The organism is Cellvibrio sp. (genome assembly GCF_039207905.1).
In the GTDB taxonomy this organism is placed as follows: Bacteria; Pseudomonadota; Gammaproteobacteria; order Pseudomonadales; family Cellvibrionaceae; genus Cellvibrio.
Genome location: NZ_JBCECX010000017.1, coordinates 69,837 through 119,542, shown reverse-complemented (window position 1 = coordinate 119,542; position 49,706 = coordinate 69,837). Strand labels below are relative to the sequence as shown.

The window sequence follows — 49,706 nt, the reverse complement described above, 5'->3', positions numbered from 1 at the left end:
GCCGCTTGGCCGACCAAGGGTTGTTAACCAGTGAATGGCAGCAAGGGGAAGGGCGTGAGCGCCGCTACTACCAGTTATCCCCGGAGGGCGCAGGTTTGTTGGAAAGCCTGAGTACCGAGTGGCTGCAGTTGAATAACCATGTAAGCAAAATATTGGAGGCCGGAAATGGAACTGATTGATCGTTACATCTATGCGGTTGGACAGGGGTTGCCAGAGAGCCGTCGCGATGAAATTACCCGCGAGTTGCGCGCAAATATCCTCGATAAGCTGGAAGCAATTTCAGAAGAGCAAGGGCGAGCACCAAATGACGCGGAAGTAGCTGAGGTGCTAAAAGCGCTCGGTCATCCACAAAAAGTGGCTGGCAGTTTTTCCACAGCGCAACAGCTGGTGAGTGCGGAATTGTTTCCCGTTTATAAGCGGTCGCTGCACTACGGATTAATTCTGGTGTTTATTCTCGCGCTGATTCAATTGGGCGTTCATTTGCTGAATAGCGGCAATTTGGCAATAAGCAACTTCCTGTACGAGATAGTACAAAAGGGGTTGATTATGTTTGCCTCAGTGACAGGCGTGTTTTACCTGCTGAGCAATCCAGTCGGCGGCAAACCCTATTTCGATCCCTACAAATGTTGGGCGCCGGAAAAATTGCCGCCAGTTACGCGCGGTTGGCAGCGTATCAGTGCGTGTGAGCAGAGCGTTGATTTCACTGCTGATTTATTTTTCCTGCTGCTGCTGAATTACACCTTGTGGATTCCGTCTGGTCAGCTGGCGAATTTGACCATCGCGTTTTCCGAACCGGTACAACAATGGACCCTGCTGCTGTCGGCGATAGTGATCGTGTCCTTGTTATTCGGAGTGTGGAAACTGATTTATCGCTACTGGACTCCTGCAACCTTAGTTCTTGAAGCGGTGATTAATGTTGCTATCGCGATACCGCTGTTATTGATCAGCCGTATCAAACCGCTGGTAGTTGATACTTCTTCCACGCAAGAGCATTTGGAAGCGCTAAAAATCGGCAATGACGTGATTGGGATGGGATTATTCTGGGTTGGGATCTGGCTGATTTTTATGGCCGGCTGGAGCATATATCGCGCCTGGCAGATCTCCAGATAATGACCATCGTCCTGTAGTACACGTGATCAACATAACAAAAATATAAAGTGGGACGATTCCTGAGGTAAACGGAAGTCCGCATAGATAGCTGGTTTGCAGCGTTCGGATGCTGCAAACCAGGCAAACCAAAATATTTTTCTCCCTCGTTACCAACCGAACGCTCGTTGAGTTATTTGTGTGGACACTGTACCTGTCTTAATCGGCCACCGCGCTAGCGGGAATAAGACAGAGAGCGACTACAGCAACTAATAACAATAGTTAGTGAAAAGTCAGTAGCAATAGTCTCCAAAAACTACAGACAGTAAACCAATAACCATAACGATGCAGGTAACACCATGAAAACTCCCTTGCGGTACATTACCCAAGGCGCTTTAGCGCTGGGTGTTGGTCTCACCATGACTGCCCCCGCTTTTGCGCAAACTACACCTATCTGGTCGGACGAATTCAACGGGACGCGAATCGACAATACCATTTGGTCCTATAAAGTCGGCGGCGACGGTAACGGCAATGGCGAATTGCAGCATTACACCGCCCGCAGTCAAAACTCTTATATAGAAGATGGAAAGCTGGTTATCGAAGCCAGACGCGAAGCCTACGAAGGCAATCAATTTACCTCCGCGCGTCTACACACCAATGGCCGTATGTCATTTAAATACGGCACCCTCGAAGCGCGCATCAAATTGCCGCGTATGGATAACGGTCTCTGGCCTGCATTCTGGATGTTGGGTACCAACTTCGGTTTGGATGGCTGGCCAAAATCCGGTGAGTGGGACATTTTAGAAGCAGGCTACAAATCGGCTATTGATAACGGGACGGTAAATAAATCCGTATCGGCCGCGTTGCACTGGTGGCATGAAACCGGAACCTGGAGTGATTGGCTGCAAGCTGACCATGCTGAGTCCACCACGCTGCCGGTAAATCTGTACGAGGATTACCACACCTATAAACTGGATTGGACTCCAACCAATGTAACCATCAGTGTGGATGGAAATCCTTACTTCAACATGGATATCACCGACCCGAACATGTCGGAGTTCCGCGACAACCCGGCGTCCATTATTTTGAACCTCGCAGTCGGTGGTTGGAATTTTGTTGAGATCACCGATCCTGCGCAAATTACTGCACCTCTCCCCGGAAAAATGTACGTGGATTACGTGCGTCTTTACGCCAATGAAAATACTGAATTGCACATTGCCAACGATAATTTGCCGAGCGGCAATTTTGGTATCAGCACCGAAACGACTCCAGTATTAAACGAGTTGAATTGGGGCGACCGCACCAGTTTATATGTGTGGAATAACATGACCACCATTGCGACCACTCCGTCCGAAGGTAGTGGCGCATTGGCTTATTCGATTGCACCAAACAACTGGTGGGGCATGGGGTTAGTCCACAAAGATTACAACATGCGCAATTACAAACACGGTTATTTGCACCTCGATATTAAAACCAGCTCCACCAGCAGTTTCAGTATCGGTATGGCAAGTACATCCGGTGGTGATGGCAAAGTGGATTTCAATGATGGTGGCGACCAATACGGTTTAACCCGCGATGGCGAATGGCATCACGTGGCAATTCCGCTGAGTAAATTCGGCAACCTGGATTTTGAAACCATCAAAACATTTTTCAGTGTGTTTGGCCCAGGCCCAGCTGCGCAGATGGATATTGCTTTCGATAATATTTACTTAACCGAAAGCATCGCATTGCAAGCGCCGGAATTTGGTAACTTCGGTATTTATACCGAAACGCCAGCGCACAAAAATGCCGGTGAATTTGCTTTTGGTGTAAGTGGTGATTTGTTCCTGTGGGATAACACACTCACACTGGAAACTGGCACTAATAAAGAAGGCAATTCTGCATTGCATTTAAAATCAACCGGCAAAGGTTGGTACGGTATGGGTTTAACTGCGCGTGATGGTTTTAACCTCACCGCGTTTGATAATGCCGATGCAAAATTACATTTCTCTTTGAAAACATCTCACACTGGTGATTTCCAAATCGGTTTCAAAAGTGGCCCACTTAACGGCGTAGGCCAGAAGTGGATTAACTTCAAGGCGGGCAGTGATCCTTACGGTTTGGTGCGCGATGGCCAATGGCATGACATCGTTATTCCAATGAGCGAGCTGGCAAAAGATCTGGATTTGTTTGATGTGCGTCAGTTGCTGCAAGTGCTTGGCACTGGCGAAACTGCAGGCATCAGCATTGATGATGTTTATCTCTCCGGTGGTCAAGCAGCAAAAGATCCTGGCACCGATGGCACCGTAGTAAATCGTGCGCCGTCTGCTGCAATCAAAACCTCAATCCTCGGTGGTATAGCGCCGGCGATTATTACCTTTGATGGCACCAAGTCTGTTGATGTGAATGGCGATGCGTTGACTTACAGCTGGGATTTTGGTGATGGCACTACCGGCACTGGCGCAACTGTAAATCACACTTATGTTAACGAAGGTTCTTATCACGTAACACTAACGGTAAGTGACGGTGAACTGAATTCTGTAGCGAGAACATTTATTTTTGTTGATCGCGATTTCAGCAATGCAAAAAGCCAGAAGCGTGGCCTTGGTTACGGCACTCATTCAGTTGAAGATATGACCGTTATGTCGAAAGGCATTAGCTGGTGGTATAACTGGAGTATCAAACCGGATCTGTCGATTCAAAATGTGTACCAGCAATACGGCGTTGAATTTGTGCCTATGGCATGGAACGGTAATTTCAACGATGCAGAATTGCGTGCGTACATTGCATCGCATCCGGATGTGAAATATATCCTCGCGTTTAACGAACCTAACTTTATTGATCAAGCGAACATGACACCGTCGCAAGCGGTTGCACAGTGGCCACGTCTTGAAGCGATTGCCAATGAATTTGGTTTGAAAATTGTCAGCGTAGCGATGAACTACTGTGGTAACTGCGTAACCGAAAACGGCACAACTTATTACAGCCCATTCGATTACTTTGATGATTTCTTTGAACTCTGCCCAACCTGTAAAGTAGATGCGCTTTCTATTCACGCGTACATGCCGGATGTAAATGGTATTGAGTGGTACGTGAATGAATTCAAAAAATATGGCAAGCCAGTTTGGATGACAGAATTCTCCGCGTGGGAAACTGTTAAGACACTGGAAGACCAAAAGCGCATGCTGATTCAAGTGGTCGATTCATTTGAAAATAATCCGGATATGCAACGTTACGCCTGGTTTACCGGTCGTCGTAACGGTCATCCATTCAACGGTTTGTTTGATTATCGTCAATCCGGTGTGTTGACCGAACTCGGCAGCATTTATGTAAATATGCCGTTGCATGGTGATGCCAGCAAACACACTTTGCCTAAATTGGTACAAGCAGAAAATTATGCAGCGCGTAATGGCTTGCGTGTTGAAGAAACCAAAGACGTTTCCGGTTTCCTTAACTTGAGTGATGTAGGTGCAAGCGCGTGGGCGGAATACAATGTTACCGGTGCAGCAAATACTTACGATATTAATTTGCGCGTAGCGAGTGCTGCGGCAGGTACTATCAATGTATTAGTTGACGGTGTGCAACGCGCCACCATCAATGTACCTTCAACCGGTGGCTTGCAAACCTGGGGCAATGCAACTGCACAACTTGCATTGACTGCTGGTGCACACAAAGTGCGTCTGGTATTTAATCAGGCAATCAACCTGAATTGGATGAAATTCTCTGTCGCTGGTACTACTAGTTCGAGTGTGGGCAGCTCATCGTCCAGAAGTTCAAGTAGCATCGCACCGTCTTCATCGTCAGTGAGGAGCTCAAGCAGTGTTGCACCTACGTCGTCTAGCGTCGCGACAACCTCATCAGTTGCTTCTTCTTCAAGATCATCTGTGTCAGTTTCAAGTTCCAGCAGTGTGGTAGTAACTCCGGTCGGCAACCTTGCGTTGAATCGTCCAGCGGTTGCATCAACCACTGAAGGGGCTGCTTGGGCTGCAAGCAATGCATTCGATGCTAGTGCAACAACCCGTTGGGCAAGTAACGCTGTTGATCCAACCTGGATTATGGTGGACTTGGGAGCTGTCTACAGTTTCAATCAGGTTGTTCTGCAATGGGAAGCTGCTTACGGTAAGAACTATGCAATCCAAACGTCTACCAATGGCACCAGCTGGAGCACCATTTATGAAACGACTACTGGTGTTGGCGGTAAAGAAACTCTCGCGGTAAATGGCAACGGTCGTTATGTACGTTTGTACGGCACTGCGCGCGCTACCGGCTACGGTTATTCATTGTTTGATTTCCAAGTGAATAATGTTGCGGTTGCATCCAGCTCAAGTGTTGCAGTTGTCTCATCGTCAAAAAGCTCCGTGAGCAGTGCTGCACCAAGCTCGGTTGCGAGTTCAGTTGCACTCTCATCGAAGAGTTCAGTTGCAAGTTCGAGTTCGGTGGCAAGTGCATCGGCAAATCTTGCATTGAATCGCCCAGCAGTAGCATCGACAACACAAGATGGTTTACCTATCGTCAATGCATTTGATGGCAACGCCAACACTCGTTGGGGCAGTGCGTGGAATAATGCCGAGTGGATTTATGTTGATCTGGGTGCGAACTACGCGATCAATAAAGTGGTGCTGAGTTGGGAAGGTGCATACGGTAGAGGTTACGAAATCCAAACCTCTAGCGATGCAGTTACCTGGACCAAAATTTACGGGACCACTAACGGCAACGGCGGTGTTGAAACATTGAATGTTGTGGGCACTGGTCGTTACGTGCGCATGTTCGGTGTAGAGCGCGGCACCGGTTACGGCTATTCACTGTATGAATTTGCGGTTTACGGCACTCCGGCAATCGCAGGTAACAAAGCATTGAATAAGCCTGCAACCGCATCGACTAGCGAAGGCGCAGGTACAGCGGCAAGCTTTGCAGTTGATGGCAACACCAATACCCGTTGGAGCAGCCAGTTCAGCGATGGCCAGTGGATCTACGTTGATTTGGGCAGTGCAACGAGCATTAATGGCGTCACTCTGAAATGGGAAGGTGCTTATGCAAAAGCCTACAACGTTCAAGTCTCTAACGATGCCAATACCTGGACTACCGTAAAAGCAGAAACCAATAGCGACGGTGGGTTTGATGATCACCTGCTGTCAGCAACTGGCCGCTACGTACGTATTCTCAGCGTGACTCGCGCTACAGGTTACGGTATTTCCCTATGGGACTTTGAAGTTTACTAATACAAAAACAGCTCTGGATAACTTCAACCGTGCGCAAGCAATTGCGCGCGGTTTTTTTATTAATGTTGACCAGGCTTTGATATTTTTGTATTTTTTAATTTCGGGTTAAACATATCGTTACTTTGGCAATTAAAAATAAACTAACACCGTTAAGGGAATTAAGATGAAACCAGCAATTAAGCTCTTGTCTATCCTCTCTGCATTTATCCTATTGCAATCAAGTCATTTGCAGGCTGCAGAACCAATACAGTTGAAAAGCCAATTTAATGCAGCCGATGTTGAATGGATTAAGGGAAGTGGTGATTCCAGTATCAGTGGGACTGCATTTCTTCAGCTCAACGATAATGAACAAAAAGGCTGTGCTGGTTTTAATGTGGAGCTGCTGCCGGTGGCTCAATATTCCAACGAGCGGATCTTTAACATCTATGGCAATAATTCGTTAGGTCAAATTTTGCTAACAGATGGTGTTCCTAAATTCACACCGGATCATCCTGGCTATCATGAGTTTGTGAGAAAGTCCCAGTGTGATGATAAAAACCATTTTTCATTTAAAGATTTGCCGGTGGGTGATTATTACGTAATCGTTTTCGTCATCTGGAAAGATGGAAAAGGGCAGGATGTTGGTGGCGCTTTGATGAAGAAGGTTTCTTTAAAAGCGGGCGATAATCAAGTTGTAGAAATCAAGAAAGGTTAGTGAGCCAGATCGGGGGAGCAATCCTTGCTCCCATCCACTGAACGTTAGTGTGGTAAATGCTCCTGCCGATATTCCGAAGGCGTCTGCCCTACGTGTTTCTTGAAGAAGGTGTTAAATACTGACTTGCTGTTAAAACCCACATCCAGATAAATATGGGTGATAGTTTTGGATTTTTGTTTAGGGTCAGAGAGCATCTTCTTCGCTTCTTCAATGCGATAGCGGTTAATAAATTCATAAAAGTTGCTATCGAAATGACGGTTGAACACCAGCGATAAATCTCTTGATGGAATCTCCAAAATTTCCGCTAGCATATCCAAAGTAATATCCGCTTGCAGGTAAGGCTTATGCTCGCGCATGGCTATGTCTATTTTTTCAGCAAAACCGGCATTGAGTAATTTCTCTTCTGCCGGTTTTTTATGGTGGTCTTTTTGCTTGACGGCGACAAAGCCTGAGAAGTAGCGGATGCTGGTAAATACCAACGCAAGTACCAAAACAAATACCACGTAGTAACCCGTTAATCCAATTACTTCAAACCAATGTGGATGGAAGCCGATAAACAGGTGCAGTAGTTTTGCACAGGCGAGGGCGGCCTCAGTCATGGTGATAATCAGGAAGCCGATAACCAGTGAAATCAACCAGCGAATATCTATTCGTTCAATATTCGAGTGCGTGGTTTTTAATTGGTTGCGGTATTTTGCGATTAACAATAAAGAGGCAACGCAATAACCGATACGAGTTGCTTTGCATAAAAAATCCACAATTAAATACATGGGGCTGTAGACGTAAATATCATCGTCAATCAGCAGCACTCGCTCTTCCAATGTGTGGCTATAAAATGTCAGGCCTAAAAATAATGCAAACAAGCCGAGTGGAATCAGGTGTAAACCATCGCGTTTATGCAGGTTAAAGTCATGGTAGACCAATGACTTGATATAGAAGTAGAGCAGTGCGGCATCAAGATAATAACCAAAGCCTATCCATAAAAATAAACGCGGGTAATTATCCAGCGCGATCATTTTGAAATCCGCACCCCAGAGTATTAATTCATGCAGTGGGATAAAGGCATGTGCGAGCAAAAACGCGGCAAGGAAGTAATTACTTTTGTTGTCTGGCGGATTGGTGACGAGGAGTAGAACAGCAAAGCAGGCACATTGCAGTGCCGTCATCATCAATACCAAATCATGGATATTAAATACGGTTTCATTCATGGTTTTAATTATTAATCTTGTATGAGTTATTGTTGTATTTTTTGGTCTGCGCCAAAAAGTTCGTTGCACAAGTGGTCGATTATGGTGAACTCAGTGGGGCAATTATATTCCAAGCCAAGTGACCCGCCTAATACAAAAATGACGAATTTCTCCTATCTGTCAGTTATTTCCATAGTAGTACGCATATCCTGTTTGTGACAGAAAATGATGTAACTACAAAGATAAATCAGACTAATTAAATTTGGGCAACATAACTTTACATCGACTAACACTTTGGTTAAAAAATTCTAAGTTGTTGAGTTGCTTAATAAATCTTTCTTGTCGGCTGTGTTTCCCACTTATCCCCTGGTGAATATGGGAAGCTCTCGAACGACTCCACTCTTTACTCGAACGCTCTTTCGCTATGCCTCTACTAGTATTTCGGCGAATCAGGATAAAGTCAGGGGTTGGCTTTATCGCTGTTTAATCAGAAGACTAATAAGAGGTATCTATTCTGTGACAACAAAAAAGTCTGTAAAGATAAAAAAACTCGCTGCATCTCTCTGTCTGGGGTTGTCCAGCATCCTGCTGATGAATTCCGCATTGGCGAATTCCCTGGGATATTTACGTGCGGATGGCCAATACATAGTGAACGAGCAAGGTGAAAAAGTCCTGCTGCGTGGTATGGGGCTAGGCGGCTGGATGTTGCAGGAAGGCTACATGCTCAAGCTTGGCAATCTCGGTCAGCAGCATGTGATGCGCGCAAAAATTCAAGAGTTGATCGGCGCTGAAGCGACACAAGAGTTTTACAACGCCTGGCTCGCTAATCACACGACTAAAGCCGATATAGATGCGATGGCGAAGTGGGGCTTTAATTCTGTACGCCTGCCAATGCACTACAACCTTTATACCTTGCCGATTGAGCAAGAGCCGGTAAAAGGTCAGAACACTTGGCTGGAACAAGGTTTTGCCATGACTGACCAGCTGGTTGCCTGGGCCAAAGCCAATAACATGTATGTGATTCTGGACTTGCATGCGGCACCGGGTGGGCAGGGCAATGACTTTGCTATTTCTGACCGCGATCCAAATACACCTTCGCTTTGGCAGAGCGAAGCCAATCAGCAAAAGATGATTGAGCTGTGGCGCAAACTTGCGCAACGCTATGCGAATGAACCTGCTGTCGGTGCCTACGACATTATCAACGAACCCAACTGGGGGTTTGAAAATGTCGCAGACAAAAATGGTTGTAAAGAAACCAAAAATGAACCGCTTAAAAAATTGATGGTGGATGTAACCAAGGCGATTCGTTCAGTAGACACCAAGCACTTGATTATCATCGAAGGCAATTGCTGGGGGAATAATTACGCCGGTGTGTTGCCCCAGTGGGACAGCAACATGGCGCTGAGTTTCCACAAGTATTGGAACAACAATACCCTTGGCGATATCAAGACTCATCTTGAGCTGCGCCAAAAATACAATATCCCCATTTGGTTAGGTGAGTCGGGCGAGAATTCAAACGTCTGGTTTGCCGATGCAATTGGGTTAGTGGAATCGCAGGGTATAGGTTGGGCATGGTGGCCGCTCAAAAAACTTGGTTTCAATAATCCGTTGGAAGTAAAACCCAATGCGGGTTATCTCGCGTTAGTGGATTACTGGAATGGCAAAGGTGAAAAGCCATCTGCAATAGAAGCAAAGAAAGCGCTAATGCAATTGGCCAATCACGATATTAATTTTGCCAACAATATCCAACACCCGGAAGTTATCGATGCAATGTTCCGCCAGCCACACTCCACCTTAAATCTTCCGTTTAAGGAGCATCGCATTAGTAAATCGGGTGGCACTGTTGCAGCAGTTGATTACGATATGGGCCGCAGCGGCTACGCCTATTTCGATAAAGACTACGCCAACTATCATGTCTCTACTGGCGGTCAGCGTACTCCGTGGAATCGCGGTACAACCTATCGTAACGAAGGCGTTGATATCGCATTCGATGCAGCGAAAAAATCCCATTTTATCGATAGCATCGAAACTGGCGAGTGGACTGAATACACCGTCGAGGTAGATAAAGCAGGCGTGTACAAGTTATCTGCTGAAGCCAACTCGGCAGTAGCGACTGGTCGCATAGGCGTGAGTGTTAATAATGAAACCCTCGCAGTTGATGCGCCCGTTGCCCAGTCCGATAAATGGCTGTCAACACCGCTTGCCAATGTGAAATTGCAACAAGGCACCAATAAAATCCGTATCCATGCTAAAGCTGGTGGTTATAACTTGCTGTCATTGCAGCTGAAGAATTAAGCAAAACTTCTCTAGCTAAATCGTTCATCGATTAACGCTATCTTCGGGAGCCAATTGGCTCCCTTTTTTTGCTTTGCCATCAAGGTTTCCTTGTTTAATCCGGTAGCGGTTGCTTTTGTCTCTTTGATCTGTAAAGGTGGTCGATGAAATATAGGGATGATAAATTACAGCCTATGCTCAATGATGCATTGATATAGGACGGCGTTGTAAAACTAACTGGCAGAAATACTATTGGAGTTTTTTATATGGGCGCGAAAACTTGGATGATTGTTTATTCAAATGGTAATGTGCCGTTAGTTTGGAGCAGAGAACCAAAATTAAACTCGGAGAGAAACTCGAAAATACTAAGTGTTTTATTTCCTGGTGAAAAGTACGACGAAATTGAAAATGGAAACTTGGCTTCTACATGTCCAGACAATAGCTATGTGCAGATTGCTGATCTTGGCGAGGTATTAATTGTGGCAACTTATGATGTCGCAATTGACAACCCCTCTAAAATTCCGCGCAATTTTGTAAATTTTGAAAGTTATAAATACACCTATGTTTTTGCAATGCACAGTGGGGTGGACTGGTTTGCTTTTGCGGTGTGGGAAAGTGGAAGTTTAATCCGATCTCTTAGCCTCTCGCCTGACTCAGGTATAATCGAAGACATAGGTGCCCATCTGTCTTTCGAAGAGGATTATTGGAACAATAAGCACCCTGCAGTTGATCCTGATGATGAAGAAGATTCTTATCCTCTTGCTTTTCATCCATTAGATTTTGGAGAAAGTGTCCTATTGCATTTAATGGGTTACCAATACGAAGGTTTAACCTCACTTAATAAGGTCGATCCTGAGAGCATAGCAATGCATAGCTTTCATAAAAGAAGTTGGTGGAAAATTTGGTAATAGCTGTAGCTCGTTGCAGCACTATCCGGTATCGCCTGCTTTAAATTGTTCCAAGGGTGGCTTTTGCCGCCCTTTTTTATTGTGTTGCGCGGATTGGTTGGATTTAATGTTTGATATTGATGGTCAATAAGGAGATTGCCCTGACGAACAAGAAGGAGAAACTGATGAATTTATTAATTAATATAGACGTTCCTGATTTAGAACCTGCTATAGGTTTTTACTCAAACGCATTCGGCCTGAAACTGAACCGTATGCTGGATGACGATGTGGCAGAACTAACAGGTGCCTCATCAACTATCTATCTTCTCAAAAAAGACGAAGGTTCAACCTGCTCAAAATATTCCACTGCAACCCGCCACTATGAAAGACATTGGACTCCGATTCATTTTGACGTGGTCGTCGATGATATCTGGCAAGCCACCGAACGTGCCGTTAGTGCTGGTGCAACGATTGAAGCAGAATGCAGCGAATGGCGCGAATCGAAATGCATAACATTTTCTGATCCGTTTGGGCATGGGTTTTGTTTGATTGAGTTTGGACGGGATTCTTATAGTTAAGCGTCTGTAAGCTCGATCCAGTCATTCGCCAAGGGTTAATCAAACCGCGTTAAAATTTATACACAAAAGATATGCGCCTTTCATGATCTAGCTCCTATGATTTTGACTGAGAGGGTAGTTAACTGCCCATCTCTGTAGATCGCTGATCCTGAAGGTGGATAATCAGTTATTCGTTAATAATCAATGCTCTATTGAGGAGCCTAAAAATGAATCTGAAACTTCAACGTATATTTTTTGTAATTATAGGTTTGTTATTAAGCGCTGGTTCAACAGCTGAAAAATTTCCAGATTTTCCATTTTTAATGGTAGATGGGAGAGCAGAAATAAAAGTAAAGCCAGATGTGGCTAAAGTTTCCTTTAGTATTTTTGAGTTCAGCAAAGATCCAATAGAAGCATCATCGACAGTGGTTAAGCGTGGGCAAGCTATTGTTGCATTGGCTAATAAATTGGGCATCGAAAACAATCACATTACATCGATGGAATACAATAAGAATGCCAAGCGTGAGCGTGATGATAATTATAATGATCTTAAAATTATCGGTTATGAGGTTTCGCAGCATTTTACTATTGAGATAAACAATATTGCGCTTTATTCCCCGTTAGTAGATCAATTGCTTAGTACGCAAAACATTCAAGGTGTACGCTCCGAATTCAGTGTATCAAACGAAGTTGAGCTTGGTCGAAGTCTTGTTCAGCAGGCGACAGCAAACGCTAAAAGCAAAGCCCATGATTTGGCTGATGGTATGGGAGTAAAACTGGGGTCAGTGTATGCAGTAACTCAAGGGCGCTACTTTGCTTCTTTGAATGCAGTTTTTGGAGTTTATCCCGGTAGTGTAAATGCTTCGCCAGATTTTGTGCCTCCACCAGCAATTGATTTTATAGCTGATTCAGGAAGCGCAAATATGTTTGTACCAAAATCGATTGATTTGTCTACGTCGGTAAGTGTTATCTTTAAAATTAAATAATTTGAGTCCAGTGTCGAAATGTAGATTGGTCACTCGACTATAAATTGCCGCGATACGGTTGTTCAGCGACTTTTACACTTATAGGAGATTTAATATGACTACCAATAGCGTCCATTTTCACCGCGTCCTCCGCACTACACCAGAAAAACTGTACCGCGCTTTCACTGATGCTGACGCTTATGCGCGCTGGCTTCCACCTTGCGGATTTACTGCCAAAGTACATCATATGGATGTGAAGGTTGGTGGTTCTTACAAGATGTCATTTACCAATTTCACTACTGGAAATAGCTTTTCATTTGGAGGTACGTATATCGAGTTGATCCCAAATGAGCGGGTATCTTATGCCACTAAATTTGATGATCCTAATTTGTCGGGTGAAATGCGCACGACAGTGGAGATAACGCCTGTCTCCTGTGGCGTAGACGTTAAGATTAAAGAGGAGGGTATACCAGCTGTAATTCCTGTTGAGGCTTGTTATCTTGGTTGGCAAGAATCGCTGGAGTATTTGGCGAAGTTGGTGGAACCGGAGATTCCTGATTAACGTTTGCTATCCCTTTAACCTTAGACAAGGAAAATACATGTCCCTAACATGGATAATCGTTGGTTCTGTTGCCCAGTTATTTTTGGCTGGGTTTTTGTTTATGCTGGTGGCGTTTTCGGCTGCCGGGATTATGAATAATGGCTCCGTTGGGCCACTTCACTCGCTCGTTCTGAATGTCTCCATATATGCGTTACCACTGTTGTGCTTCATCAGCGCCGGTGTAGTGATTAATCATTACTACCGTGGTGGAAGTAATTTGCAGGTCTATTGGTGGTATCTGCTTCCGGTCGTGGCGGCAGTGATTTACCTCGTTTATGCGATAAAGCTGAATAAGTAGTTCTTTTTCGCTGTGCCAATTTAAGGAAGTTGCAACATGGTACAAGGACTGTTTCACATTTTTCGTCAATTGACGTATCGCTCTACCTCCCTCCATTTGCAGCGTAAAACTGTTACCCAAATCCTCAAGCAATGTGGCTCGGTTAACAGTTTTTGTAACGCTAATTAGCGAGATCATCAAAAAGCTGTTTCAGATTAACGAAAATAAAGTGGGAACCTGTGGTGGATAGGTTCGACTTTCCCCCGCTTATAGTCGCAGCGGCTATTCGCTGATTTATAACGGCTTTTTTGCTTCGTTTGATTATTTGAGTTTTATTCGCATTTTTTTATACTCGTTCCGGTGCAACAGCGGAATTCACAACAATAACAAAGGCACTCTCAATTAACTTGCTATAGCGCTGGCACTTTTTCGTTTTAATCATCTGATCCAATCCCCCGGTGTGAGTAATTTACCCATGCCATGGCGAGTCATTATCTGGAGAAAATTATGTTAAGAAAAATTCCGACGCTTAACTCCAGGATGCTGATGTGGTGGTGTTTATTAGTATCCCTTTTTTCTGTGCAATCGGCTTTGGCTGCTTCCGGCCATACGGTGTTATCAGCGACCAGCGTCAAGTTTTATGTGACAGCTGCTCCCTGGGCTGATGTGCATTACACAATCAATGGTGCGAACCAGCAGAATATTCGCATGACGGCTAGCGGTACTAATCATGAGTACACCATCACCGCAGCAACTAATTCGGTGATTCGTTATTTCTACACGATTGGCAACAACACCGGCGGTGCAAACGATACAGCTTGGGTGCAATTCACCCTGACCGGCACCACCAATCCGCAACCCGGCGGTGTAGCGCGGGTTTACCAGCACTGTAGTTATGGCGGTACTGCCGTTGGTTTGGGTGTGGGAACTTATACGCTGTCGCAACTGCAAGCACTGGGTGTGCGTAACGATGATGTTTCGTCGGTGCAGGTGAATAGCGGTTACGAAATTCTGCTTTACCAGCACGATAATTTTGGTGGGACTGTGATCACCAAAAATGCCAATGATGATTGCCTCGTTAACGATAATTTTAATGATGCGGCCAGTTCGATTGTTGTGCGTGCAACCAGCACCACTAATCCCGGTACACCGGGCACTGCGAACGGTACACACAAGCGCCTGAAAATTATCAATGGTTGCGGCGACCCTATGTGGGTGCAATGGTTAACGGCGCCTGGTATTAGTTTCAACGGGCCAAATCGTCATCGTCTCGCTGGCCTCGGTAGTTCTATCGAATACGACATTCCCGACAAAGGTTTGCCGAGTATGCGTTTCTGGCCTGGTTTTGGTTGCGATGCAAACGGCCATAACTGCCGTGTAGGTGCGAGCGGTGGGCCTGCAAACTTGGGCTTCACTTGCCCAGCAGGTGGATGTGCACCGCCAATCGATTCCAAATTTGAAGCGTCTTTCGGTTGTATCCCCGGCGTGAACGATGCGCAGTGCGTACAAAATCCTTCGGCACCTGGTACGCCATTAGGCCGCGGCGATTGGTGGAACAATAGTTTTGTGGATGGTTACACCGCACCGATGAAAGTGATCGTGAAAGGTAATTGTCCGGTTGGTCCACAACCTGCGCCAGTATTTGGTCCCGGTGGTCCACCAGGCGGCGTGATTGATTGTTCAACTATTCGTATTTCGGATTGCCCGACCAACGAAAACCTGAGCACCGACGGTCGCTTCCCTGCGCTCGCCAATGTGAATTTAATTGCGACTAATCCTGTGACCGGTGCGCAAGCAGGTTGCTATTCGCCTGCTGCAAAACTTACTTACAGAAATTGGCCATCAAGCACACCGATCTACAATCCGGCTGATGCGCAAGCGCAAATGTACACCTGCCCAACACCGCCAATTTCTCCCGAGCAGTGTATGGCTGGTCCGGCTGACCGCACCAAATATCGCAACATGGTTCACTCTCATTGCGATACCTACGCTTATGCGTATGACGATGGGGTAGGGCTATCCAGTTGTCCGGCAGCGACCAATTTAAGTTACGAGGTCACTTTCTATTGCCCGCGTTAATCAATTATCAAAGGAGCGATTTTTAAAGGAATTAATTTAAGGGAAGAAACTTAAAGGAAAGTTTTCTTTAAAGGAAACATAAAAACAGCCTGTGCGATTGTTGTCGCACAGGTTTTTTACTGAGAGGGAAATACTAACTGGATCAATAATTAAAAAAATGGAATTTGCTAAATAATTCGAGAGAACAAAATTAAAAAAACGTATGAGCTTCTCATACACATTCTGAATCCTTCACATATCTATAAGGAATCGATTATGAATAATAAAACGTCCCTGGCTCGCCAGCTATTAACGGCGACGCTATTTGCCTGCGCAGGTATGGCATCCTTAGCTAATGCTGTGGTTTATCAAGCAGAAAATTACAATGCATTTTACGATACAACACCGGGCAATAGTGGCGGTGTTTTTCGTGGCGATGCAGTGGATATTGAAGCAACTACCGATACCGGAGGTGGCTACAACGTCGGCTGGATTGCGCAGGGCGAGTGGCTTACCTACAACGGATTAAATATTCCAACAACCGGTAGCTACACCATTCGCATGCGTGTCGCAGCGCCAAATGGTGCAACCGCTTCTGTCGATTTAAATGGTGGCGCAATTCCTCTGGGCAATTTTGTTATTCCCGCAACCGGCGGCTGGCAAACCTGGACAACAGTGTCGCGCACTGTGAATTTAAATGCGGGCACTTACGCCCTTGGTGTATTTGCACAAACAGCAGATTGGAATTTCAACTGGATTGAAGTAGTTGCCAATGGTTCAAGCAACGCAAAAGTCACTGTGTTCCAACATTGCCCTTACACTGGTTGGTCAGTTGGTTTGGATGTGGGCTCGTATAATTTAGCTGCGTTGCAAGCGCGTGGTTTTGTTGATAACGATATGTCATCGCTGCGCGTCGCTGCAGGATACGAAGCGGTACTCTACCAAAACGACAACTTCACTGGTGCTTCACGCGTGGTAACTGGCGATGATGATTGCCTGAACAACGAAGGTTTTAACGATAACGTTACTTCGGTGATTGTGCGTGCAGCATCAACTACTCGCCCATTGGTATTCGCAGATGAGTTCAACAGCATCAACACCGCTAACTGGACTTTTGAAACCGGCGGCGGTGGATGGGGTAATAACGAGCGGCAGTATTACACTGGCGGTCAAAATGCATTTATCCAATACGATAATCAAGTTGGCAGTAATGTGTTGGTACTTGAAGCGCGCCGCGATAATCCTGCCAATTACAATTGTTGGTACGGTCGCTGCGAATACACTTCAACTCGTATGATCTCGCAGAATAAGAAAACCTTTACCCATGGCCGTGTTGAAGCGCGTTTGAAATTGCCACAAACACAAGGTATTTGGCCTGCATTCTGGATGCTGGGTAACAACATTAACTCCATAGGTTGGCCGCAATCTGGCGAGATCGACATTATGGAGCACGTCGGTTATGAACCCACTACCACGCACGGCGCATTGCACGGCCCAGGCTACTCAGGCAACACACCATTTATGGGCACTCACAACTTGGGTGAATATGTGGATGTGAATTATCACGTGTATGCAGTGGAGTGGGATGCAAACGGCATTCGCTGGTTCCGCGATAATGTTCAGTTCTATTCTGTTACTCGCGCGCAAGTACAAGGTTATGGCGCTTGGGTATTTGATAGCCCATTCTTCTTGCTGCTGAACGTTGCTGTAGGCGGAAACTGGCCAGGCAGCCCGGATGCAGGCAGCGTATTCCCACAGCGTATGTATGTGGATTACGTGCGCGTTTACCAATAACAAAAACACTCAGTAATTCAACTATTTCCAGCGGGCGAAGTGTAATTGCATTTCGCTCGCGCGGAAATTTCCCCTGATAATTTTTTATCTGCTCGAATGAATAACATCAATCGAGCGGATTTTCTCTGCACAAAAATCAGTATTTCATAACAATAATCAATAAAAATCACAGTTATACAAATAAATCGCCATGTATGGCTGATGAAAAAACACGAGTGAAATCAATGGCGGTTATCTATTTTGAAATTCACAACTATTAAAACCCAAGAGGCTCAATTGAGATGATTAAACAAAGGATTTTTAAAATCGCGGCACTGGTGACAGCATTGGCAAGCCCCATCGCTCACGCACAGGAAGCTCCTCCACTGATGTGGCAGGAGCATTGGTTTGAACATAACCAAGTAGTAAACCGCGTATTTCTCGATGCAGACATTGCCGTGTATTACGATAATGATGTGGATCGTAATATCACCTGGATGAATAAATTCGCTGGCGATGTCTGGCGCTACACCAAAAGAACCTATGGCGATTTTGGTGGCAAGCCGCATCTCTATGCCATATTTCATGCGTACAAATACGGTGGCGGCCACCCATCAACTTGGTGGGATGCGCACCACGATTATCGCAATGTAATTGATATCGGCCAAGCGGGTGATTGGCACAGCCAAGCCGGTTGGAATATCGATGTCATCGCGCACGAAATTTCCCACATCGTTGAGCTGGGTTCAAAAGGTGTTCATGGATCGCCTGCGTTTGGTTTGTGGGGCGATAGTAAATGGGCGGAAATTTTTAATTACGATGTGTATGTCAATCTGGGCATGACCAGCGTAGCGCAAAGCACCTACAACGATTTAATCACCAAGCAAGACAGTTTTCCGCGCGCGGGCACTTATTGGTTCCGCGATTGGTTCTATCCCATTTATTCGCAATACGGTGGCAATAAAGTATTAAATCGTTACTTTGAGTTGCTGGCACAACACTTTCCAAAAAATGGCAATAGCTATTCACGTTCTATGAATTGGGGCGAGTTCGTGCATTTTTGGAGCGGTGCAGCGGGCGTGGATTTAAAACCACTCGCTACTAACGCATTTGGTTGGCCAGCGGAGTGGGAAGCACAATACAATAAAGCGAAAACGGATTTTGTTTTTGCATCTGCGCCCACTGCTACTGCACCACTGACATCTTATAAAGATTGCGACTACAAAGGTGCTTCAGCCAACATTCCCACTGGTAATCATGCTTTGGCGCAATTGCAAAGTTTTGGTGTCGTTAACGACGATATGTCATCGTTAAAATTATTACCTGGCTATAAAGCAATTTTATTTAAAGATAATAATTTCACCGGCGCTCAGATTACTGTGACTGCAAATGATAGCTGTCTGGTAAGCAAAGGTTTTAACGATTCTGTAACTTCGTTACAAGTTCGCCCCAACGGTGATACCAGTTTGACCGGTCGTTATATGTTGCGTAATCGCAATAGCGGCTTGTATCTGGACGTCATGAATGGCGATACCAATAACGGTGCTCGCATTCGTCAATGGACTTATAACGGCAGTGCCGCGCAGCAATTTGAATTTTCTCATCAAGGCGAAGGTGTTTATATTATTCGCGGTGTTGTCAGTGGCAAGGCGCTGGATATAGATGCTATCTCAACCGCAAATGGAGCCACGGTGCATTTGTGGGAGTATCTTGGTTCGGCTAACCAAAGTTTTATCGCAGCTAAAGCTGGTTCTTACTATCAGCTGATTGCAACGCACAGTAGCAAAGCAATTAAGGTAGCAGGCAATAGCGCAAACTCCGGTGCTTATGTAGAGCAGTGGCAAAATGAAGTGCAGGCGTCATCCGAGTGGGAATTGGTACCTGTCACTACCAGCAATCCCACATTGAATGTGCAGAAGCAGGCTGAAGCTTATTCATCTATGTCCGGTGTTGGTGTTGAAGCTACCTCTGATACTGGTGGTGGCCAAAACGTTGGTTGGATTGAAACTGGTGATTGGATGGCTTACAACTCCATCACCATTCCAGCATCCGGCAATTACACTATCGAATACCGTGTCGCTAGTCCAAATAGTGGTGGCCGTTTGTCGGTGGATTTAAATGGTGGTGCAACAGTATTGGGAGAGCGTGAGATTCCCAATACCGGCGGCTGGCAAAACTGGACTACCGTTTCCCATACAGTGTTTATCAACGCAGGTACTTATAATCTGGGTGTATTTGCAAAAACAGGTGGCTGGAATATCAATTGGTTCCGCATCGTGTCCCAGTAATCAATAGTATTTAAGTAATCAATCGTATCTCAGTAATGATTCAGCTTAACGGCAAGATAGAAGTTGTTGGATCATTAGCAAGGCGCCAGCAATAACATCTTGGTTTTGTTATCGAAGACCATCATTCCTTGGCGGGAATGATGGTTTTTTTTACCCTCAACGTTTTTTCTTTTCGTGTATTTCGATGAAAACCACAATCCATAGTGCACAAAACTCCCTTCATGTTACTGTCGTTTAAATTATTTTCCAATTTGAACGGTGAATTAGTGATGTTCGACTTTCTTGCCTTTAGGTTTGACTTTAGGTTGTGCAATTGTAAAAAAAATGACCCGATGATTTATTCCACTCCGCAACCTTGACTGGAAATAATCGTTCTCAAAAAACCTTTTCCAGGCTCGGTTGACATAAATGTGCGAGCTGTAAGCTTTTGGTCAAGCTGAAAGCGGGGCAGTTAGCTGGCGCCTTTCAATCACCTAACCTATCCGTTTTGTGTGTTGGAACGAGGGTTAAAAATTTTGGCCTAGGAGGCTTACATGAAAATGTTTAAAAAGGCATTGCTTGTGTTGTCTGTGTTGATTTCTTGCAACGCGCTCGCATTAATCCAATACGATAAAAAAATTGTCGCCGGGTTTTATCCCTACGAGAAGGATTACGTACTCAAACAGGAGGCAATACAGTTCGATAAGCTCACGCATTTGATTTACGGTTTTGCTTTTCCGGGTGAGGGCGGTTCGATTGGTACTTCGAACGGTTCCTTCCACAACCCTGCGCTGGTGGCACGTGCGCATGCAAATGGAGTGAGATTTATTGTCATGATGGGCGGTGGCAGCCAGTCTGGTGGTTTCAGTGCTATGGCGGCGAATCCGGCTTATCGTGCCAATTTTGTGAATAATCTGGTCACGTGGATGCGCACCTACAATTATGACGGCGTAAATTTTGACTGGGAGTATCCAGGTGCAGATGGCAAGAATTACGATAAAGAAAACTTTGCAGCCCTGTTGCTTGAGGTGCGCGCTGCATTCGATGGATTGGAAGCTGAGCTTGGCAAAAAACTGGAAATGTCGATCGATCTTCATTCAAGTTTGTGGTACGCCAATTGGTTAGATTTTACCGTGTTAAATCAAACCATGGATTGGATGGGCGTAATGACTTACGACTATTCAGGTGAGTGGTCTTACTCACAACATGCTTCACACAATGCACCACTATTTTGTGGCGATTTTGATGCTAACCAGGCGATTTGCAATCGCTATCTCACTGTTGATAAGGGCATTATCAATATTCGCGATGGACGCCCGCAATCCGTTGATCCTGTGACCGGAGAAATTTATCCAGCTGTTGTTACCAATGTTCCGGCTAACAGAATTGTAATGGGCTTGGCATTTTATGGGCGTGAATTTTTTAATTGCCAATTAAATGCAACGCCAAAAGAGGGTGGTAGCCCGCTTACTTACACGGCAATTAATGAATACATCAACAGCGGAGCCTGGGATAGAGTTTGGGATGCGAGTGCACGTGTACCTTATCTTAAAAAGAAATCTGGTTGCGGTATTGTTAGTTATGATGATGATCAAGCACTGACGGCAAAAGCAGATTACATCAAGGCCAATGGTTTAGCCGGTGCAATGATTTGGGAAATTACTCAGGACAACACCAACATTGGTTACAACAAACCGCCAGTACAACCATTGCTCACCGCTGTTGCCAGAGAATTAATCGGTACCACTAACACGTCCAGTGCAAGCAGCAATCCATCAAGTACAAGCAGTAAGCCCTCAAGTGCAAGCAGTTCCATTCGCTCGAGCAGCAGTGTGATTAGTTCCAGCAGCTCTATTGGATCGAGCAAATCAAGTAGTTCAATTGGTTCTAGCCGTTCCAGTAGCTCGGTTGCAGGAACTGGCTCATGCGCTGGTTTACCGACTTGGGTTCGTGAGACTGTTTATGCAACACCCACTGAAGTGCAATACAAAGGCGTTAAGTATGTGAATAAATGGTGGACCCAAGGTTCTGATCCTGATTACCACAATGGCCCATCAACCGCGTGGACTGTTTTGGGAAATTGTAATTAAGAAAAATAGATTTTAGTTTTTAATAAGATTGTTGTAATGATGATGTACTCATGAGTGTGTCTCACCCTAAAAATTTATTTAGGGCGAGACACATTGGATACTTTTTTTACCGCGATGTAACCTGAAATACACCTGCTAATTGGTGAAGCTTCGTCGCGGTATTTTTTAATCTATCTGAGCTGGTGTGTAGTGCGCGCACGACTTTATTCATCGTGTGACTTGCACTGGCAACTTCGCGCACGTGATGGCCGTGTTGTTGGCTGTTACTGTCGATGTGATGAATGATGTCGAACATGCGCTCTACGATTTGATGCAACTGCGAATTATCGGTCGAGGCTTCTTCCGCTAATCGCAAACCGCGATCTACATCGGCCACACTGGTTTCCATATAGTTAGCCGCTGTTTGCGATTCCTCGCGAATCGCTTCAATTTTTTGCCCAATCTCTTGTGCAACAACAGCAGTTCTGCTTGCGAGATTACGCACTTCTTCGGCGACTACCGAGAAGCCTCTACCATGTTCACCCGCGCGGGCGGCTTCAATTGCTGCGTTAAGTGCAAGCAAATTGGTTTGGCTGGTGATATCGCTGATCAAGGAAACCATGTTACCAATTTCAGCTGTGCGATTATTCAAGGTATGGATAGTGCGTGCCGAGGTTTCTACTACATCGCGAATACTTTGCGTACCGGTGCGCACCGATTCAAATTGGCTGCGCGCTTGCTCGACTACATTTTCCATTACTTTCTTCATATCGCTAGCGGTGCCGGATGCATTGCTAATCTCTTGCAATTGGTTGTGCATCAGCTCCAACATTTTTTCCATGGAATTGGAAACATGAGTAGATGATTGGTTTGCTTCAGTATTGCGCTTGAGTAACGTATCGCTGTTTTTCATTACTTCATCGGCGGCGCGAATAACTTCACCTACGATATGATCAAGATTATCGATGAAGCTGTTAGTCCATTTTCCGAGATCACCGGTTTCATCATTAGCGAGTTTGCGAGTATCCAAACGCTGTTGCAAATTGCCGCCGCCTTCGGCAATCGCATGGATAACTTCGGTCATTTTCCCCAAGCGTCGTTCCAAACGGCGTGGCGCGCGTTGCTGGAATATACGCGCACCAATAATCAGTGTGAGTAGCGTAAATGAATTAATCAGTGCATGCGACCAATCGGTAAACTCGTGCAAGCCGGCATTTAATAAAAATGCGCTGCCAACACAGGCAGTATAAATATTCATAAATTTAAAACTGATAGAGCGGTGGCGATACACTTCTTCCAAATCCGCTTCACACATCATGCCCCAAGTGTCGGGTGAACCTTGCAAATTAAAAGTGATACCTTTTCCCACTACGGGGATATGGCGGTAATCCGAGTAGCCCGGATAGGTGACAAATAAATTGCTACCTTTGCGAATGGTTTCGCGCACACCGGGGTGCAACTCGTTTGTTGCAGGATCAGTAAAACGAATTTCAAATTCAGTGTGCTGTTGGATTTTGACTACCCCCCAATCCGTGTGCACACCGGATTTTAAATTTTCGCCGTGGGTAAATGCATCATCCTCAAAACGTGAACGCGATAAAGCGGTTCCGCTTTTAATGGCAGGATCAAAAATAGATTTCACCATAAAGAGATAGTTATCACCGGACTCGCTAAAAATATGCCCGGCTTCACGTTGGATTAAATCACCCAGTACATCATTCGGGATGCGTGCGCACAAACAACCTTTGTCATTTGCATTACCGCTATTTGAACTAAAGTCGAGCGGTAAATAAAACATCAGTGTCACTTGGTCGTGAAAGGCCGAGCTGCGTTTACCTATGGCGAGTGTTTGTGGGTCTTTATAGGGGCCATGTAGAAAAGGTTTGGATAAACCCTGGTTAACCGCGCGACTATCCAAATCCTGTTTGCCGATACGTTGATTGTAAGTAGATGAAATCACTACTCCATGTTCATCAACCAAGAATAATTCGGTGCAATCCGCCATGGCTTGCCAGGATTTGCGCAAAATATTTTCGGCAGAATCATCGAGTAATTGCAGTTGGCTTTTGCAGGACTCCAATTGTGTCCATTGCCGTTTTACCCATTGCTGTAAGAGTTTGATGCGGGTATTAGCGATACTTTCGAAGGTTTGTTCCATCGCCGGGTAGCGGTTGCGATTTAACCAGCAGGCCCAGCTCATTGAGATTTTTCCTGTTTTTCCTGACCAATTTAACCAGCCTCGCTCCGCGGGCGACAATTGCATTGAGTCACTGTGTAAGTGCATAGGTCTTCTTCACCTGTTTCTAGAGTTGTAGTAGTTGTAGTGGGGTAAAACTTTTATTTGTTGTAACTTTTATTTGTTGTAATAGGGGTGAGGCAGAATGTGTGCCAGTTCGCATTTGCGCGCCAAGAGCGGAGGTACAGCAGAGGTCAACGAACAGCCTGATTTTGCGTGCTCGCTATTGGTGCAATGTAGAATTTATTTTGGTGCGCATGCGCTATGGTGGTGCTTGATTTTTCTGGAGTGATATTGAGGTAACTGTAGTGATGTTGTTGTAGGGATTATTGGGAGAATTAGTGTGAAGAAGGAGAATATTTTTCGGTTGTGTTGATTTTGCTCAATTCGATTTTTTATTAAGCGGTGTGTGGCAGCATTGATGATCAATGCTGCAATTCATACAAGTAACTCCAAGGATAAATACCGCGATCATGGCCATCGCTGAACACCATTTGCAATCCGTACCCCATTGGATTCATCGCGATTAATTTCACATCGGCATCGATCAATGCGATTCGTCCTTGAATACGCGCTGCACGGCACTTGGCACAGGGGCAGGCGCCGCGAAGGTGTTGGTGGCTAATAATCTGCACATCGTTATTGGGCCAGGTCACTACCACCTGTTGTAGTGATTGCGAATTGCTCAGCGATAGCGGCGCAGTGTTATGCATGCGAATACCTCAATGTTTATCCAATTGCGCCAGCGCGATCCGTACCGCTTTGCGCACTTCCGGATCACTGTCATTTTCTGCAGCGCGCAGCGCCGGTAGTGCGGAAGTATTGCCTAATTCACCCAATGCCAGCGCAGTTTCTTTACGCAGATTACTAATGCTGTGGCCGAGCAATTCCAGTAGCGCATTAGTCGCGGGAACAAAACGCACTTTCCCCAATGCGCGCACTGCTTGCAGGCGTACCTGCCAGTAAGAATCTGCAAGTGCGGTAATTAAATAATCGCCACTGGCTGCCAGGCGCAATTTACCAAGTGTACTGGCGGCTTCTTCACGCACTTGCCATTCGGAGTCATTCAACGCGCTACGCAGGGCGGGTAGCACGCTGTCGTTATTTGCCAACCCCAATGCACCGGTCGCAGCGCGGCGCACTTCAATTGCTGAATCATTACTGGCAAGGCGTGCAAGCTCAGGTAGCGCATCTATATGTTTTAGCCAACCTAAAACCCCAACAGCTTCGCGGCGCACATTGGCATTTTCATCTTGCAACGCAGTGAGTGCCGCTGATGCAGATGCAGGTAAACGCAACTCACGCAGTGCGCGCCATGCATGTTTGCGCACCTCGGCATTCTGGTGATTCACCCAGCGCAAAATAATATGGCCGAGTTCTGCTGTTTTTAACTGGCTTAAACTTTGCGCTGCAATTTCGCCAACGGTTTCATCTGTATCAGTCAGTGCAGCGCTTAATGCTTCAACAACGTCAGCTTCTTCCCAGCCTTCCAACAAGCGAGCTGCTTCACGGCGAACATCTACATTGCTATCCGCAGTTAATGCGTGAGTGAGCCAAGGTAGTGCGTCCGGGTCTTCAAGGTCAGCGAGTTCAATCAGAGCGATACGGCGTGTACTCGCGTCTGTATCTTGTAAGCGTGATTGCAAAATTAAAATATCAGGGTTATCGGTAGTCGGTTGCGTTGTCATATTTTTCAATTCTTCTCGTAAACTATTAATTCAACAATCACGCGGTGATGCGTGTTTCTGGCGGCAACCCCAATGGCGAAAGCCGTGGCAACTGGCGGCCTTCTTCGTGATTTAATAAATCCAGGCAGTGACGTTTTAATTGCATAAATTCTGGCGTTGTCACTAATTCAGTGCGGCGTGGGCGCGCAAAATTTACCGGCAGGTTTTCGATAAATCGGCCGGGGCGCGGGCTCATCACTAAAATACGATCCGCAAGAAAAAGTGCTTCGTCAATATCGTGGGTGACGAATACCAGCGTGGTGCGGATACGGCCCCAGATATCGAGTAACAACTGCTGCATCTTCATCCGCGTTTGTGCGTCCAGCGCGCCGAAAGGTTCATCCATTAATAACAAGCGTGGCTTATTAATTAAGACGCGCGCAATTTCCACGCGTTGCTGCATACCTCCCGAGAGTTGGCTCGGCCAGCGTGTAGCAACATCCTGCAAACCAACTTGTTGCAGCATCTCCAATGCTTGCGCATGACGTTCTGCTTTACTAACACCACGCATTTTCAAACCGAAAGCGACATTGTCCACCACATTCAACCAGGGAAACAAAGTGTGGTGCTGGAACACCATGCCGCGTTCCGGTGAGGGCCCATTGATAATTTCTCCATCCACTTCAAGCAGGCCATTTGCCGGAATAATATGGCCGGCGAGTGCGCCCAATAAAGTTGATTTTCCGCAGCCTGACGGCCCGAGTAAACACACAAATTCACCGGGTTGGATATTAAAATCCACCGCTTGTACCGCTTCAAATTCATTTGCACCGGTGCCAAGGCGAATAGATAATTTTTCAGCGTTGATTTCCCCTAATGCAACAGCGGGATTTCTTTCGCCTGTGTCTGTCGATTGGCTTTCATAAATAGTCATCATGATTTTCCTTGTAGTCGATACCAGGGCGTTAACCAATCGCCAATACGTTTTATTAACCAGCTGCTGCCCATACCGAGTAAACCAATTAACAGCATGCCCACCACTATATCGGCGTAGTTTTGGATCACGTAGGAAGACCAGGTGTAATAGCCGATTCCCCATTGCCCTGAAATCATTTCTGCTGTCACAAGGCAAAACCACGAAGTGCCCATACCGATAGAAAGTCCGGTAAAAATACTGGGCAGTGCACCGGGCAATACCACTTCACGTAAAATTGCACGCGGTGATGCACCCAGGCTGCGCGATGATGCAATCAAACGTGGATCAACTGCTTCGACGCCGTGAATTGTGTTTAATAAAATGGGAAACAGTGCGCCGGTAAAAGTGATAAAAATCATCGATGCTTCTGATGAGGGAAACATTAGTATCGCAAGCGGAATCCAGGCAACGGCCGGAATAGGGCGCAACAATTCCAATGGTGGCATCAACCAATTTTCTGCTTTGCGTGAACGCCCTATGACCAGTCCCAATGCAACGCCGACAATTGCTGCCATGGTATAACCACTAAATACCCGCGCGAGGCTGCTACCCAAATGGGGTAGCAGTGCGTTGGATTGCAGTAGTTGCCAAATAGCGCTGACAACGGCTTGTGGCGTGGGCACATTGGAAAATGTAATGATGCCCAAATCTATCCGCAATGTGGATGCAAAATGCCACAGCAATACGCAAGCCGTGACAGAACCTAATTGCATGCCCGCCGTTGTGACGCGCGAGGGCAGTGCATTGGTTTTCTTTAAACTGGCCATAGTTAAGTTCTCAACGTGATGCGATAGCTTGTCCGCGCAATGCGCTGAATGCCAATGCCTTGCCGCCGTTTTGTTTCGCAAAAGTTTCAGCTTGTTCTTTTAACAGGAATGCATCCAGCTGGCCGTTGTTGCCTTGAACAAACCATGCCTGATTGGCGAGCAATTTAATTCCGCTGTCTGATGCCTGGGCATAAATCGCGCGGATATCCGTGCCTGCTTCTTCCAGTTTTTGCAGCTCAGCTAACGCATCTTTGAATGATGTGTAATGACGTACCAGCGGTTCGCCGCGCACCCAAATTTGCGCGAGGTGTTTGAAATCGGTAATGGGTTTTCCGCTGACTGCGTCTTTGGCATTGAGTGGCAACGGTGCATAATCTTTTAGCGCTGTATCGTAATTACGACCGGCTTGTTTAAAAGCTTCGCGCACGTAGGTGTCGTTAATAAAGGTTTTTACATCTAATCCTCTATCAGTGCGTTTTAGCAATTTCAGTGTCTCAATTGCAGTAGCTGTTGCCTGTCGATATTCCGGCTTCCAGGTCAGGTCACGAGTTTGTAATCCGAGTGGGCCATGGAAAAGGTAATTTACTTCAGCTTCAATGCCGGTTAATTTTTCAATCAATTCACTGTATTTTTCCGGTTCAGCGGCAATCAAACTGTCTGCTTCAATCGCAGCGCGCAAATAAGCCACAACAATTTCGGGATATTTTTTTGCGTAAGCTTCATCTACCAAAGTACCGTGGTAAGTCGGCGCGTTAGCTTGCGATCCATCATAAATTTTGCGTGCAAAACCGCGATTCGGAAATAATTCGGCGAATGGAACAAAATCGGCGTGTGCATCAATACGATTGCTTTTTAATGCGGAACCGGCAATTTCCGGTGCTTGCGCAATAATGCGTACATCTTTATCCAAATCCCATCCTTGCGCTTTTACTGCGCGGAGCAACATGCCGTGCGAGGTAGACGCGAAGGGTACAGAAATAGTTTTTCCTTTTAATTCTGCAAGTGATTGCACGGGCGATGCAGCGGGCACCACTATGCCATTACCACTGCCTTTAATGCTGCCTGAGAGCACACTGATAAAAATGCTGCGCTTGCCGGCAGCTTCATGGGCTACACCGTTAAAGGAACCGGGGAAGTCGGCCATTGCACCAAAGTCGAGTTTCCCCGCGACCATTTCATTGGTTAGTGGTGCACCGCTGGTAAAATTTTTCCATTCAATTTCATATTTTGCATCTTTGTATTTACCGTCTTTTGGTAAATATTTTTCCAATAGCTTTAATTCGCGAATCAACAAGCCACCGGTGGCGCAGTTGATGGTGGTGTCTTGTGTTCCCAATGCAATACGAATGGTTTCCGCACTTGCGCTAATGCTGGCGAAAGTAAATGAAGCGGCTAATGAAATCGCCAGGGCTAATCGGTTGGTAAAACGCATAATCGTTCCTCTCTGGTATCTAGCTGGTTATCGTTTTCGCCTCGGGTGGAGGTAGGCAACGAGAGGTTTTTATTGATTGGCATCTGAGGGTGAACTCAGGTAGCAAAATAATCCTTATGAATATCAACGCAGCAAATAGGGGATTTCCACTTTTACTGCTCCGGTAGGGCAATCGGTTTCGCAGGGCATGCAATACCAGCATTCGTCAAACTGCATAAACGCTTTATTGGTTTCCGGATGAATAGCCAATAAATCCATTGGGCATACCTCCACGCACACGGTGCAACCTTTGTGGGCGATACATTTTTCTTCATCGACAGTAACCGGTGCATTGCTGCGAAAAAAAATACTTTGTTGTTGCTGGGCCATGAATATTCTCCTAGCTGTTGGCAACTTTTAAACGCAAACCTTGATAGGCAACTTCTTCTTGCGCATTCAAGTGGATCAGGTAGGGCTCTACCTCGCGCTTGAAACTAAACATCTTGCCTTGTGCATCTTTCTTTAAATGGCAGTGATAGAACCATTCATTGTCATTGCGTTTTGGGTAATCGACCCGGTAGTGATACAAACCCCAACGACTTTCGGTGCGAAACAGCGATGCACGTGCGGCCATCTCGGCACAATCGCGGATCACACTGACTTCCATTGCGCGCATTAATTCATGTGGATTGTTGGCCTTGATTTGCTCGATGTCCTGTTCAATCATCGCAAATCGTTCCAAACCAATTTCCATTTTTTTGGTCACTTTTGGCGGTTGCAAATAATCGTTCACAAAGCGGCGCAATTTGTATTCGACTTGTGCAGGAGGCAAACCATCCTCACGTAACAGCGGCGCATACACGCGTTGCTTTTCTTTTTCAATTTGTTCGGCATTAGTAGCGGTATATTCACGCTCTGCTACGTAATCCGCTGCATTAACACCGGCAAACCAGCCGTAGGTAAATGCACCCAACATATAATTGTGCGGCACTGCAGCCATGTCACCGGCAGAATACAAACCTTTAACCGATGTCTCTGCATGCTCATTCACCCACACACCGGAAGCACTGTGGCCGGAGCAAAAACCAATTTCCGAAATGTGCATTTCCACCATTTTTTCGCGGTAATCAGTACCGCGATTCGCATGGAATTGACCACGGCTTGGGCGCTCATTGCTATGCAAAATCGTTTCAATATTCTGGATAGTTTCTTCCGCGAGGTGATCCAGTTTTAAAAATACCGGACCATTACCGCCTTCCAGCTCCTGATAAAACTCCCACATCATTTGTCCGCTCCAGTAATCGCATTCAATAAAGCGTTCACCTTTATTGTTGGCGGTGTAACCACCGAGCGGACCCGTGACATAAGCACAAGCAGGGCCGTTGTAATCTTTAATCAACGGATTGATTTGGAAACATTCCAAATTCGCTAGCTCTGCCCCGGCGTGATACGCCATCGCATAACCATCGCCAGCATTGGTTGGGTTTTCATAGGTCCCCATTAAATAGCCGGACGCGGGTAAACCTAATCTGCCCGCAGCGCCGCAACATAAAATAACGGCTTTTGCGCGAATCACATGGAAGTCGGCGGTGCGGCAATCAAAACCTAATACACCATTCACCGCTCCATCGGCATCGGTTAATAAGCGTGTGCTAACGATGCGATTGGTGATCGAAATTTTTGCGCGCTTTAACTGACGATAAAGCACTTTTTTAATGTCATGACCTTCAGGCATAGGCAAAACGTAAGAGCCCATGTGATGTACTTTTTTTACTGCGTAATCACCGGTTTCATCTTTCTCAAATTTCACGCCCCAACGATCCAATTGCTCAATCGTAGCGAAACTGTTTTTTGCATAGGCATAAACCGCTGCCTGATTGACAATACCGTCGTTGGCGATAGTGATTTCCTTGGTGTATTGCTCTGGTGTTGCGTGGCCGGGAATAACGGCATTATTCAATCCGTCCATCCCCATGCTAATGGCGCCGGAGCGTTTCACGTTGGCTTTATCCAGCAATAAAATTTTTAATGCCGGATTTTTTTCTTTGGCCTTGATAGCGGCCATTGGGCCAGCGGTGCCGCCGCCTACCACAACTATGTCGTATTCCCGCTCGATGGTGTTGATGTTGTCCCAGCTCGTCATTATCTGCTCCCGCCGTCGTTGTGTTGGCGATCAATCCTGAAGCGATACTGGAATGCATCGCCACGGTAATATAAAAATTCAAAATCAATTGGCTTGCCATCGGCAGTGTGCGTCAGCCGCTCAATGCGCATAATGGGCGAGCCTTCTTCGACTGATAGTGCCTTGGTTAATTCGCTGTCGGCGAGCACGGCATCAATCGCAAGGTCGGCGTGACCGAGGTTGAGTTGCAAATCGTTTTCCAGAATCAGAAAAATATCGCGCGTAATTAAATCCGCTTTTTGCAATTTTTCACCGATATCTGGCAACACATAAGAGATTTCCAGCGAAATTGGTTCGCGGTTAATCAAACGTACCCGTTTTATTTCAGTTACCTTGTCGCCTTCATGTAATTGCAAGCGTTCGGCGATGCGGCTATTGGCCTTGATTAATTTCACACTGATTAATTGGTTGATAACCTCGTAACCCAGTTGTGATAAAGACTCCGCCAATCCCTGCAATTTACTAACGTTTTGAAATGCTTTCGGTTTTGCAACGTAAGTGCCTTTGCCGTGGATTTTAAAAATCAAACCTTCCTTTTGTAGATCGCCCAGCGCCTGACGCACAGTGATACGACTAACGTGGAATCTATCGCCCAATTCGCTTTCCGATGGCATCCGCGATTCGGGCGGGTAGGTGCCATCTAAAATTTGTGCACGCAATAATTCTTTCAGCTGGTTGTAAAGCGGTACTGGCGCAAAAGGAATTAGCGGTGAAGTTTTTTTATTCATCCAAAGCTCTGCTATTTATATGGCTTGCTATCGTCAACTCATTACTACTTGTTATGACAAGTTGCGGCGAGTATATAAATGAGATTTTGAACAGGGAAAATACTTAAAATTTATATCGATATAACTCTATGATGAGGTGTGTTTGATATTAAACACTTTGAGTGTTGAATTAAAAACAGTTTGAGGTGTGAGGCCAGGAAGATCAGCTAGTTGCGATAAGCGATAGATGTTCATTTTTAAACACCTTTGGTGCGGTGTAATCATCATCATGGTTAAATTATTTTTATGAATAGCGGTTAATTTTTCAGGTTGCTGTCATTTTTATCGTTCTAATCTCCCAAAAAGAAAAATCCCGCACCTTGCGGCGCGGGATTTTTTATTGTGCGGATTGGGCTAGCGATTATTAGATGTAGTAATTCGCATCAATAATTTCACCCAGCTCTACATTGGCAACTTGTGGTTGTGCTTTGAGCCAAGTAAGGAGTTTTGCTTTGTCTTCTTCAGTGGCAGAGCCGTAGCGCTTGTTTGAGCCGACGAAGCCGGACAGACGCTTGCTGGACAAGCCGCCGCCAAATGCGAGGTTTTCGGCGTTGATCGCATCGATAAAAAAGCTATCGACGAATTGGCTAACGGTTTCGTCAGTCAGATCGCTTTTGAATTCGCATTCCAGTTCAAAGCCGAAAGTGGCGAACTCGTCCTGGAATAATTTCTTACGCAAACGTTTACTGCGTTGCGGGGCTTTTTTGGTGTTTGCGTTGTTTGTTGCGGTCATGGGTTTTACCTTTCTTTTAAATCACACTAATAAATTTACGAATTCTTTGTTGGTGCTGTCCTGCGTATCAGGCCAAATCGGCGTTGCTCACGCCATTTAATTCCATCAGGGTGGCGACTTGTTTTTCCAACAGTTCGATACGGCTTTCCAGCTGTTGGATTTTTTGTTCTTGCTGCGCGCTTTGTTCGTCATTTACCGCTCTGCTAGAACTGGAGCTGGAGCTGCTTTGCATGGCGGCGATGGCAGCCAGATCCGGCTTGCCGCACAGCAAATGCATGTAGCGATCTTCACGCTGGCCAGCTTGACGGGGAATGTGTACTACCACCGGTTTGGTTTTGGCGCAGAGTTGCTGCAGCTTTTCTTCCACTGCTTGTGGGTTGGCAAATTCAGCCATGCGCTGGGTGCGGGTCAGTATCTCGGCGATCGTCTGGGGGCCGCGCAACAGCATAATCGTCAAAATCGCCTGGGTTTGTTTATCGACACTGAGAACGCGCGTCAGGCGCTGGTCGTAACGTGCGGCGCGGCTGCCGTAATCGACTGCCAATAGCTGACGCTCCTGTAATTCGCTTACGCAGCGTTGTACTACGCCACTTTCATAGTTGCTGATCGGCTCGCGGCTGGTTTTCTGGTTGCAGGCCAGTAACAGGCTATTGAGCGTCAGGGGGTACTGATCCGGGGTGGTGAGCTGCTTTTCCATCAGCGAACCCAATACCCGCGCCTCTACAGCGTTGAGCAGGGCGGATTCCTCATGGGATGCATCGGTTTCTAAGGGGTCCATGGCGCTGTCTCCGGTTATCTGAGGGGCTGCCACTCTACCGACATCACCCCTAAATTTCACTCTTTAACGTTTCCAATTGCTGTTTATTCACAATTCGTATGACGAAACTGGCGGTTGCTGCCTATATTTTAAGCATTAATCTTGTCTAGAAGATGTACAAAGTGATTTAAGTGGTAACGAGTGATTTTGTCGAGGATGACCTTATGGAAGCACTTTGGTTAATGGGTAACCCTGGTAGATGTTTTCGGGTGCCAGATCAGCAGATCATTATTGATAAACAGGGCGAGTTATTCAGTTCGGCGCCCCCGTTCGAAGTTCCAGCGACCTCATTGGACGATTTCATGGGCTTGTGTGCCAGCGCCGATATTATTGTTCTGGTGGCCGGTGGTAAACAGTTGGATTCCCAGTGGCTTGCCGCAATCCCCCCACATCTCCCCAAGGTTGGTTTTCTCGCCAACAACAGTCACCCCGAAGCCCGCTTGCAACTCACCATGGTTGGCGTTGATGGTTATGTGTCCATCAGTATGTGTCAGCCGGATTTTGAAGTAGTGCTGCAAAAAATCCATGAAGATAAATTGGCGATCAACGGTTTGCAGGAAGAGTTAAAAAACTTTTCAGCGATTGCGTTTACGGCTATGTCATCGGCATCGGAAATGGGAACCGTGGCGGTGTTTGCTGAAAAAGTACAGGGCGTGATGGATTTGCATCGCCTTGCGCATTTGGTGTTGGCGTGCCTGAAAGATTTGCGCCTTGAAGGTGTAATTCAATTTATGTTTGAAGAAGATGTCACGCTGTTTCCGGCGGATGTTTCCATCTCTTACCAAAAACTATTGCACAGTGCGCGCGTATCTGCCGCACGTATTGTTTCCCAAGGCCGCTTTTTATTATTTAGTTTCGACCACATTCAATTATTGGTGACCGATGCACCTCATCTCGATCAGGATCGCTACGGCCGTTTGCGCGATGTGCTTGCCCATTTGGTGTCGATTGCGGAAGCGCGCGCAAAAACATTGAAGGTCAATACATTATTAAAAGCGCAGCAAGATAATACGCGGATGGTGATGACGCTATTGGAAATGGCTGCCGCCGATAACCGTAATTCGGTGAAAGAAATTATGACCGGGCTATCGAATTCGTTGCGCGTAATGGCAACCGGTTTTGATTTGAATATGGAGCAGGAATCTGAATTGTTGAGTTTGTCTGATCGCGCATTAAATTCGCTGGAGGGTTTGCAAGAGGCTACTTCGGCGGTGGAAGTGCATTTCCGCAGTTTGATCCAGCAGCTGGATACCGCGACTAATTTATTAAAGTCGGGCGAATCTGAACAACCGGTAGTTGAAGATAGCGATAGTCGAGTCGAATTGTTTTAACCGCAAAATGTGCGGGTATTAGGCTTCGTATTGAACAAAAGCTTCCGCTTCTTCAAAGATAACTTCATCCACTAATTGCTCCAGGCTTTTGCCGTTGCAATCAATCACTATGTCTGCGTATTGCAAATAAAGCGGACGACGTTCGGCGTAAACTTCGGCAAATGTCTGCCCAGCGGGGCGGGCTATGCCGCGGCTTTCCATGTTGTGAATGCGTTGCTCCAATACATCGAGGCTGACATCTAAAAAAATAATTGGGCCAAGATGCTTCAAGTGTTGCATGGCTGCAGCGCTATAAACGGCGCTACCGCCGGTGGCAATAATATGATTCGGATATTGCGCAGTGAGTAGCACGCGCTCTTCCGCTTCACGCAATGCGATATGCCCGTGTTGGTTGAGAATATCCTGCAAGGTTTTGCGATGTTCCAGTTGGATAAGCAAATCCGTATCGACAAAATCTTTCGCCAGATTTTTTGCCAGCAGTAATCCCAGCGTGCTTTTTCCCGCTCCGGGCATTCCGATCAGAATCAGGCTTTGGCTATAAGGATTCGATAACGGGGAATTCATGCGCTGTACTCCTGCGAATATTAGTGGTGGAGCGGTGCGGTGAAACGCTTCAGTGTAAAACCAAAGCGATTCAACGATAACAGATATAGATTATGGCTGATATAGATGCCGCTGGCAGATAATAATTACAGCAGCACGCTCTCCGATCGATTGCTTGAATGAAATATTGCCACCAGTGAATAGCGGAAAAACGCACCGCAGCTGGCGAGGTAATCGCTGAGCAAAAATTTAACCAATTCAATAATTGCCTCTTTCTTGTCGGCTTGTTGGTCTTCTGGCATTGAGGCAATTTCTTGCACCAGTGCGGGAAACGCGGCGCTCACGCTATCGGGTGAATCCAGCTGCTTGCTGGCATCGGTAACTACAATGTTCAGTTGTGCATTATCCGCATCCCACTCGAATAGCAGATAGAGAGAATCATCCTGGATATTGGTGCCTAAAAAGCTGATTGCCTTGGCCGCGCAGGTTTCAAGCGCTTCTTTCAGGCTCGGTTTGCCTGCGCCGGAGCTGGTATGCGCCGCGCCGGTGTACTGGTGGTTGATACCCTTGGGTGAGGCTTGGGTTTGCCAGAGGTTTGTGATCATGGTGCGTGGGCGGCTTCAGGATAAGTGGTGGAGTTGGGAGTGAAAATCATCAACACAGCGCTGGCAAATACAGGCTTGGTTGCGCTGCTCGGGGTTCAATTTTTCCAATAATTCAGGTGGAAACTGCCGGGATTTACACCAGCAGTTGCTACCGCTGCAAAAACTTCCAGTATCGGTTGGCAGACATTGGTTGCTGCCGCCGCACAGCGGACACTGGTGATTCGGCAGCGGTTTTACCGCATCAGGCATTGCACAGGTCTTCAAAGGCATCGACTACAGCTTCTTCGTCCGCCTCGGACAATTCCGCCAAATCCATAATGCAGGGCTCATTGATGCCCAGTACTTCTTCAATGTCTTCAAACGGCAGATTGGCATCCAGCGCGTGTTTGACATAAATCTTAACGGCGTTGTGGATAGCATCTGTATCGCCCCGCGCAGCTTGCAATTGGGCGACTGTCTGGTCAGTTAGCCACTGGATAAAAGCGGCGCGATCCTCTTCGGAGGTGTTGGTGCGGGCATCGTAGTTCACGGTAATACCTCATAGCGGACGGGAGCCCGCTAGTATACCGGCTTTGAAAAAACCTGCAGCACAACGACGCCTATAGCAATCAGGGCGATACCCACACATTCCATCAGCGACAGGCGCTGCTTGAACAATACGTAACCAAGAATCGACACCATGACGATACCCACCCCGCACCAGATCGCGTAGGCGACGCCGATAGGAATTGCTCGTAGTGCTTGCCCTAACGAATAAAAAGCCAGCACATAACCGACAACAACCAAAATAGCCGGCTTCCAGTTTTGCATTCCGTCAGATGCTCTTAATGAAGTAGTGGCAATAATTTCACAGACGATGGCAAACGCTAGCCACCAATAATGAGTGGACATCAAAAAGCTCCGGTCAGGGAAACATTACATTATTAATGCAAGTTGGTTGAGTTGGAAAAATGATGGCTATAAACAACCAACGTCAATGCACCTCACTATAATTCGGTAGAAGTGCAGGTGAATGAGTTTAAATAAAAAAAAATAATTCACGCAAACAAAAACGACAACTAATAAAAATAAGCGACAAAAATGATGATAAATAAACACTTGTGATTAGCGCGCAGCAAATTTTGCTGATAAATAAACAGTACACTCGGTGTTTATATCTCCACAGTGTGCGGCGTAAAAAAAGGCATTAGCTCATGCCCAAATGTAATTGGACTGAAAAAAATCACTCTTATATCTTAAAAACCAGTTATCAATAATATGGATTTTTTAAGGTTAATCATGAAAATAAAGTTCAAGAGAGTTCCACTTTTTTTAGTCGTTAGTAGTCTTGTAAGTGGTGCTGCATTTGCAGCCGATCCATCGGGTAATATTTCAACAATACAAGAAGTGATTGTGTTTGGTCAGGGTGAAACCCGTCAGGTTTCCAGTGTTAGCGAAACTGAAATTGCACAAGCAGCACCTGGTTCCAGTCCGTTAAAAATCCTGAGTAAATTGCCTGGGGTGAATTTTAATTCGGCCGATAGTCTTGGTGCTTACGAGTGGGGTGGGCGCATCAGTATTCGCGGCTTCAACCAAAACCAATTGGGCTTTACGCTTGATGGTGTGCCGCTGGGTGACATGAGTTATCGCAACTACAACGGCCTGCATATTTCGCGCGCTATCTCTACCGAAAACATCGGCCGTGTTGCGGTTTCGCAAGGCACGGGTTCGTTGGGAACTGCATCGACAAGCAATCTCGGTGGTGCGATTGAGTTTTATACACTTGATCCAAAAGATGAACAAAGTTTGCGTGTTGACCAAACCTTCGGTCAGGACGGTTTGCAAAGAACCTTTGCACGTTTTGACAGTGGTGAGTTCGGCAACGGCACCAAAATTTATCTGAGTGTTTCCGATCAGCAAGGCGATAAATGGAAAGGTGATGGTGGGCATGAACACCAACAATTCAACTCTAAATTAACGCACGACTTTTCTTCCGCAAAATTGAGTTTGTTTGCTAACTATTCTGATCGTGTTGATGCGGACTACATGGACTTGTCAAAGTCATCGGTCGCGCGCCTTGGTTATGACTGGGATTATTTCGCGCCCAACTGGGAGTTGGCGGAAGAGGTTGCCAATGGTGTTCCGGTCGGCAACATCACCTCACAAGATGATGCCTATTACAACGGTTCCGGCATGCGCGAAGACACCTTGATTGGTGCAACATTGGATTATCAATTCACTGATAACGCATCACTCAAAACGACTGTGTATAAACATGATCAGGAAGGTACCGGTACATGGTGGACGCCGTATCTTGCCTCGCCGGGCGGTTTCCCGATTTCATTGCGCACGCTCGAATTTGATATTGATCGCACGGGTATCCAAAGCAATTTCAGTTATGCCGTTGGTATTCACACTATTAATGCAGGTGTGTGGTACGAGACTAACGAATTTGGTCATGCGATGCGTTTTTACGGGCAAGATGCTGGCCCGTCATCGCCTTACAAGCGTCCGTCGAATCCGTTTTTCACTCGTTGGCATTACGAATTTAACACCGACACTGTGCAGTTCCACTTACAGGACAATATCCAGTTCACTGATCGGTTGAGTGTGAATGTCGGCTTTAAATCGCCGGATACCGAAACTGAAATTCGCACACTTTCTGATACTGCTGCGGGCAGTGAGTTGAATGGATCATTGACTGCAAAAGATAGTTTCTTGCCTTCAGTGGGTGTGAGTTTCAAAGCGGACGATAGCAACGAATACTTTGCCAATATTTCGCAAAACATCCGCGCTTATCGCGGTGTAGTGAAAGGTGGTACTTCACCTTTTGATACGACGCAAGCCGGTTTTGATGCGGTGAAAGACAATATTCGCCCAGAGGAATCTACCTCGACTGAAGCAGGATGGCGTTTACATACTGATGATCTGGATATCACTGCGGCTGTCTATCACATCGATTTCAAAAACCGTTTGCTTGCGTTGCAGCAAGGTTCAGCGATTGCAGGAAATGCATCGGTATTGGCAAACGTGGGTAGTGTTAAGGCGAACGGTGTTGAGCTGGCAGTGAATTGGTCATTCGCAAACTATTTTACCTGGTCAAATTCCTTTAGCTACAACGATGCAAAATACGAAGACGATTTCACCAGCAATGGTGTGACTTACGCAACCAATGGCAAGCAAGTCGTCGATTCACCCAAAACTATTTTTAACACGGAACTGGGTTACGACAACGGTAACTTGTCAGCATTCATTGGTGCGAATTATTTGGCCAAACGTTACTACACCTTTACCAATGACCAGTCAGTAGATGGTTATACCTTGGTGGATATTGGTGCAAGTTATCAGTGGGATGGATTGGGTTTTGCGGATCAATTAATCCTGCAAGCCGGTGTGAACAATGTGTTCGATAAAGAATACTTTGCATTCGGTGATAACCCGACCGAAGCGGTAGATCCTAACGGCACTGCGTACAACTTGCTCGCCGGTGCACCACGCACAGCGTTCGTTAAACTGAGTGCCAGGTTTTAATTACAGGCTTGTGAAGTCATCAATTATCGTCGGTGAGTAAAATTTTTTCATCGCCGGCGATAATTGATTCAGTAAAAGGGAAAACCCGATGCGTGTTTCAATTACAAAAAAAATAAGTCGTTTCGTTGGAGCAGTTGGCTCCACGCTATTATTTTTTGCTGCACAAGCCGTGCTGGCGGATGCGGTAAAAATTGGTTACCAGACGGGAATTGATCCGTCCAAGGTGGCTTTGGCCGATGGTCTCTACGAGAAAAATTCAGGTCAACAAATTGAATGGCGCCGTTTCGATAACGGGGCTGAAGTTATCCGTGCACTGGCATCGGGTGATATCGATATTGGCAATGTAGGCTCTACGATTGTCGCTACCGCTGGAGCGCGTAAGCTGCCCATCTCCACTTTTTTAATTGCAGCCGAACTGGGGACATCTGAAGCGTTGGTTGTGCGTAAGGACGCTGGTATCAATTCGCCCGAAGATTTGCTTGGCAAAACCATTGCGGTGCCGTTTGTATCAACCTCACATTACAGCTTGCTGGCAGCGTTAAAAAAGTGGGGCATTGATAGTAAAAAGATAAAAATTATTAATTTGCGTGGTTCGGAAATTCCCGCAGCCTGGAAGCGTGGTGATATCCATGCGGCTTATGTTTGGGAACCAGCGCTGGGTGTTATCAAAGAGACGGGAAAAGTATTGGTTACCTCGGCGGAATTGGCGCGGCAGGGTTTGCCCACTTACGATGTGTGGGTGGTGCGCAATCAATTCGCTGATAAAAATACCGACTTCCTGAAAAGTTTTACCAAGACCACATTTGAGTTCTTCTCTACTTATAAAGCCAATCCAACCCCGTTTGCTTACGATGAAGATAACCTGAAAAAAATTGGACGTATCACCGGTGCCAAGGCAAATGATATTTCTGTGTTATTGGCGGGTAATCAGTATCCATCTGCAGAGCAACAGCAAGAAATTTTGAGCGGTGTTTATATTCAGGCAATTGCCGACACTGCGAGTTTTTTGAAAGAGCAGGGCAAGCTGGACACTGTTGCACCTGATTACAGTAGCTACGCCACAACAAAATTTCTCGGCGTTCAATAACCTTTGATAACTGAATAAATGCTATGAGCAGATTAAGCATTAAAAATGTAAGCGCCAGTTACGCACATCAAATTTTGGACAATATTTCATTTGAGGTGGGTGCTGGTGATTTTGTGGTGTTTGTCGGCCCTTCCGGTTGCGGAAAAACATCGCTGTTGAATTTTGTTGCCGGTTTTAATCAGCCGCATTCCGGCAGTATCACACTGGATGGGAAGTTGATTACTGGTCCGGGCTCCGATCGCGGTGTGGTGTTCCAGCAGGATGCACTCTTGCCTTGGTTAAACATTATTGAAAATGTAGCCCTGGGTTTGGAATTAAAAGGCGTTGCCAAACCTGAGCGTGAAGCGCGCGCAAAAGAAGTGTTGGCGTTGGTGGATTTGGCGGGCTTTGAGCATCACAAAGTGTGGGAGCTGTCTGGTGGTATGAAGCAACGTGCGAGCCTCGCCCGCGCGTTGGCTGCTGATCCACAAATTTTGTTGATGGATGAGCCTTTCGGTGCATTGGATGCATTTACGCGCGAGCAAGTGCAGGCGCTGATTTTAAAGGTATGGCATAAAACCGGAAAAGAAGTGTTGTTGGTCACGCACGATATTGAAGAGGCGGTTTTTTTAGCATCGGAATTAGTGTTAATGACGCCGCGTCCAGGGCGTATTGTTGAGCGGTTAAGGCTTGATTTTGGCCGACGCTTTGCCAATGGAGAAAGTGCGCGGCAGATTAAGTCTGATCCGAAATTTATCGAAGTACGTGAATATGTGTTAAGCCATTTTTTCAGCGGAAGGGAGGTTGCCGATGAGCGAAACTACGCTTGATTCCACCGCCAATGCAATTGCAGAAAAACCTGTGTCGCCAGCGACTAAGGAAAAAGCCGCGAAGAATTCTATTTTTCGATCCGGTTTTGTAATAAGCACTATCACTCTGGCTACATTAATCGCGCTCTGGGCGTTGATAACCCACCTCGGTTTTGTTGATCCACTTTATCTTCCCAGCCCATTGGATGTGGTGCGGAAATTTTTTGACCTGATCGTCAATGGTTATGCGGATGCGACCTTATGGCAGCATTTTACCGCCAGCATTTCACGTATTTTTATCGCTGTTATTGTCGCCGCCATTATTGCTATTCCGGTTGGTTTGGCGATTGGGATTAATCCTGTTGCGCGCGCCATTTTCGATCCATTAATTGAGTTCTATCGGCCAGTGCCGCCGCTTGCCTATTTGCCATTGATCGTAATCTGGTTTGGCATTGGCGAATTTTCAAAAATCCTGCTGATCTATTTGGCGGTGTTTGCACCAATCGTAGTAGCAACTGCTGCCGGCGCGCGTCATGTCGATCCTATCCGTATTCGCGTAGCCCAATCACTGGGTGCTACGCGCTGGCAAATCATTCGTCACATTGTATTGCCCTCGGCACTGCCGGATATGCTTATTGGTATTCGCATTGGCTTGGGCGCCGGTTGGTCAACATTGGTTGCGGCGGAGTTGGTTGCCGCGACTGAAGGCATTGGTTTTATGATTCAGTCTGCATCGCAATTTTTAGTGACTGACATTGTAATAGCAGGAATTTTGGTGATCGCGTTAGTGGCTTATATCATCGAAATAGGGTTGCGCATCCTGCAGCAAAAATTAGCACCTTGGCGCGGTAAGGTTAATTAGAACGTTAATAACACTATCTTCATTTTTTATTGTTAAGGAATTTATGAGTATTTCATTTAAACCGGTAACCCCGGCTATTGGTGCGATTGTCACTGGCATAGATTTAACACAAGAATTTAATGCAGACGATTTGCATGTGATTGAACAGGGATTGCTTAAGCATCAGATCCTGTTCTTCCGCGATCAGGCGATAACGCCACAGCAGCAATGCAAGTTTGCCGCTCATTTCGGCAGCTTGCATGTTCACCCGATTTATCCAGTGTTGCCTGAGTTACCGGAAATTATGGTGATTGATACACACGAGGGATTTTTGCCAGACAATGACAACTGGCATACCGATGTAACCTTTATTCAATCACCACCGGCGGCGGGTTTATTGGCGGCGAAACAATTGCCTAGCTCGGGCGGTGATACTTTGTGGGCAAACTCTGTTGCGGCTTACGATGCTTTATCCAAACCTTTGCAAGATTTTTTGGCAGGTTTAACGGCAGAGCATTCGGTTAGCAAATCGTTTCCTGCGTCGCGTTGGGGAAAAGATCCTGCGTTTAAGGAGCGCTATGATCGCGCCGTTGCCAAGTATCCACCGGTGAATCATCCGGTTGTGCGCACCCATCCGGTAAGCGGAAAAAAAGCGTTATTCATTAACGAAGGTTTTACTACGCGGATTAATGAGTTGTCGGATCGTGAGAGCGATAATCTGCTGGCATTTTTATACAGCCATGTATCACGCCCGGAATTTACACTGCGTTGGAATTGGAAAGTGAATGATCTGGCCTTCTGGGATAATCGCATCACCCAGCATTATGCGGTTGCCGATTATTTACCTGAGCGCCGGATTATGCATCGTGCTACGGTTAATGGTGACCAGCCGTTCTAGGTTTTTTTTCATCTCTTCAAATAAAAACGGCGCCGATTTATGGGCGCCGTTTTTACATCTACTTATCGTTAGGGTGTCGCATTAGCGGCACACTTTTGTAGTGCTTACTTTTTCAATTGTGTGGTCAAAGCAAGCAATGCATCCAATTGCGCTTTGATTGTGCCCTGGATTTTTTCGTCTACCAGATTGCCATCACCATCAAACGCTGCAGTAAACGCGTTGGCGAATACTTCCGGTTTATTGAGCGGATGCAAATTAAGGTATACACATACCTGACGCAGATGGTATTGCGCACGTGAAGTTCCCATGCCACCGCCTGCACCCATAAGTGCAACCGCTTTACCGCTGAGTAGGGCATTGTCAGGTTCGCGCGATATCCAGTCCAGCGCGTTCTTCAGGGCAGGGGCGATAGAGTAATTGTATTCCGGGCTAGCCAAAATCAACGCATCAGCCGCACCGGCTTGCTGTAGTAAACGAACAACGGATGCCGGTTTCTCGGTAATGTCAGCATTGTAAAAAGGGATGTCGGACAGGTCAGCAATAACAATATTACTACCCGCCGGAGCGTTGGATTGGGCGTAACGTACCAAGCCCTGATTGGTTGATTTTTTACGCAAGCTGCCACAGATGGCGAGAATGTTCATAACCTGTACTCCATGCCTGAGGGTTGTCTAAAAGAGGCCTTAGCATCGGTTATTTGGATTAAATATTCAAATCCATTTTGGCGCTTGATTATTAAGTGAGCTGCGGGGCTTTTGTACGAGAATCAAAAGAGCGAGAAGTGAGCATGCGATAAGTTAAAAAGGCTTAAGGTTGCGGGTAGCTCGGCAAGAGCTTAAAAAGAAAAACCGTTTAAAAAGCATTTTGACTTTGCTTCTTAAACGGTTTTTTGTGCAGGGTGACAGTGGACCCAAGGCATAATCAACACTGTTGATTATTTGTTATGGGATGACTATCGCCAAACATGCTCCGCTAACTATGTTCTGCCAAGCCGCTTATGCGGAATGACGGAACACGTTTGTGTGGTGATGGTGATGATGGGTGTGCGGTTGCGGCAACAAGCGATCCGTTTCTTGTTTAACAATTGTGTAGCACTCGCAGGTCAGGTTTTCCAGCTCTGCACGATCCAACACGGTGATGCGGCCGCGGGTATATTCGATCACGCCCATTTTTTGCAATTTCCCTGCAGCATCGGTAATCCCTTCACGACGAACACCAAGCATGTTCGCGATAAGTTCCTGGGTAAGTAACAGATGATTGTCAGACAGACGATCCAGCATCAACAATAAAAATCTGCACAGTTGTTGATTGATTGAATGGTGACGGTTGCAAACTGCAGTCTGTGCCATTTGGGTAATTAATGATTGTGTGTAGCGCAACATTAATTCTTGTAAATCGCCGTGACGTGCAAGCTCTTCCTTAAATTTTCTTGCGGGTAAACGGTAGGCATAACCAGCGCTCTGTACTACTGCGCGGCTTGGTGTGCTTTCACCGCCCATGAATAATGCAATCCCTACAAATCCTTCATTTCCTACCAAAGAAATTTCGGTTGAATCACCATCTCTTGTTACATACAGAAGTGAAACAACTGAATCAATTGGGAAGTAAACGTGTCTCATGATATCGCCAGATTCGGCAATAACTTTTCCTTGTTTCAGCGGCACAACTTCAAGGTGCGGCAATAGACGGCGTTGCGTTTCAAGACTAAGGGAATCGATGAGTAAGTTTCTTTGTGGATTCATATATGTAGACATATTTGTTCTCCTTTTTAATTTCATCAAAAGAAAATAATCTTGGTGCCGTGCTGAAGATTATCTCTCGTGTAAGTTGCTCAATATGGATTTAGCAATATGCATGCCAGCGAAAAAAGGTTGTAAATAGGGATAGGCCCAAAAGGCTGATTTGGCGGGGGTTTTACGTGTAACTTACTGGTTTTATTAGGGTAATTTTCCAATGGCAAAATTGCTAAAAAGTCCTGTTTTTACTGTGAAAGGCTTTCATCTGACTGTAATTTTTTCAATCAATTGAATCTTCCGTCGCCCTTTGTCCCAAGGGTTGTATAGTGGGTTTTATCGCTTAAACACTTGGCTGTCGCATAGAAACTGATTCGTCCTTGTCCGGTTTGTAGGTGGATAATGCGACACTTTTTTAGCCTCAGTAATTCGACGGCTCTCTTTCTGATGCTGCATCAAGCTAACGCATTCAGTTAGTCAAAACTTGCGGAATGGGCTAGTCGTTTTACTCGCCATACTTTTTATCAATCCAAATTCTCAATCCAAAAAAACATTGTTTAATTTTCCGCTTACTAAATCAGTGATCAGATTTTTTCTTGTTAGTTCTATTGATGATTTTTTTGAATAGAAAAATTTTAATAAATACCAATAGAATTTATCTTTATTTAAAAAGCGTTCGATAGCGCACCGAATTTGAACACTCCGTTTTTTTAGAGTTTAGGTACAACGACTGTTGTAACTTTTAACTCAAAAGCCAGCATGATTTTTTGCTGAAGGAGAATAGCGTGAATACCACTATCGGAATAAACGAAAGAAGTGATGTAAACCTTCCAGCAGAAACTGAAATTGCACGCGCAGCAAGTGCAGTTTCCTGGGGGGCGATTTTTGCGGGTGCAGCAGGTGCGGCTGCGTTATCGTTAATTCTTTTAATCCTCGGATCGGGTTTGGGTTTAAGCTCGGTATCACCTTGGGCGAATGACGGCGTAAGTGCAAAAACCTTGGGCGTCTCCGGCATTCTGTGGATCACACTCACTGCAGTTGCTGCGAGTGGAATGGGCGGCTATCTGGCTGGTCGTTTGAGAAGCAGATGGTTAGCGACAGATACCGATGAAGTTTACTTCCGCGATACTGCGCATGGTTTTCTTGCATGGGCTGTAGCGACCTTATTCACTGCCGGTTTATTAACATCCACTATAGGTTCAATTCTTGGTGGCGGTGTTAAAGCCGGTGCAAGTGTTGCAAATGGTGTTTTAACTTCTGCAGTGGTTGCCGGTGCCAGCGCTGATCAATTTGGTTTGAATGGTGAGTCGACCGGTTATTTTATCGATACTTTATTCCGTAAGCCTGCCGCTTCTGCCCAGGTTGCAGCACCTACTACTCCACCTCCAACCGCACCGGCTCCTGCTGTGCCTACCGGAAGTACGCCAGCGCCAGCTGAAACGCAAATCGCCAGCAATGATGAAGTTCCAAGCGCTGAAGTTGCCCGCATTTTTATTAATGCGTTAAAAACCAATTCGCTGCCTGAGGCTGACGCGCGTTATTTGGGGCAGATTGTTGCCGAGCATACGGAGTTGAGCCAGGCCGATGCGGAAAAGCGTGTGAAAGATACCTACGCGCTTTGGCAATCAAAGCTGCGTGCAGCTGAGGTCGCAACAAAAGAGGCTGCAGATGAAGCACGCAAGGCAACAGCTTATATTTCATTGTGGTTGTTTGTGTCGCTGTTGATTGGTGCATTCACTGCTAGTTGGTTTGCAACTTGTGGTGGTCGTCAACGCGATCTGTAATTTTTATCCGACGAAGGAGATATGTTATGCGTTCATTATTATTATGGTTTCTCGGCGTACCGATTCCAGTCATTATCCTGATTGCGATACTGACCTGATTATTCTCTGAATATTGTAGGTACTAAAAAGCACGCCTTGGCGTGCTTTTTAGTTTATGCCTTGGCCTCGTCAGTAAAATCGCCCACTGCTTCGCGAATAATATTCTGCGCCATAGTGGTTTCTGCAGGAGTAATGGTTTCAACAATCACTACATACTGGTCATTGCTGATTGCATCTTTTACTAAATCGGAAAAAGGTTTTGGTTTTTTTGCTGCACCTACCGCAGCTCCTAAAAAGCCACCAAGGCCTGCTCCCCAACCTAACATCACCAAGGGGGCTACTAATGGACTGGCAACAAACAGACTGACATTGGCAGTGACAAATGCAATCTGTGCCAATGCGCCCACGCCGGTGCCGACTGCTGTACCTATGGCACCGTCGACCAGCATATCTTTCAATACGCCATTACTGTCTGCTGTGGCTTCGTGTGGAGGCAGGGGTGTCGTTTTGTTCAATACATGGATTCTGGCTGCAGGTATTTCCACTGCCATTAATTTGCGTTGGACGTCATAGGCTTGATCGTCGTGCGCGAAAAAACCTGATACATGATGTAAGTAGTCGCTCATAATGATTCTCCTCAATACCAGATTAAGCTGGTTTTCCACTTTCAATTGTGGCGACGGAGCTGAGCAAATATCTGTGCGTTGTCCAACCTATTTTTTAGGCAAAACCACCGCCTGCTTTTAGAAATGGCAGCAAACGCAAGCTGATGCGCTGACTGGCATGATTGAGCAGGCGCTGAATACAGTGCGTAGGTGCCATATAGGTTTCGTAATATTCAATTGCTTCGTGCGACATGCTCGCAATCTCTGCTGCATTCATATTCATTGCTTTGTTAACGACGCTTAGTAATTCGTCTTCGTTATTAAACATCAGGCAATTTTTTCCATTTTCCAATGGCGGAAAAAACATTTCCGGATATTGCGTAATTGGAATACTACCCACAGCAAGTGCTTCAATTAAATTGTGCGACATGGGGTAACGCACGCCGGGGCAAGCAAGGAAAAAATTGGCGCGCGCAAGATTGCCCAGCCAATCTTCGGGATTTACTTTGCACTGGCGAGTATTCATAACGACTAGTCCATGATGCTCAGTATTTTGCGCGCTGGATAACTCATCATTGCTGGTCAATTCGCGATATTGGTCGCTAGCCAGTTGTGTTGATAAGCACTGGATTATTTGCGCGCGACTTAATTTGGCATAAATTTCCCGGATAGTTTTTTTATTGTATTTTCCTTGTTCTGCATCGCCACCAAAAAAGATTGCCCACTGTCGCTGTTGTCGGCGATAGGTTGCCAGTTGCAGATCCTGTTGCATTGCGTAAATCGGCGGGAACATGGGGAAGGGCATGGGGAAACATACATCGATTGACTTATAATCCGGCCGATAATTAACGGTGATTGTTTTGAAGGCGTTGCTTTCCAATGCGGAAAATAATTTATCGGTAACCAAAATATAGTTTTTCGGTAACTCATTGGGATCGGCAAGCACGCTGAAGTTTTCTTGCAGGCAATACTGTTTGTATTTCTCCTGGATATTTCCCAGCATTAAATAATTTTCACGCAATACCGGATAAAATCCGGTGCGCACAAAAAAAATAAATAAGCTGTAAAAGCGCCTTCCTTGTGGGCCGTCGATTCGCGTATCGCGGAAGTCGAACACCACAACAGGTTTGTCAGTGGGGATGTCCCTGCGCTGCTGTTTTAGCCAGCGGCGATAATTAAAGTAGCGCTGGGGATAGAGCACCGATTTGTAACGATTGAGCGCTCCATCCATTTGATGGCCAATTTTGGTGAGCTGTTGCAGGGTAGAGAGCATAGCGGTGCCTGTAGCCTCATTTGCGAGTGAGGCAGATTTGTTTATATTCAGCGCTCAGGCTAAAGATAAATTGTTTCAGGCAGGTGTCGGAAAATGATGAAGTTTTAGCCGCCAAGCTGCTGAATATCACTATACTCAAGGAAGGTAATACCCTCGGAGGTGCTGCTTGCTCCCTCACTCTTCGGTGCCCGCCCGCCCAAAATTGTTTTGGCAGTGGGCGCCTATGCTTGCGTTGCTCTATGTAGCCTTGGGTTATACGGGCATCCATTACGCGGCATTTCCCGGGACTTTTTTTGCGCAGGTATGGCTGGCGTCCGGCGTTGGGTTGATTATGTTCTGCCTGTTTCGCCGCCGTGCTATCCCCTTGGTATTTTGTGCATCGCTACTCGTCAATGCGCCTTACGCATGGTTGGCGATGCCGGAAAATGGCATTTTCACTACCATCGTGCTGTCTATTTTTTGCCCATTGTTTGACACCCTGCAGAGCTTCCTCGCCTGGCGTATTTGGCGATTGGATAATGAAACCCGCTTTAGCCGCTTGGGATTACAGCGCTTTTTAATGGCAATTATCCTTGCCGTCACTATCAGTATTGCCGGCGTCGCCTGCGTGCATTTGGCGGTTGGCCTGATTCATATTGATGACCTGTTTGCGCGTTTTACGATGATGGCGTTGTCCGACATGCAGGGGTTATTTCTGCTCGTGCCCTTGTGGTTGGCGTTGCGCAATAACACCTCGACCAAGGTCAGCTATCCGCTGTTGATCAGCGCCTGCTCGATTCCCATTCCGCTGTTGCTGGCTCGCTACGAGCCCTCGCTCGCGGCACTGCTATTTCCCCTGGTGGCCTTCATTATTATCCAGTTGCGTTTTGTGGGCGCCGCGCTGGCTGTTTTTGTCGCGGGGGGAAGTGCGGCGTTAATGGTGGTGCTCGGGCATGATCCCTTGCATCTCGGCACGGGCGTAGAGGCTTTTAGTCGCTGGGCGCTGATTGTGCTCGCGCTGGGGACGCCTATGCTGCTGATGGGTATTTTGCTGGATGATAATCTGGATTATCAACGCCATCTGGAGGCGCGGGTGGCGGAGCGTACCCAGGCGCTGCAAGATGCTTTATCAGCGGCAAACATCCTGGTGATTACCGATTCATTGACCCAGATATTCAATCGTCGCCATATGGAATCCCTGGTGCACGATGAGGTTGAGCGGGCGCAGCGCTATTCCCAGA

Annotated in this window: 42 protein-coding genes; 21 read left to right on the top strand and 21 right to left on the bottom strand. The window is 46.2% G+C overall.

From position 1 onward, the window contains the following. The first annotated feature begins 165 nt into the window (after positions 1–165). The 3 genes from AAGC78_RS12285 to AAGC78_RS12275 all read left to right on the top strand — a co-directional run bounded on the left by AAGC78_RS12285 (position 166) and on the right by AAGC78_RS12275 (position 6,978). The gene (locus tag AAGC78_RS12285) at positions 166–1,110 is read left to right on the top strand and encodes a hypothetical protein (RefSeq protein WP_435784375.1); all 945 of its coding nucleotides are present in this window, start codon (positions 166–168) and stop codon (positions 1,108–1,110) included. A 335-nt stretch (positions 1,111–1,445) separates the two neighbouring features. Continuing rightward, entirely contained in the window at positions 1,446–6,284 is a 4,839-nt protein-coding gene (locus tag AAGC78_RS12280; RefSeq protein WP_435784374.1) for a galactose-binding domain-containing protein, read from the top strand. Positions 6,285–6,447: 163 nt separating this feature from the next. Further along, positions 6,448–6,978, top strand: coding sequence for a hypothetical protein (locus AAGC78_RS12275; RefSeq protein ID WP_435784373.1), 531 nt, complete (start codon positions 6,448–6,450; stop codon positions 6,976–6,978). A gap of 44 nt (positions 6,979–7,022) precedes the next feature. On the opposite strand, the gene AAGC78_RS12270 is transcribed toward AAGC78_RS12275, so the two are convergent. Next, on the bottom strand, positions 7,023–8,186 hold the full coding sequence (locus AAGC78_RS12270) for a helix-turn-helix domain-containing protein (protein WP_435784372.1): 1,164 nt from the start codon (positions 8,184–8,186) through the stop codon (positions 7,023–7,025). 495 nt (positions 8,187–8,681) lie between these two features. Here AAGC78_RS12270 and AAGC78_RS12265 point away from each other — a divergent pair, with 495 nt between their 5' ends. The 10 genes from AAGC78_RS12265 to AAGC78_RS12220 all read left to right on the top strand — a co-directional run bounded on the left by AAGC78_RS12265 (position 8,682) and on the right by AAGC78_RS12220 (position 21,914). Beyond that, positions 8,682–10,460 (top strand): cellulase family glycosylhydrolase, encoded by a 1,779-nt coding sequence (locus AAGC78_RS12265; protein ID WP_435784371.1) that lies wholly within the window; start codon positions 8,682–8,684, stop codon positions 10,458–10,460. Between the two features lie 245 nt (positions 10,461–10,705). Next, positions 10,706–11,347: a DUF6928 family protein gene (locus tag AAGC78_RS12260; RefSeq protein WP_435784370.1), complete on the top strand. Its 642-nt coding sequence runs from the start codon at positions 10,706–10,708 to the stop codon at positions 11,345–11,347. 164 nt (positions 11,348–11,511) lie between these two features. Beyond that, on the top strand, positions 11,512–11,904 hold the full coding sequence (locus AAGC78_RS12255) for a VOC family protein (protein WP_435784369.1): 393 nt from the start codon (positions 11,512–11,514) through the stop codon (positions 11,902–11,904). Between the two features lie 206 nt (positions 11,905–12,110). Next, positions 12,111–12,869, top strand: a complete 759-nt coding sequence (locus AAGC78_RS12250) for an SIMPL domain-containing protein (protein WP_435784368.1) — start codon at positions 12,111–12,113, stop codon at positions 12,867–12,869. A 94-nt stretch (positions 12,870–12,963) separates the two neighbouring features. After that, a complete protein-coding gene (locus AAGC78_RS12245; protein ID WP_435784367.1) occupies positions 12,964–13,410 on the top strand; it encodes an SRPBCC family protein in 447 nt (148 codons plus the stop codon). A 37-nt stretch (positions 13,411–13,447) separates the two neighbouring features. Continuing rightward, positions 13,448–13,747, top strand: a complete 300-nt coding sequence (locus tag AAGC78_RS12240; protein ID WP_435784366.1) for a hypothetical protein — start codon at positions 13,448–13,450, stop codon at positions 13,745–13,747. 486 nt (positions 13,748–14,233) lie between these two features. Continuing rightward, positions 14,234–15,805, top strand: a complete 1,572-nt coding sequence (locus AAGC78_RS12235; RefSeq protein WP_435784365.1) for a hypothetical protein — start codon at positions 14,234–14,236, stop codon at positions 15,803–15,805. A gap of 255 nt (positions 15,806–16,060) precedes the next feature. Beyond that, positions 16,061–17,578, top strand: a complete 1,518-nt coding sequence (locus AAGC78_RS12230) for a carbohydrate-binding protein (RefSeq protein WP_435784364.1) — start codon at positions 16,061–16,063, stop codon at positions 17,576–17,578. 281 nt (positions 17,579–17,859) lie between these two features. Next, positions 17,860–19,845, top strand: coding sequence for a carbohydrate-binding protein (locus AAGC78_RS12225; RefSeq protein WP_435784363.1), 1,986 nt, complete (start codon positions 17,860–17,862; stop codon positions 19,843–19,845). A gap of 533 nt (positions 19,846–20,378) precedes the next feature. After that, positions 20,379–21,914 (top strand): glycosyl hydrolase family 18 protein, encoded by a 1,536-nt coding sequence (locus AAGC78_RS12220; RefSeq protein ID WP_435784362.1) that lies wholly within the window; start codon positions 20,379–20,381, stop codon positions 21,912–21,914. 106 nt (positions 21,915–22,020) lie between these two features. Here AAGC78_RS12220 and AAGC78_RS12215 read toward each other — a convergent pair whose 3' ends face one another. From AAGC78_RS12215 to AAGC78_RS12165, 11 genes are all read right to left on the bottom strand, one after another. Continuing rightward, positions 22,021–24,093, bottom strand: a complete 2,073-nt coding sequence (locus tag AAGC78_RS12215; protein WP_435784361.1) for a methyl-accepting chemotaxis protein — start codon at positions 24,091–24,093, stop codon at positions 22,021–22,023. Between the two features lie 461 nt (positions 24,094–24,554). Then, positions 24,555–24,842 (bottom strand): DUF971 domain-containing protein, encoded by a 288-nt coding sequence (locus AAGC78_RS12210; RefSeq protein WP_435784360.1) that lies wholly within the window; start codon positions 24,840–24,842, stop codon positions 24,555–24,557. 9 nt (positions 24,843–24,851) lie between these two features. Further along, the gene (locus tag AAGC78_RS12205) at positions 24,852–25,817 is read right to left on the bottom strand and encodes a HEAT repeat domain-containing protein (RefSeq protein ID WP_435784359.1); all 966 of its coding nucleotides are present in this window, start codon (positions 25,815–25,817) and stop codon (positions 24,852–24,854) included. A gap of 37 nt (positions 25,818–25,854) precedes the next feature. Beyond that, a complete protein-coding gene (locus AAGC78_RS12200) occupies positions 25,855–26,733 on the bottom strand; it encodes an ABC transporter ATP-binding protein (RefSeq protein WP_435784358.1) in 879 nt (292 codons plus the stop codon). After that, a complete protein-coding gene (locus AAGC78_RS12195; RefSeq protein ID WP_435784357.1) occupies positions 26,730–27,539 on the bottom strand; it encodes an ABC transporter permease in 810 nt (269 codons plus the stop codon). The genes AAGC78_RS12200 and AAGC78_RS12195 overlap by 4 nt, the downstream gene beginning before the upstream one ends. A gap of 10 nt (positions 27,540–27,549) precedes the next feature. After that, the gene (locus AAGC78_RS12190) at positions 27,550–28,971 is read right to left on the bottom strand and encodes an ABC transporter substrate-binding protein (protein ID WP_435784356.1); all 1,422 of its coding nucleotides are present in this window, start codon (positions 28,969–28,971) and stop codon (positions 27,550–27,552) included. Positions 28,972–29,094: 123 nt separating this feature from the next. After that, complete coding sequence (locus AAGC78_RS12185; RefSeq protein WP_435784355.1) at positions 29,095–29,340, bottom strand: 4Fe-4S dicluster domain-containing protein; 246 nt, start codon at positions 29,338–29,340, stop codon at positions 29,095–29,097. Between the two features lie 10 nt (positions 29,341–29,350). Continuing rightward, complete coding sequence (locus AAGC78_RS12180) at positions 29,351–31,093, bottom strand: fumarate reductase/succinate dehydrogenase flavoprotein subunit (RefSeq protein ID WP_435784354.1); 1,743 nt, start codon at positions 31,091–31,093, stop codon at positions 29,351–29,353. Then, positions 31,093–31,860 carry a GntR family transcriptional regulator gene (locus AAGC78_RS12175; RefSeq protein WP_435784353.1) on the bottom strand — a complete coding sequence of 256 codons (768 nt, stop codon included), beginning with the start codon at positions 31,858–31,860 and terminating at the stop codon, positions 31,093–31,095. The genes AAGC78_RS12180 and AAGC78_RS12175 overlap by 1 nt, the downstream gene beginning before the upstream one ends. A 403-nt stretch (positions 31,861–32,263) precedes the next feature. Then, on the bottom strand, positions 32,264–32,632 hold the full coding sequence (locus AAGC78_RS12170; protein ID WP_435784352.1) for a YggL family protein: 369 nt from the start codon (positions 32,630–32,632) through the stop codon (positions 32,264–32,266). Between the two features lie 67 nt (positions 32,633–32,699). After that, a complete protein-coding gene (locus tag AAGC78_RS12165) occupies positions 32,700–33,410 on the bottom strand; it encodes a YceH family protein (RefSeq protein ID WP_435784351.1) in 711 nt (236 codons plus the stop codon). Between the two features lie 203 nt (positions 33,411–33,613). On the opposite strand from AAGC78_RS12165, the gene AAGC78_RS12160 reads away from it, so the two are divergent. Next, on the top strand, positions 33,614–34,780 hold the full coding sequence (locus AAGC78_RS12160; RefSeq protein ID WP_435784350.1) for a hypothetical protein: 1,167 nt from the start codon (positions 33,614–33,616) through the stop codon (positions 34,778–34,780). Positions 34,781–34,798: 18 nt separating this feature from the next. On the opposite strand, the gene AAGC78_RS12155 is transcribed toward AAGC78_RS12160, so the two are convergent. The 5 genes from AAGC78_RS12155 to AAGC78_RS12135 form a co-directional block, all read right to left on the bottom strand. Beyond that, on the bottom strand, positions 34,799–35,344 hold the full coding sequence (locus tag AAGC78_RS12155) for a shikimate kinase (protein WP_435784349.1): 546 nt from the start codon (positions 35,342–35,344) through the stop codon (positions 34,799–34,801). Between the two features lie 125 nt (positions 35,345–35,469). Further along, entirely contained in the window at positions 35,470–35,928 is a 459-nt protein-coding gene (locus tag AAGC78_RS12150; RefSeq protein ID WP_435784348.1) for a hypothetical protein, read from the bottom strand. A 15-nt stretch (positions 35,929–35,943) separates the two neighbouring features. Then, positions 35,944–36,177, bottom strand: a complete 234-nt coding sequence (locus AAGC78_RS12145) for a cysteine-rich CWC family protein (RefSeq protein ID WP_435784347.1) — start codon at positions 36,175–36,177, stop codon at positions 35,944–35,946. Beyond that, positions 36,170–36,457, bottom strand: coding sequence for a hypothetical protein (locus tag AAGC78_RS12140; RefSeq protein WP_435784346.1), 288 nt, complete (start codon positions 36,455–36,457; stop codon positions 36,170–36,172). Before AAGC78_RS12140 ends, AAGC78_RS12145 begins: the two co-directional genes overlap by 8 nt. A gap of 29 nt (positions 36,458–36,486) precedes the next feature. Continuing rightward, positions 36,487–36,819 carry a DMT family transporter gene (locus tag AAGC78_RS12135; protein ID WP_435784345.1) on the bottom strand — a complete coding sequence of 111 codons (333 nt, stop codon included), beginning with the start codon at positions 36,817–36,819 and terminating at the stop codon, positions 36,487–36,489. Positions 36,820–37,206: 387 nt separating this feature from the next. Between AAGC78_RS12135 and AAGC78_RS12130 the strand changes: the two genes are divergently transcribed. The 5 genes from AAGC78_RS12130 to tauD all read left to right on the top strand — a co-directional run bounded on the left by AAGC78_RS12130 (position 37,207) and on the right by tauD (position 43,052). After that, a complete protein-coding gene (locus AAGC78_RS12130; protein WP_435784344.1) occupies positions 37,207–39,438 on the top strand; it encodes a TonB-dependent receptor family protein in 2,232 nt (743 codons plus the stop codon). An 88-nt stretch (positions 39,439–39,526) separates the two neighbouring features. Then, positions 39,527–40,525 carry a taurine ABC transporter substrate-binding protein gene (tauA, locus tag AAGC78_RS12125; RefSeq protein ID WP_435784343.1) on the top strand — a complete coding sequence of 333 codons (999 nt, stop codon included), beginning with the start codon at positions 39,527–39,529 and terminating at the stop codon, positions 40,523–40,525. 23 nt (positions 40,526–40,548) lie between these two features. Further along, positions 40,549–41,334: a taurine ABC transporter ATP-binding subunit gene (gene tauB / locus AAGC78_RS12120; RefSeq protein WP_435784342.1), complete on the top strand. Its 786-nt coding sequence runs from the start codon at positions 40,549–40,551 to the stop codon at positions 41,332–41,334. Then, positions 41,315–42,175, top strand: coding sequence for a taurine ABC transporter permease TauC (gene tauC, locus AAGC78_RS12115; RefSeq protein ID WP_435784341.1), 861 nt, complete (start codon positions 41,315–41,317; stop codon positions 42,173–42,175). The genes tauB and tauC overlap by 20 nt, the downstream gene beginning before the upstream one ends. A 43-nt stretch (positions 42,176–42,218) precedes the next feature. After that, the gene (tauD, locus tag AAGC78_RS12110) at positions 42,219–43,052 is read left to right on the top strand and encodes a taurine dioxygenase (protein WP_435784340.1); all 834 of its coding nucleotides are present in this window, start codon (positions 42,219–42,221) and stop codon (positions 43,050–43,052) included. 104 nt (positions 43,053–43,156) lie between these two features. Here the strand turns inward: tauD and AAGC78_RS12105 are convergent, their stop codons facing one another. Together AAGC78_RS12105 and AAGC78_RS12100 are read right to left on the bottom strand one after the other, a co-directional pair. Continuing rightward, entirely contained in the window at positions 43,157–43,696 is a 540-nt protein-coding gene (locus tag AAGC78_RS12105) for an NADPH-dependent FMN reductase (protein ID WP_435784339.1), read from the bottom strand. Between the two features lie 351 nt (positions 43,697–44,047). Then, entirely contained in the window at positions 44,048–44,806 is a 759-nt protein-coding gene (locus AAGC78_RS12100; RefSeq protein WP_435784338.1) for a Crp/Fnr family transcriptional regulator, read from the bottom strand. Between the two features lie 764 nt (positions 44,807–45,570). On the opposite strand from AAGC78_RS12100, the gene AAGC78_RS12095 reads away from it, so the two are divergent. Beyond that, the gene (locus AAGC78_RS12095) at positions 45,571–46,569 is read left to right on the top strand and encodes a hypothetical protein (RefSeq protein WP_435784337.1); all 999 of its coding nucleotides are present in this window, start codon (positions 45,571–45,573) and stop codon (positions 46,567–46,569) included. A 152-nt stretch (positions 46,570–46,721) separates the two neighbouring features. Here AAGC78_RS12095 and AAGC78_RS12090 read toward each other — a convergent pair whose 3' ends face one another. Both AAGC78_RS12090 and AAGC78_RS12085 read right to left on the bottom strand, forming a co-directional pair. Beyond that, the gene (locus tag AAGC78_RS12090; RefSeq protein WP_435784336.1) at positions 46,722–47,234 is read right to left on the bottom strand and encodes a hypothetical protein; all 513 of its coding nucleotides are present in this window, start codon (positions 47,232–47,234) and stop codon (positions 46,722–46,724) included. Between the two features lie 94 nt (positions 47,235–47,328). Further along, positions 47,329–48,486, bottom strand: coding sequence for a glycosyltransferase (locus AAGC78_RS12085; protein WP_435784335.1), 1,158 nt, complete (start codon positions 48,484–48,486; stop codon positions 47,329–47,331). Between the two features lie 223 nt (positions 48,487–48,709). Here AAGC78_RS12085 and AAGC78_RS12080 point away from each other — a divergent pair. Further along, positions 48,710–49,706 (top strand): MASE1 domain-containing protein (locus AAGC78_RS12080; protein WP_435784334.1); only part of this gene is annotated, 997 nt, incomplete at its 3' end.

What these genes read in the sequence shown, in the direction of transcription:
- AAGC78_RS12285 (WP_435784375.1), top strand. Translation starts at nt 166, where the DNA reads ATGGAACTGATTGATCGTTACATCTATGCGGTTGGACAGGGGTTGCCA.
- AAGC78_RS12280 (WP_435784374.1), top strand. Translation starts at nt 1,446, where the DNA reads ATGAAAACTCCCTTGCGGTACATTACCCAAGGCGCTTTAGCGCTGGGT.
- AAGC78_RS12275 (WP_435784373.1), top strand. Translation starts at nt 6,448, where the DNA reads ATGAAACCAGCAATTAAGCTCTTGTCTATCCTCTCTGCATTTATCCTA.
- AAGC78_RS12270 (WP_435784372.1), bottom strand. Translation starts at nt 8,186, where the DNA reads ATGAATGAAACCGTATTTAATATCCATGATTTGGTATTGATGATGACG.
- AAGC78_RS12260 (WP_435784370.1), top strand. Translation starts at nt 10,706, where the DNA reads ATGGGCGCGAAAACTTGGATGATTGTTTATTCAAATGGTAATGTGCCG.
- AAGC78_RS12255 (WP_435784369.1), top strand. Translation starts at nt 11,512, where the DNA reads ATGAATTTATTAATTAATATAGACGTTCCTGATTTAGAACCTGCTATA.
- AAGC78_RS12250 (WP_435784368.1), top strand. Translation starts at nt 12,111, where the DNA reads ATGAATCTGAAACTTCAACGTATATTTTTTGTAATTATAGGTTTGTTA.
- AAGC78_RS12245 (WP_435784367.1), top strand. Translation starts at nt 12,964, where the DNA reads ATGACTACCAATAGCGTCCATTTTCACCGCGTCCTCCGCACTACACCA.
- AAGC78_RS12240 (WP_435784366.1), top strand. Translation starts at nt 13,448, where the DNA reads ATGTCCCTAACATGGATAATCGTTGGTTCTGTTGCCCAGTTATTTTTG.
- AAGC78_RS12235 (WP_435784365.1), top strand. Translation starts at nt 14,234, where the DNA reads ATGTTAAGAAAAATTCCGACGCTTAACTCCAGGATGCTGATGTGGTGG.
- AAGC78_RS12230 (WP_435784364.1), top strand. Translation starts at nt 16,061, where the DNA reads ATGAATAATAAAACGTCCCTGGCTCGCCAGCTATTAACGGCGACGCTA.
- AAGC78_RS12225 (WP_435784363.1), top strand. Translation starts at nt 17,860, where the DNA reads ATGATTAAACAAAGGATTTTTAAAATCGCGGCACTGGTGACAGCATTG.
- AAGC78_RS12220 (WP_435784362.1), top strand. Translation starts at nt 20,379, where the DNA reads ATGAAAATGTTTAAAAAGGCATTGCTTGTGTTGTCTGTGTTGATTTCT.
- AAGC78_RS12215 (WP_435784361.1), bottom strand. Translation starts at nt 24,093, where the DNA reads ATGAGCTGGGCCTGCTGGTTAAATCGCAACCGCTACCCGGCGATGGAA.
- AAGC78_RS12210 (WP_435784360.1), bottom strand. Translation starts at nt 24,842, where the DNA reads ATGCATAACACTGCGCCGCTATCGCTGAGCAATTCGCAATCACTACAA.
- AAGC78_RS12205 (WP_435784359.1), bottom strand. Translation starts at nt 25,817, where the DNA reads ATGACAACGCAACCGACTACCGATAACCCTGATATTTTAATTTTGCAA.
- AAGC78_RS12200 (WP_435784358.1), bottom strand. Translation starts at nt 26,733, where the DNA reads ATGATGACTATTTATGAAAGCCAATCGACAGACACAGGCGAAAGAAAT.
- AAGC78_RS12195 (WP_435784357.1), bottom strand. Translation starts at nt 27,539, where the DNA reads ATGGCCAGTTTAAAGAAAACCAATGCACTGCCCTCGCGCGTCACAACG.
- AAGC78_RS12190 (WP_435784356.1), bottom strand. Translation starts at nt 28,971, where the DNA reads ATGCGTTTTACCAACCGATTAGCCCTGGCGATTTCATTAGCCGCTTCA.
- AAGC78_RS12185 (WP_435784355.1), bottom strand. Translation starts at nt 29,340, where the DNA reads ATGGCCCAGCAACAACAAAGTATTTTTTTTCGCAGCAATGCACCGGTT.
- AAGC78_RS12180 (WP_435784354.1), bottom strand. Translation starts at nt 31,093, where the DNA reads ATGACGAGCTGGGACAACATCAACACCATCGAGCGGGAATACGACATA.
- AAGC78_RS12175 (WP_435784353.1), bottom strand. Translation starts at nt 31,860, where the DNA reads ATGAATAAAAAAACTTCACCGCTAATTCCTTTTGCGCCAGTACCGCTT.
- AAGC78_RS12170 (WP_435784352.1), bottom strand. Translation starts at nt 32,632, where the DNA reads ATGACCGCAACAAACAACGCAAACACCAAAAAAGCCCCGCAACGCAGT.
- AAGC78_RS12165 (WP_435784351.1), bottom strand. Translation starts at nt 33,410, where the DNA reads ATGGACCCCTTAGAAACCGATGCATCCCATGAGGAATCCGCCCTGCTC.
- AAGC78_RS12160 (WP_435784350.1), top strand. Translation starts at nt 33,614, where the DNA reads ATGGAAGCACTTTGGTTAATGGGTAACCCTGGTAGATGTTTTCGGGTG.
- AAGC78_RS12155 (WP_435784349.1), bottom strand. Translation starts at nt 35,344, where the DNA reads ATGAATTCCCCGTTATCGAATCCTTATAGCCAAAGCCTGATTCTGATC.
- AAGC78_RS12150 (WP_435784348.1), bottom strand. Translation starts at nt 35,928, where the DNA reads ATGATCACAAACCTCTGGCAAACCCAAGCCTCACCCAAGGGTATCAAC.
- AAGC78_RS12145 (WP_435784347.1), bottom strand. Translation starts at nt 36,177, where the DNA reads ATGCCTGATGCGGTAAAACCGCTGCCGAATCACCAGTGTCCGCTGTGC.
- AAGC78_RS12135 (WP_435784345.1), bottom strand. Translation starts at nt 36,819, where the DNA reads ATGTCCACTCATTATTGGTGGCTAGCGTTTGCCATCGTCTGTGAAATT.
- AAGC78_RS12130 (WP_435784344.1), top strand. Translation starts at nt 37,207, where the DNA reads ATGAAAATAAAGTTCAAGAGAGTTCCACTTTTTTTAGTCGTTAGTAGT.
- tauA (WP_435784343.1), top strand. Translation starts at nt 39,527, where the DNA reads ATGCGTGTTTCAATTACAAAAAAAATAAGTCGTTTCGTTGGAGCAGTT.
- tauB (WP_435784342.1), top strand. Translation starts at nt 40,549, where the DNA reads ATGAGCAGATTAAGCATTAAAAATGTAAGCGCCAGTTACGCACATCAA.
- tauC (WP_435784341.1), top strand. Translation starts at nt 41,315, where the DNA reads ATGAGCGAAACTACGCTTGATTCCACCGCCAATGCAATTGCAGAAAAA.
- tauD (WP_435784340.1), top strand. Translation starts at nt 42,219, where the DNA reads ATGAGTATTTCATTTAAACCGGTAACCCCGGCTATTGGTGCGATTGTC.
- AAGC78_RS12105 (WP_435784339.1), bottom strand. Translation starts at nt 43,696, where the DNA reads ATGAACATTCTCGCCATCTGTGGCAGCTTGCGTAAAAAATCAACCAAT.
- AAGC78_RS12100 (WP_435784338.1), bottom strand. Translation starts at nt 44,806, where the DNA reads ATGTCTACATATATGAATCCACAAAGAAACTTACTCATCGATTCCCTT.
- AAGC78_RS12090 (WP_435784336.1), bottom strand. Translation starts at nt 47,234, where the DNA reads ATGAGCGACTACTTACATCATGTATCAGGTTTTTTCGCGCACGACGAT.
- AAGC78_RS12085 (WP_435784335.1), bottom strand. Translation starts at nt 48,486, where the DNA reads ATGCTCTCTACCCTGCAACAGCTCACCAAAATTGGCCATCAAATGGAT.